Origin of the sequence: Haoranjiania flava (genome assembly GCF_025631005.1) — a bacterium.
In the GTDB taxonomy this organism is placed as follows: domain Bacteria; phylum Bacteroidota; class Bacteroidia; order Chitinophagales; family Chitinophagaceae; genus Haoranjiania; species Haoranjiania flava.
On sequence record NZ_JAOTPL010000005.1, the window covers coordinates 1 to 57671 of the forward strand.

42 protein-coding genes (1 of these 42 running past the window's edge) are annotated in these 57671 nt (G+C 41.3%); 24 read left to right on the forward strand and 18 right to left on the reverse strand.

Features of this window, described 5'->3' with window-relative positions; translation table 11 throughout:
* The first annotated feature begins 173 nt into the window (after positions 1 to 173).
* Both OD355_RS04880 and OD355_RS04885 read left to right on the forward strand, forming a co-directional pair.
* Complete coding sequence (locus OD355_RS04880; protein ID WP_263037337.1) at positions 174 to 1055, forward strand: LysR family transcriptional regulator; 882 nt, start codon at positions 174 to 176, stop codon at positions 1053 to 1055.
* Positions 1056 to 1120: 65 nt separating this feature from the next.
* Entirely contained in the window at positions 1121 to 2050 is a 930-nt protein-coding gene (locus OD355_RS04885; protein ID WP_263037338.1) for a YeiH family protein, read from the forward strand.
* Positions 2051 to 2216: 166 nt separating this feature from the next.
* Here OD355_RS04885 and OD355_RS04890 read toward each other — a convergent pair whose 3' ends face one another.
* The 4 genes from OD355_RS04890 to OD355_RS04905 all read right to left on the reverse strand — a co-directional run bounded on the left by OD355_RS04890 (position 2217) and on the right by OD355_RS04905 (position 6455).
* Entirely contained in the window at positions 2217 to 2654 is a 438-nt protein-coding gene (locus OD355_RS04890) for a hypothetical protein (RefSeq protein ID WP_263037339.1), read from the reverse strand.
* 2 nt (positions 2655 to 2656) lie between these two features.
* Entirely contained in the window at positions 2657 to 2974 is a 318-nt protein-coding gene (locus OD355_RS04895; RefSeq protein WP_263037340.1) for a hypothetical protein, read from the reverse strand.
* A gap of 176 nt (positions 2975 to 3150) precedes the next feature.
* The gene (locus tag OD355_RS04900) at positions 3151 to 4836 is read right to left on the reverse strand and encodes an ATP-dependent nuclease (RefSeq protein WP_263037341.1); all 1686 of its coding nucleotides are present in this window, start codon (positions 4834 to 4836) and stop codon (positions 3151 to 3153) included.
* A 170-nt stretch (positions 4837 to 5006) separates the two neighbouring features.
* The gene (locus OD355_RS04905) at positions 5007 to 6455 is read right to left on the reverse strand and encodes an AbiJ-related protein (RefSeq protein WP_263037342.1); all 1449 of its coding nucleotides are present in this window, start codon (positions 6453 to 6455) and stop codon (positions 5007 to 5009) included.
* Positions 6456 to 6612: 157 nt separating this feature from the next.
* On the opposite strand from OD355_RS04905, the gene xerA reads away from it, so the two are divergent.
* Complete coding sequence (gene xerA / locus OD355_RS04910) at positions 6613 to 7449, forward strand: site-specific tyrosine recombinase/integron integrase (RefSeq protein WP_263037343.1); 837 nt, start codon at positions 6613 to 6615, stop codon at positions 7447 to 7449.
* 24 nt (positions 7450 to 7473) lie between these two features.
* Here the strand turns inward: xerA and OD355_RS04915 are convergent, their stop codons facing one another.
* Together OD355_RS04915 and OD355_RS04920 are read right to left on the reverse strand one after the other, a co-directional pair.
* Positions 7474 to 8820: a 3-keto-disaccharide hydrolase gene (locus OD355_RS04915; protein WP_263037344.1), complete on the reverse strand. Its 1347-nt coding sequence runs from the start codon at positions 8818 to 8820 to the stop codon at positions 7474 to 7476.
* A 636-nt stretch (positions 8821 to 9456) separates the two neighbouring features.
* Positions 9457 to 10878, reverse strand: coding sequence for a Gfo/Idh/MocA family oxidoreductase (locus OD355_RS04920; protein ID WP_263037345.1), 1422 nt, complete (start codon positions 10876 to 10878; stop codon positions 9457 to 9459).
* A gap of 275 nt (positions 10879 to 11153) precedes the next feature.
* Between OD355_RS04920 and OD355_RS04925 the strand changes: the two genes are divergently transcribed.
* Positions 11154 to 11693, forward strand: a complete 540-nt coding sequence (locus tag OD355_RS04925) for an RNA polymerase sigma factor (protein ID WP_263037346.1) — start codon at positions 11154 to 11156, stop codon at positions 11691 to 11693.
* Between the two features lie 31 nt (positions 11694 to 11724).
* Here OD355_RS04925 and OD355_RS04930 read toward each other — a convergent pair whose 3' ends face one another.
* The 10 genes from OD355_RS04930 to OD355_RS04975 form a co-directional block, all read right to left on the reverse strand.
* Positions 11725 to 12516: an endonuclease/exonuclease/phosphatase family protein gene (locus OD355_RS04930; RefSeq protein ID WP_263037347.1), complete on the reverse strand. Its 792-nt coding sequence runs from the start codon at positions 12514 to 12516 to the stop codon at positions 11725 to 11727.
* A 77-nt stretch (positions 12517 to 12593) separates the two neighbouring features.
* Positions 12594 to 14222, reverse strand: a complete 1629-nt coding sequence (locus OD355_RS04935) for a hypothetical protein (protein ID WP_263037348.1) — start codon at positions 14220 to 14222, stop codon at positions 12594 to 12596.
* Positions 14223 to 14234: 12 nt separating this feature from the next.
* On the reverse strand, positions 14235 to 15116 hold the full coding sequence (locus OD355_RS04940) for an endonuclease/exonuclease/phosphatase family protein (protein ID WP_263037349.1): 882 nt from the start codon (positions 15114 to 15116) through the stop codon (positions 14235 to 14237).
* A 93-nt stretch (positions 15117 to 15209) separates the two neighbouring features.
* On the reverse strand, positions 15210 to 16973 hold the full coding sequence (locus tag OD355_RS04945) for a RagB/SusD family nutrient uptake outer membrane protein (protein ID WP_263037350.1): 1764 nt from the start codon (positions 16971 to 16973) through the stop codon (positions 15210 to 15212).
* Positions 16974 to 17115: 142 nt separating this feature from the next.
* The gene (locus OD355_RS04950; RefSeq protein WP_263037351.1) at positions 17116 to 20388 is read right to left on the reverse strand and encodes a SusC/RagA family TonB-linked outer membrane protein; all 3273 of its coding nucleotides are present in this window, start codon (positions 20386 to 20388) and stop codon (positions 17116 to 17118) included.
* A 197-nt stretch (positions 20389 to 20585) separates the two neighbouring features.
* Entirely contained in the window at positions 20586 to 21644 is a 1059-nt protein-coding gene (locus OD355_RS04955) for a FecR family protein (protein WP_263037352.1), read from the reverse strand.
* An 80-nt stretch (positions 21645 to 21724) separates the two neighbouring features.
* Complete coding sequence (gene hflX, locus OD355_RS04960; RefSeq protein ID WP_263037353.1) at positions 21725 to 22918, reverse strand: GTPase HflX; 1194 nt, start codon at positions 22916 to 22918, stop codon at positions 21725 to 21727.
* A 115-nt stretch (positions 22919 to 23033) separates the two neighbouring features.
* Complete coding sequence (locus OD355_RS04965; RefSeq protein ID WP_263037354.1) at positions 23034 to 23873, reverse strand: PorT family protein; 840 nt, start codon at positions 23871 to 23873, stop codon at positions 23034 to 23036.
* Between the two features lie 318 nt (positions 23874 to 24191).
* Complete coding sequence (locus OD355_RS04970; RefSeq protein ID WP_263037355.1) at positions 24192 to 25172, reverse strand: aldo/keto reductase; 981 nt, start codon at positions 25170 to 25172, stop codon at positions 24192 to 24194.
* 519 nt (positions 25173 to 25691) lie between these two features.
* Complete coding sequence (locus tag OD355_RS04975; protein ID WP_263037356.1) at positions 25692 to 26195, reverse strand: DUF892 family protein; 504 nt, start codon at positions 26193 to 26195, stop codon at positions 25692 to 25694.
* 224 nt (positions 26196 to 26419) lie between these two features.
* Here OD355_RS04975 and OD355_RS04980 point away from each other — a divergent pair, with 224 nt between their 5' ends.
* The 18 genes from OD355_RS04980 to OD355_RS05065 all read left to right on the forward strand — a co-directional run bounded on the left by OD355_RS04980 (position 26420) and on the right by OD355_RS05065 (position 54609).
* Complete coding sequence (locus tag OD355_RS04980) at positions 26420 to 27616, forward strand: NAD(P)/FAD-dependent oxidoreductase (RefSeq protein WP_263037357.1); 1197 nt, start codon at positions 26420 to 26422, stop codon at positions 27614 to 27616.
* 147 nt (positions 27617 to 27763) lie between these two features.
* Complete coding sequence (locus OD355_RS04985) at positions 27764 to 28888, forward strand: glycoside hydrolase family 43 protein (protein ID WP_263037358.1); 1125 nt, start codon at positions 27764 to 27766, stop codon at positions 28886 to 28888.
* 56 nt (positions 28889 to 28944) lie between these two features.
* Entirely contained in the window at positions 28945 to 29643 is a 699-nt protein-coding gene (locus tag OD355_RS04990; RefSeq protein ID WP_263037359.1) for a FadR/GntR family transcriptional regulator, read from the forward strand.
* A gap of 129 nt (positions 29644 to 29772) precedes the next feature.
* The gene (locus tag OD355_RS04995; RefSeq protein ID WP_263037360.1) at positions 29773 to 33003 is read left to right on the forward strand and encodes a SusC/RagA family TonB-linked outer membrane protein; all 3231 of its coding nucleotides are present in this window, start codon (positions 29773 to 29775) and stop codon (positions 33001 to 33003) included.
* 11 nt (positions 33004 to 33014) lie between these two features.
* Positions 33015 to 34451, forward strand: a complete 1437-nt coding sequence (locus tag OD355_RS05000; RefSeq protein WP_263037361.1) for a RagB/SusD family nutrient uptake outer membrane protein — start codon at positions 33015 to 33017, stop codon at positions 34449 to 34451.
* A gap of 12 nt (positions 34452 to 34463) precedes the next feature.
* Positions 34464 to 35585 carry a sialidase family protein gene (locus OD355_RS05005; RefSeq protein WP_263037362.1) on the forward strand — a complete coding sequence of 374 codons (1122 nt, stop codon included), beginning with the start codon at positions 34464 to 34466 and terminating at the stop codon, positions 35583 to 35585.
* A gap of 7 nt (positions 35586 to 35592) precedes the next feature.
* Positions 35593 to 37092, forward strand: coding sequence for a PKD domain-containing protein (locus tag OD355_RS05010; protein WP_263037363.1), 1500 nt, complete (start codon positions 35593 to 35595; stop codon positions 37090 to 37092).
* A gap of 11 nt (positions 37093 to 37103) precedes the next feature.
* Complete coding sequence (locus tag OD355_RS05015) at positions 37104 to 38237, forward strand: sialidase family protein (RefSeq protein ID WP_263037364.1); 1134 nt, start codon at positions 37104 to 37106, stop codon at positions 38235 to 38237.
* 16 nt (positions 38238 to 38253) lie between these two features.
* On the forward strand, positions 38254 to 39201 hold the full coding sequence (locus OD355_RS05020; protein WP_263037365.1) for a dihydrodipicolinate synthase family protein: 948 nt from the start codon (positions 38254 to 38256) through the stop codon (positions 39199 to 39201).
* 64 nt (positions 39202 to 39265) lie between these two features.
* The gene (locus OD355_RS05025; protein WP_263037366.1) at positions 39266 to 40294 is read left to right on the forward strand and encodes a Kelch repeat-containing protein; all 1029 of its coding nucleotides are present in this window, start codon (positions 39266 to 39268) and stop codon (positions 40292 to 40294) included.
* A gap of 11 nt (positions 40295 to 40305) precedes the next feature.
* Positions 40306 to 43419 (forward strand): glycoside hydrolase family 2 TIM barrel-domain containing protein, encoded by a 3114-nt coding sequence (locus OD355_RS05030; protein WP_263037367.1) that lies wholly within the window; start codon positions 40306 to 40308, stop codon positions 43417 to 43419.
* Between the two features lie 2 nt (positions 43420 to 43421).
* Positions 43422 to 44669 (forward strand): MFS transporter, encoded by a 1248-nt coding sequence (locus tag OD355_RS05035; RefSeq protein WP_263037368.1) that lies wholly within the window; start codon positions 43422 to 43424, stop codon positions 44667 to 44669.
* Between the two features lie 102 nt (positions 44670 to 44771).
* On the forward strand, positions 44772 to 46535 hold the full coding sequence (locus OD355_RS05040) for a DUF4091 domain-containing protein (protein ID WP_263037369.1): 1764 nt from the start codon (positions 44772 to 44774) through the stop codon (positions 46533 to 46535).
* A gap of 15 nt (positions 46536 to 46550) precedes the next feature.
* Positions 46551 to 48500 carry a family 20 glycosylhydrolase gene (locus tag OD355_RS05045; protein WP_263037370.1) on the forward strand — a complete coding sequence of 650 codons (1950 nt, stop codon included), beginning with the start codon at positions 46551 to 46553 and terminating at the stop codon, positions 48498 to 48500.
* Positions 48501 to 48561: 61 nt separating this feature from the next.
* On the forward strand, positions 48562 to 50061 hold the full coding sequence (locus OD355_RS05050) for an arylsulfatase (RefSeq protein ID WP_263037371.1): 1500 nt from the start codon (positions 48562 to 48564) through the stop codon (positions 50059 to 50061).
* A gap of 406 nt (positions 50062 to 50467) precedes the next feature.
* Entirely contained in the window at positions 50468 to 51967 is a 1500-nt protein-coding gene (locus OD355_RS05055) for a sulfatase family protein (RefSeq protein ID WP_263037372.1), read from the forward strand.
* 38 nt (positions 51968 to 52005) lie between these two features.
* On the forward strand, positions 52006 to 53523 hold the full coding sequence (locus tag OD355_RS05060; protein WP_263037373.1) for a sulfatase: 1518 nt from the start codon (positions 52006 to 52008) through the stop codon (positions 53521 to 53523).
* Positions 53524 to 53568: 45 nt separating this feature from the next.
* Positions 53569 to 54609 (forward strand): endonuclease/exonuclease/phosphatase family protein, encoded by a 1041-nt coding sequence (locus OD355_RS05065; protein ID WP_263037374.1) that lies wholly within the window; start codon positions 53569 to 53571, stop codon positions 54607 to 54609.
* 306 nt (positions 54610 to 54915) lie between these two features.
* Here the strand turns inward: OD355_RS05065 and OD355_RS05070 are convergent, their stop codons facing one another.
* Together OD355_RS05070 and OD355_RS05075 are read right to left on the reverse strand one after the other, a co-directional pair.
* Complete coding sequence (locus OD355_RS05070; RefSeq protein WP_263037375.1) at positions 54916 to 55563, reverse strand: porin family protein; 648 nt, start codon at positions 55561 to 55563, stop codon at positions 54916 to 54918.
* Positions 55564 to 55598: 35 nt separating this feature from the next.
* Positions 55599 to 56177: a transporter gene (locus tag OD355_RS05075; RefSeq protein WP_263037376.1), complete on the reverse strand. Its 579-nt coding sequence runs from the start codon at positions 56175 to 56177 to the stop codon at positions 55599 to 55601.
* A gap of 406 nt (positions 56178 to 56583) precedes the next feature.
* Between OD355_RS05075 and OD355_RS05080 the strand changes: the two genes are divergently transcribed.
* Together OD355_RS05080 and OD355_RS05085 are read left to right on the forward strand one after the other, a co-directional pair.
* Positions 56584 to 57069, forward strand: coding sequence for a DUF421 domain-containing protein (locus tag OD355_RS05080; RefSeq protein WP_263037377.1), 486 nt, complete (start codon positions 56584 to 56586; stop codon positions 57067 to 57069).
* A gap of 95 nt (positions 57070 to 57164) precedes the next feature.
* Positions 57165 to 57671 carry the 5' end (the start) of a sigma-54-dependent transcriptional regulator gene (locus OD355_RS05085; RefSeq protein WP_263037378.1) on the forward strand. 831 nt of this gene lie beyond the right edge of the window, so 507 of the gene's 1338 nt are visible here — the first part of the coding sequence; it begins with the start codon at positions 57165 to 57167; its stop codon lies off the right edge, out of view.

Below are 57671 nucleotides of genomic sequence, written 5' to 3' on the forward strand. Positions count from 1 at the left end.
TTCTGCAGCTTGACGCAGGCAGGGAATTTTAGCTCTACCGTTGATGCGAGAACCGAAGTTCAAATATAGCACAAAAGTTCAAACGGTGCAATTCACCCCTGCTTGCGTTCAAACCGCTTGTTGTAGAATGGTGCATCACTATATTTACTAAATTTGTGTTTTGGTCGAATATTATGAATTATAAATTGAAAATTTTTAAAGCAGTTGCCCAAACTCAAAGCTTTAGTTTGGCTGCTAAGCAATTACATATCTCACAACCTGCAGTTTCTAAGTGTATTAAGAACTTAGAGGAGATGTATGGCAAAGCTTTTTTTGAAAGAAATGCTAACTCTATTTATTTGACCAAGGAAGGGGTGTTATTTCGAGAATACGCCGAACGAATCATTCAACTTTATGAAGAATTAGAAGATGAGTTTTTAGGCGAAAAGATTTTTTCCAACGAAGTTAGCATAGGAGCAAGTACAACGATAGCTAATTATATTTTGCCTAAACTGCTCATCGCAATTCAGAAGAATTATCCGGAATTAAAAATCAATTTAGTAGTCGGAAACACCTTTGATATCCAACAGGCAGTGCTGAAAAAAGAAATAAACCTCGGCATTGTTGAGGGCGACAATCACAATACCCGACTTCAATACAGTAAATTTCTAGAAGATGAATTGGTGGTTGTTTCCAAGTATAACCAAGAAGATGCAGACACGATTAGTTTAACCGGGTTTATAAATTTGCCAATTGTTGGCCGCGAGGTGGGTTCAGGCACGAGAGAAGTGATAGAAAACGCCTTGCAAAAACATAACCTGAGTATATCGGAATACCACGCTGTTCTTGGAAGTACAGAAAGCATTAAGAATTATTTATTAAACTCTAATGTTTTTTCGATTTTGTCCATACATTCAGTTGAACAAGAATTAAAATCGGGCCAAATTAGGATTATAGATGTTGATGAATTGGAAATTAAACGATGGCTTTTTTTCATTACCCGCCAGGGATACCAATCTAAACTAACCACTAAAATCCAAAATCTTCTTTCAAACACCTATAACCAAAAGGAATAGACTACAAGAAATCACTTTGGTGTTGTTGTAAAGATTATACTGTCCTTTGCAGGAAATTAATCGTTATGACAAAGAAAAATATTGCTATCGCTGTTTACATACTGCTTACAGTTTGTGCGTTCTTGGGTTTTGTGAATAGTGCAGAAGCCTTGATTGGAGGTTTTTTAACGACCTTATTTCTTGGAAACCATTTTGAAAAGTTAAAGAGTAAACTCATCCATTGGCTCCTGGAAATTTCCGTTGTTGGTTTGGGATTTGGAATGTTTATAAAACAAACGCTTCAAACAGGCAAAGAAGGATTTGGGCTAACCGTTTTTACCATTTTTTCAACGATTATTTTAGGTTTCTTATTGACCAAACTTTTTAAATTAGATAAAAAACTGGGGGTTATGGTGTCTTCGGGAACTTCTATATGCGGAGGTAGTGCAATAGCCGCAGTTTCGTCTGTCATAAAAGCGAAGCCTAAACCTATTTCAATAGCTTTGGGCGTGGTGTTTTTTCTGAATGCTATTGCTTTGTTCGTTTTTCCGCCAATTGGTCATCTATTCCATTTAAGCCAAAAACAATTTGGTTTATGGGCAGCCGTTGCCATTCACGATACGAGTTCTGTTGTGGGGGCATCTATGGAATATGGTCAAGAGGCACTACAAGTTGCTACTACAGTAAAACTAGCAAGGGCTTTATGGATTATTCCTGTGTCCATACTATCGATGGTGTTTTTTAAGAGTAAAGGTGGAAAGATAAAAATCCCTTGGTTTATATTGCTTTTCATTTTGGCAATATTAATCAACTCCTATTTCAAATTACCTGAAACTTTAACCCATTCCATTACGTCGATTTCTAAAAGTTTGTTGGTTGTAACGCTTTTATTGATTGGAAGTAGTCTTTCAATAAAAGACATAAAAGAAACTGGTTTAAAACCCTTTCTGCTCGGAATTTTCTTATGGATTTTTGTTTCTGTTACATCACTCTATCTTATCCTTGAAGTTATTTGATTTTTGTGGTGTTCCTCGGCACTTGCCTACAACGGATTAGGTATTTCTGTTGGCGGGGATTATTATAAATGGTTTTTGTAAATATCAAAATGAACAATTAGCGAAAATCTTCATGTTGTAAACTTCAGCCCCGCTAATAGAAATACTGTTATGCCCAGTTTTTTTTCTACAATATTGTTTCAATACGTTCATTTGTCAAATCTTCATTTATCCATAAATACACTAAATTCATCGCCTTGTCAACGGTTTCTTTTGTAAGAAATAGTGCAATTACTAATTCAGGAATTCTATAATTATCGTAATATATATCATCTAACCAAGCAGAAATTAAATACTTTTCATTTTCTTCCAATGAAGTTTGTATAATTTTGATGTCATCCTGTATAATACGTATAGCTTTAGTTTTACTGTCGTTTACAAAAGTGAAAATTGGATTGGCATCATAAATTTTCTTTCCTTGTGCGTCAGAGTTTTTGAAAATTTCTGTTTCCTTCGTTAACTTTATTTGCAAGCGAGATTGAAGTTTTCTTTTCCAATAGCCCTGATTAAGATTATAAATTCTTTTGTCCTCTGAATATTTGTCAAATAATAGTTTCTGCTCCATAATTAGTTGTCATTTTGAGGATTATCAATAAATGCCACTCCTGCGTTTACTTCAATGTCAACTCTAATTTTTCTGTTTCTAAAGTCGTCATAATAAGACTTTTTCATTTGAGCAGAAACACCGTAACTTGGTGTTGACAATATTCGATTCCTACATTGTTGTAAAGCATTTGTCCGTAAAACAAGTTCAGGATTTGTTAGTTGAGCTTGTAAATTATCAACGCTCGTAATACCCATATGTTTAAAATGGTCAGTACTTAAAGCCCACGGTTCTGATTTTTCAGTTCCATTACCTTGCGCTTGTATTCGTCCTCTATTCATAATTGATATGATGTAGTTCTAAAATTGGGCATAACGGTTTGCCGCTTGCCGCAGTGGGGGATTTCGGAGCACTTCACTGTCAACCAAGCACAAATGTTGATAGTAGCACTGCACTTGATTTAACCACGTCAACCCCCATTGCGGCAAACGGCTGTTACCAGCTGCCGTTTCTTCTGTCATTGAGGTATTCCTTTTCTATTTGTGTTGTCAATCCAGCTTTTAACCTTACCCATTAAGTCCCATACATCACCTGCTGTCGGTTTTGTGTAACCAGCAGTTTCAGGATTATCGCCCATTTTTGCAAAAATGTCAATTAACCAATTTGAACCATGTCCAGTTGCGTTTAACTGTTTAAGCCAGCCCTCTAACTCACCTTGTCTAATTACAAACACGCCATATTCATCTAGTTGGTTAAAAAAGTTTGAACAAGCCTCTTTGTCTTCACCGTTTAATAAATCAATTCCACCTGCGATTTTCCAGTTTTGTCCAGTGGTATTTAACGTATCATAAAGACTTTTTCTTTGGTTATGAAATGGCTGTTGATTTAATGTCGGGATAAAAGAACCGTCAAGAAGTTTTGTAAATACTTGTCCGCCTTCTTTTAATACATCAATATCAACTATACCAACAGTAGGAATGCCAAGTTCTCGTAATGGTTTTACAATTTCCCAAACGGTCTGTTTATTCTGAGCATTGATAAATAGACAATTATTTATTCCTCGTGGGTCATTTTCAGATAATAACCTTTCGTTTATTTCTTGATAAAATGCCCTATCAGAGTCCGCTTCGGTTACGATTACAGATTCAAAGAACAAACCGTTTAATACTCCTGTTGAGCGTAACAATGGGTGACGCATTAAGTGAAGTATTTTGTCTTTAGGTAGAATACGTGAAGTTGGAATGCCATTTTTGTATGTCAGCCTTACAATGTTGAGTGGTGCTCCTGATTGAATACAACCCATTAGAAAAGATGAACTGTGGGTAGCAACCAATAATCTCTTTTTTGATGTTCTTAATGAACGTCCTATCTCTTTTCCAAGTTTGTTAGATAATGCTGGATGTAAAAATGCTTCTGGTTCATCTATTAATGTGATTTTTGGGTCACCTGCAAGAAGAGTTGTCATAATACCAGAGAATGCCTTTACACCATCGCTTGCATCTTGAATGAGCAATGCTTTTTTATGAAAATTAATTGCTTCGTTCTCCCAGCCTTTTTCTTCTCTTTCTGTTGCAGGTTCAGTGTCCGATAGCCTTACCCTTAATTTTCCAATATGTGTAGGGTCTATCACATAGTATTTTCCGAAGGCTTCGTAAACAATTCTTCTCAACTCTTTTCGTAATGCATTATCTATAAATAGATGTGCAAGATGATTAATAGGAGTAGTTTGTAGGTCTCCGGCTTCTTGTTCCCTTAAAAGATTCAACCTGTTTGTTCCATCAAGACGCAAGGTGTATATGTTTAGAAAATTCTGATAATATCCTTGTCTGTTATTGGGATTTTGAGCTTCATTCACAAGTCTTTCTTTGTGAACTTGAAATCTTGCTGCTTGGTTGTCTTGCGGATTAACTTTGCCGATTAAAATATGCCCTGGATTAATATTTTCTCCTAATCTGGGTGTTTGTTCAATTTTTGAAATTTCACTTTCTATTTCATCCTTTGTAAGGGAAGTGAAAATAATATTGTCAAGTATTAAGTCATTCGGTTGTCCATGTGTGTTTCGTGAATATTTTTCTATTTCGATAAGTATTCTACTTTTTCCTGAATTGTTTGGCCCAACAAAAACAGTAATAGGTGTCAAATCAATTTCAAGATTTGGTTGTCCTTGTGATGAACCTGATTTTAATTTTATTTTGTCTATCATTTCTTATCTTTTTGATTCGTCTTAGGGTTGCAGGTAACGTTTTCGGGCTTTGCGTTCGGGCGGGTTTCGGAGCACAAAACTGTCAACCAGCACTGAACTTGAAAAGAAGCATCCCGATGCATCGGGACACGTCACCCCGCCTGACGCAAAACCCGTGTTAGCACTCGTTTTTATTTTCGATTAAAATAGAAGTCCGCTGTCAATGAAGTCGATTCCCATGGTACTTGCGTGTCTTTTGACTTTTCCATTACCGCTTTTCGCACCTTTTGAAACAACTGAGTAATTGTCAAGTTGACTGATTTTATTTCTGCAATTAGTTCGCCAGTATATAACCCGTTTTTTCCTTCACCGTCTGATGCTGTCTTACCTGGTGATGTAGAGTAGGCAATTAATGAACCTTTTGGAGCGTCCATAACGGCAAAACCTCTCTGCGACAAATCTCTACCCCAACTACGTTCAAATGGATTGTTACGGCAAGCATCAAGAATAATCAAGTTCACAGATGTTTTGGCGTTTTCCATATGGCTCAATATTCGGTCTACTTGAACACAGTCATATTCAACCGTTCTTTCACTTTTTAGATTCGCATCAACGGGTATCAGATAGTTTAACCCTTTTACTTGAACGCCATGACCCGCAAAATAAAATAGTCCTACATCATATTTTTCTAACTCAGTTCCGAAATCGTCTATTTTAATTTTTAAATCTTTCAGGTTTGGATTTTCTGCATACATCACGTCAAAACCTAATGATTCCAAATTCTGTTTTATAGCTACTGCATCGTTCAAAGGGTTTTCTAAAAGACCAGCGAATTCATATTGACTACATCCAACAACTAACGCAATTTTTCTTTGTTTTGCGTCAGCACTTGAAGTGGATGCGTTTCCCGCTGCAATTTCACGATAACCATATATTGGCTTTCCTGCGATTTTGGATTTTTCATAAAACTCAATTCCGCTTTCTGAAAGGTTTCGATTATATATTTCAATTAATTGACCTACTCCTTCATCGTCAGTTCTTGACACTGGATTAATTGTCAGGGATAGAAATTTCAAAAATATTTCTTCTTCGCAATGAAGTAAGTTAAATCGTCTGTCTGTGAAGACCCAATCATCTTCCCAATCATAATTCATAATTCTGTGCTTATGAATATCATCATATGCATTGTCAAATCTTGAATCGAATGACGGCATTTTCGACAAATCAAAAATTCTATTTAAAAAATCAGGTTCTTCAAGTCTGCCAGACCATGAAATTTTATTTAATGTAATTTCGTCAAAGATTGCTTGACGGACAATTATTGATATTTTCATTTGGACTTCTTTGTCAGTGTCAATTTTGGGATTCCACGAAATACTTCGGATATGCATACCCAAAGCAGTAGCAACTTCCATTAGTTGTGTTTCTATTATTTTAATTTCTTTTTGAAAATCGAGCTGGAGTTTCAAATAGTATTTTCCCGGTATTCCGATTTGGGCATCCATTAAGTCAGTCATCCTGTCGCTACTCATTTCGAAAAGAGTGTCAACATATAATAAGTCAACACTACACTCAGAAATAAGTCGTGCAGAATCAAGTTCTCCAACGTCTTTTAACCACTTAAGTAATTCTTTTTGCATGTCGTCCTAAAATGAGTGCTAACATCCAAATATACGCAGTTCGTTTATTTATTAATTATATAGTTCGTTTATCAAATCTTCATTAACTTTATAATTGATTGATGTTGTGGGGATTGAAGTGAGTTTACATCATTTAGTAAATCAGATAAACGAACTTATGGATCGGGATCAACTCCTTCATCGTTTTAAAAATATACTGATCACACAAAGATATAGTAATAACAGCATCAAGACCTACACCGGATGTGTTAGTTATTTTTTATCCGTTTTTAAAAACTACAAGCCGGAGGATATCACCTTTGACCTGATAGAAAGATTCATCAACTGGCTGGTCAGCGAAAGAAAAATCAGCGCTTCCTATCAAAAACAAATGCTCTTTGCTACTGGTAAATTTTACCAGACCGTATTCGACAAAAAAATCAACCTGTATCCTCTCTATCCGCAAAGACAAGAGCATAAACTGCCTAAATATCTGTCTGCAAAGGAGGTTTCCAAAATTATTCAATCTACTCAAAACCTGAAACATAAAACAATTATTTCTGTACTCTACGCGAGCGGCATGCGTTTGTCTGAGGTTATTCAACTAAAGCTATCAGATATTCATTCGGCAAACAAATGCATCCGGATCAATCAGGCAAAAGGTAACAAAGAGCGCCTGGTAATCTTGTCTGATAAATTATTGATTCTGCTGCGGGAGTATTATAAAGTGTATCAACCGGAGCAATGGCTGTTCGAAGGCAACGCCGGCAGCCAGTATTCTGCAAAAAGTATTCAAAAGGTAGTAAGTGAGGCTGCTATAAAAGCGGGCATTCCGGTGCGCGTAACGCCTCATATGCTGAGACATAGTTTCGCTACTCATCTGCTAGAAAACGGTACCGACATCCGGCTTATCCAGGAACTGCTTGGACATAATTCAATAAAAACTACAGAAAAATATACAAAAGTTACTGACATATTTAAATCAAAAATAAAAACCCCTTTTGATTTTTTATAGACAAAAACCTCACTTTGCCTCGCCCTACAACTCCTTAATCTTAATGTTCTGAAACCAGACCTCATCGCCATGATCTTGTAATAAAATTTGTCCTTCCGCGGCATTGCCGAAATCGGGCCAGTCTTTGTATTTGCTGTAGTTTACCAGCGCGTTCCACATCTGGTTGTTACGCTCGTACTCAACAATTTTTACATCATTGAGCCAGTGCTCTACATGGTTGCCTTTTACTACGATCATGGCGGTATTAAAGAAGCCGCTGCGGAATGGTTTATTTTCTTTTGCCGGTATCAGGTCGTACAATGAGCCTAAAGTCCTGTTGCCTTTTACGCCCAGCTTAGCATCCGGATGAACCTGGTCGTCCAGTATCTGGAATTCGCAGCCGATAGCAGAACCCGCGCCTTTATTAAGTTCCGGGTCTACAAAATATTTAATACCGCTGTTGGCGCCCTTGGTTATTTTAAAGTCTGCCTTCAGTATAAAGTTTTTAAATTTTTTTGTGGTGATAATGTCGCCGCCGTTGGTAGATTCCCCGCCGCCGCTTTTGAGCACCTTCAAAACATTGTGTTCCATCACCCAGCCTCTTTCCGGGAAAGAAGTGTGTTTAGCTGCGCGCCAGCCGTTTGTGGTTTTCCCGTCCCAAAGCAGTTGCCAGCCTTCGGATTTTTCCCTGGCCGACAGCGTGTTGGCAATGGCATTCACCTGCGGTATCTTATTCCCCTTCCTGGTGTATTTATGCAGGTCCTTATCTGCTATGCGAATATTTTTCCAGCGGATGGTTTTTCCTTCATCTTTTTTATCGCCGATGGAATGCACCTGCAAGGCTATAAATCCTTCTGAAGTAACATTGTCCAGCAGGTCAGCGGCGGGCACATCATTTATCCAGGTGCGTATGAAATTGCCGATGGCTTCAATACGAGCCTTGTTCCATTCGTTTTGTTTGAAAGCCTTTTGTGCCGCGGGGTTTGCGGTTAAAGTGTACAGCCATCCCCTGCGCGCTTCATCGTAAATGCCGCCTGTCCATGCCCGTGGCGACGGGTCTATCTCGTACTGGTAGCCGTGTACCCTGCCGTTGTTGTATTCAGCCAGGCTATTGCTTCTGAACTGTACACCGGAGTTGAGGTCTTTATCTACCATAAATTCAAATTCCAGAATAAAGTCTTTGTATTTTTTATCTGTAGCCAGAAAAGTGTTGGGTGTATTTGCCTGTGAAATGCCTGTGATCTCACCGTTTGCTGCTTTGTATGTTGCAGAGCCATTGAGTTTGGACCATCCGGTAAGGTCTTTGCCATTGAACAGGTATGTCCATTTTTGTGCAGCAGCAAAAGAGCAGCACATTGACAAAAGCAGGGTAAACAAAAGATAATGCTTCATGTGTGTATATTTTATTTTTCTTTATAGTCGCACGGAATAACCTTTATTCATTCGCGGTTGGTATGCAACTTTGCTTATGGCTATTTCATGTGTTAATATTTAAATTTTACTGTTTGCCACACAGAATAACCAAAACCTTCATTCTTTATTATCATTCTCGGTTGGTAAAGATTCGTAATCATTATGGTTATTTCTTGTGTTAATATTTAATTTTTTCTGTTTGCCACACGGAATAACCAAAACCTTCATTCTTTATTATCATTCCCGGTTGGTGTAGATTCCTAATCTTTATGGTTATTTCATTCATATAATTTTAAGTTCGCCGCTTTGCGGCTAATGTTTTTGTGGAATGGAACGCTGATTATACATTTACCTGTGCGCGAAAAATTATCATGAGCGTTTCATGTGTTAATATTTAATTTTTACTGTTTGCCACACGGAATAACCAAAACCTTCATTCTTTATTATCATTCTCGGTTGGTATAGATTCCTAATCTTTATGGTTATTTCATGTGTATTTATTTTAGTTTGCCCGCAAGCGGGCTATATTTTCTGTCCTGGGGCAATAGCAGGTAATTATCGCAGCGTTGGATCGCCTTAGGCAAGAAGCTGTTTCCTTTAATTATTATTTCCTGATCACACTTTATAAAACTCTTCCCACCCCTTTCTTGGCACAGGTCCTGCCAGTAGTGCATTGGCAAAGGCATCATTGGTGATCTGTTGTGTATGTGTATTGAATTGTAATTTTTTATTCACGCGTTGTGCAATTACACCGAGGGAGAATACCTGGCTTAGCGGCCCGTGGATTTCAAAAGGAGAGCGCGTTTTTTCCTGGCCACTGCAGGCAAGCAAAAAATTCGCAAAATGGTTAGAAGTGCTTTCCGGCACACGCGGCAGCTTGGAAGCCATAGCTTTTGCTTTTTCTTCAGGGATAATGGACAAGGTACTGCCGTGTGATCCACCTTTGAAAGTCAGCGTTTTACTGTAAATAATTTTGCCTGGATTTAATTTGGCCGGTTGAATGGTGTTGTTGCCTGCGGGCGGTATATTCGGGTCAAGCGCAGATGTGCCGTAGCCTTCCGGCACTTCAGGTATATTATCTACACCATCATACCAGGTAACATCTACAGGCGGCATTTTGCCTCTTGCCGCAAAACGGAATAAAATAGTAGATGCTTTAGGAAAGAAATAATCATTGTGCCCTTCGATCTTCAACGGGTTGATCTCGTAGGGAAGTTGCAGTTGCAGAAACTCGTGTGCTGTATCCAGAATGTGGGCGCCCCAATCGCCCAGCGCGCCCATGCCGAAATCGTACCAGGCGCGCCACTGGCCCATGTGAAAATCTTTGTTGTAGTCGTGATAAGGAATAGCTGCCAGCCATTCGTCCCAGTCAAGCGTATCGGGTACAGGTTCAGCGGCAGGAAATTTTTTTATGTTCACATCCCAGTTGTGCCAGCGACGCGGAGCATTCATGTGCGCGGTAATAGCGGTAACATCTTTGATGATGCCTGCATCTTTCCAGGCTTTGAACTGAAAATAGTTTGCTTCGGAATGTCCCTGGTTGCCTACCTGGGTAACCACCTTATTGTATTTCTTTGCGGCTTTGATCAGCAGTTCGGCTTCCAGGAAAGTCCTGGCCATGGGCTTTTCTACGTATACATGTTTACCTCTTCTTAGTGCATCCATGCAGATAGGAAAGTGGGAGTGGTCCGGCGTACCTATACAGACGGCTTCCACGTGGTTGCCCATCTTATCAAACATTTCCCTGAAGTCTTTAAATCTTTTAGCGCCGGGAAATGCATCCAGCATTTTTTGTGTATGTGCAGCGCCTAAGTCTGCATCGCAGAGGGCTACAATGTTCGCAAGGCCTGTTTTGTACAGCTCGCTGATGATGTCTGCACCGCGGTTGCCGATGCCTACGCAAGCCAGGTTAATTTTCCTGCCTGCATTTTTTATCCTGTTATAACCTGCTGCTGTGGAGGTGTTCCGCAGACCTGTAAGGGCAATTCCGGTTGAAGCTACGGCTGCCGTTTTTAAAAAGTTTCTTCTGCCTGGCATGATTAAATTATTTTCATTAAAAGGGTAGATAAATCAAATTTAGTTCTTTTTCCTAATGCCAGCTATGTGAGTCAATATTTTTCCCTAAAAATACATCGTCTTATACGGATATCGTACCAGGTACATTTCTCTTACTTTGAGCAGGATAAATTCGCGTAAAAACCACATTGCTTTTATTTATCAGCTAAAGAAAAATGTTGTTAATGTAAACTTAATATTATACATTTGATAGACTCCTTATTTTTGTTTCGATATCACGTAAAACAAATATTGTAATGGACGTAGAAACTTTACATAATTTAAAAGAGGGTAGTTGTACGGCATTCAAAACTATTTATCAGAAATGGAAAAGCAAAGTTTATTTCTATTTTTTATCAAAAACCAAAGATGAAGAAGCTGCCAAAGAACTTACACAGCTAACCTTTATAAAATTATGGGAATATAGATCTTCTGTTGACATCCGCTTGAGTACAGAACAACAGCTTTTTCAAAAAGCAAGACTTATTTTCATTGACCATTTACGAAAGCAGGCACGCGAAAGAAACTTGTATAAGACAGATATTGCTACAATACAACATCATCAGTGTTACTCTCCGCACAATTCCTATGAAGAGAGCGACGCGCTTCAGCTGGCTATTGAATCTTTACCAAAAAGCAGACAGCAAATTTTCAGATTGAAATATATTCAGGGTTATTCTTATAAAGAAATATCAGATCATCTATCTATTTCCCCTAAAACAATAGATAATCAACTGCTGAAAGCTTTAAAGCAATTGCGCAAAAAACTTCGATTCAAAGGAGCGATATTTTTATAATAATAACAATTTGTATAATTCCTATTGTGCATTATTTTATTTCAAGATCTGCCCAATATGGTAAATGATCGGACTCGTAGGTTGCTTCGGTCATTACCTTTTCGTTGACTAATGAAAAAGTGTTTTTGTTAGAATAAAAAATAAAATCTATTTTCCTGTTAGGTTTTATGTTGGGGATAGTTGGCTCATGCCTGTTGCTTGCATCCGTAAAAAAAGTTTTTAATTTGCTTACAGAAGCGCTGTTGCTCACCGCATTAAAATCGCCTGCTATTATTATCGGAGTTTTATGTTGAACCGTTTCTAATATTTTTTCTATCTGCATTATACGGTTTTTTTCATTGTTTACATCAAGATGGGTAGACCCGAACCAGATATATTTTTTGTTCGGCAAGTGTACTTTTGCCATCGCAAGTACACGGTCCTCACTCCTTATGCTTTCAAGCTTGGGTAATGACGTTGTAGTTGTATCTGTAAGTTTGTACTTAGATAAAATGCCTACGCCATAGGCGCCACCTTCGAAAGAAATGGCTTTGCCAAAATAGTAATACATATGGAGAAGTTTTGCCAGCTCTTGCAGTTGAAATACTTTTCCTGATCTGATAGTTACGCTATCTAATTCCTGAATGGCAACAATATCAGCTTTTGAGTTTCTAATTACTTTAGCAATGGCGTCAAGCTTTATAATAGACTTGTCTTCAGACGGCGGATTAGCGTGATGAATATTATAGGTAAGTACACGTACAATTGTTTTGTGTGATGGATTGTTTTGAACATAACATGCTGAAAAGAAAAAGATTGATCCTACAATAAGTAATTTTTTCATTTTTATGAATTTATTAGAAAACTTCTACAGCAGCTTTTGTACTTACTTGGTCACTGCAGAAGTTTTATTTGTCTGTATTATGGATAATTAAATAAAGAAACCGGATTGAATTTAGTGCGCATATCTTCTGCAGGAACAACTATATCCAGTACTACAGTGCCTTTTTCGGAGCCGGCATTTGTATAAGCCTTAACCAATGCTAATCCGAATGCCTGATTGTTGACTGCGCCTGTTGCAACGTCCCAGCTGCCCCATCCGAATATGAAGCCTGTTCCTATTACAGGGTCTCCGCTTATTCGCCGGTTGGTTGTAGTAATGTTGTAATTTTCTCCAATCGGAGCAGGTCCTTTAATATTGACATTAATATAATTATCCAAGTTGCTGTCCCAGATCAGAGTATCTAAAGCAGCGGGCGTTACACTTCTTCTGTTTGCTGTTACCATTGTATAAGTAGCTTTTGTAAATCCTGCCATATAAGGAGCTACAGCTGTTTTATAAGCAGCCCCTGCGGTAAATATGTAAGGAGGCACAAATCTGAAAGCATTGTTGTAAATGATGGAGCCAAAGTCTATCATATCCTGCGCTGCAGCAGCGTTGGTCACATCAAATACATGTGGCGATTTATATGCAGAGAACCAGTTGTTTTTGCCGGGGCCAATCTCTGTTGTAAGTACAATATCTCTAAATCTTAGGAGCCTCCTGTTTACCTTGAGCACAGGTAGTTCAATCACCTGCATTTTGCCTCCCTGGTTAGTTGCTGAAATTCTTATAGCCTGAATCTCTAAAGCTCCTGTATAATTTATCTCAAATTTAAAATCATCTGGAGGTGTGCCTGGCTGCAGGTTTTGTTCGGCTGTATAAGTTCCGTTTTGTTTTATGGCATAAGAAAGGCTGCTTATATCAGATCCGGAAGAAATATTGCCTGATATCTTGTTTGTGCTATCAACATATAAATTAGCTATACTGGTAATGTTGCCTGTAAGGGTGATGCTGATAGCATCATCTACTACCGCTCCTATTTTAAAAGTATCTACTACAGTACCACCATAAATATTTTTTGCTGATAAGATGATGGCTGTTAAACTCTTTGATACCAATACATTTGTTGAGAATGATGTGCTTTTTTTATCGCTAAAAGCAATGGGTGTTTCCTGGGATACAACACCATCTTTAAGTGTTTTATAAGATATAGATGCCAGATCGTATTTTGAGGTAATATTTCCATTGATGAGCAGTTTTTTATTCTCGAAAACAGTTGCCTGGTATTTAATGCCGTCTTTAAATGAAAGTACAGGTAGTTCCCTGATCTCAGCCATGGTAATATGAACCTCTGAGCTGTAGTTGTTTTTATCGAAAGAAACAATCACCAGTTCCAGCATAGAAGGTGCAATTTTAAATACAATTTCCTGTTGTACAGATGTAGGAAAGTTTGTAAAGTCTACATTCACCGGCGTTTCTGATCTTGTACCATTGGCGGTCTGAGTAATAAAAAAATAGGAAAAACGCTTTATGCCTGCTTCTGAAAGAAGGCTAACGGGAATGGTGACCTCATCGCCAACATTTATACCTTTAATATTCTCATATTCTTTTGAAATATTAATTTGGGGGCCACTGCCACTATATTCTATCCATTCAGTTTTTTTGCAGCTTGCCAGGAGAAACAACAAAGTAAGGATGCTGAAAATATTTATAAATCTGGTATTCATATTGCTTAAATTTTATCTGTTAATTTTTAATTCTGCCACAACCGGAAGATGGTCTGATGCATAAAATTCAGGTATGGTAATGTGTGAATTTACAGTAAAGGCTGCTGTTGGTTTATATGCCAGTATATCTATTACTGACTGCGGATTTTGCGCGCTGAAAGTACGCGGGCACGCTCCTCCTTTACAGGTGCGGGTGAAGGCTGCGTCAAAAATGTTGTAAAATTCATTGGCCGTTTCCGTTTCATTGAAATCGCCGCCCAATACTACCCTGTAACTTTGAGAGCCAAGATGAGCTACAATATCTTTTATTTGTTGTAAACGATTGGTAGAGCTGTTGTGCTGCAAATGAGTAACAGCAGCTAAAACAGAGTCTACTCCCGGAAGGTCTACAATAGCAGTTCCTAATACACGCTGTTCGGTAGCGTCGCTTTCTTTAGTGAGATTATATTTCCGGATATTTTTTAACGGATATTTGCTGAGCATAGCCACACCATAAAACCCGCTGTTTTGAGCCTTTGCGGAGTAGAAAACAGCATTCATGTTTGTCAGCTTGCCAAGCGTTAAAGCCATATCCCCTTTATAACCATTTCTGCCTGTGCCCTTATCCACTTCCTGCAAAAAAACAATGTCAGGATTGCCCCGTTTTATAGCTTCTGCAATGGCCAAGGTGTCTACTTCACCCGGCTTGGAAGGAGGGTTGCTGATATGAATATTATATGTCATTATTTTTAAAGCAGACAACAGCTCTTGACCATCATTATTGCCTCCTATGGAAGATGCGTTTTCGTTTGGTAATTCTATATATGTTGCCGGGCCTTCAGGCATATAAGGCTGTTTATTGCACGCTATTATAAATAATAAGACTGCGGCCGCTGGTATAAATATTTTATTCATCGGTATATTTTTATTGTTTAAATGGTTCTAAGTTGTCAAGAAGTGATATAGCATTCTTATATATATAATTATTGCATTTATTCTTTAAAATATTTACTGTTTCCAACCCGGATTTTGTGTGAGATTTGGATTCAACCGCAAATCTTCCAGTGGTAGCGGGAACAGGTAATCACGATCTTCCCGGAAAGTTTTAATGATGTTTCTATTGGTAATAATATTGCCTTTTGTTTCTTGGTCCAGCTCACTTACGGGCATCTGATAGATTCCGGCAGCAGGTGGTTTATTGCCGGTATAAATCTCAATTTCAAATGTGCCGTTATTATCAAGATCAAATCTGCCTGCACTCGGGAAATACATACCTTTGAATGGCGTGGCAAGAAGGTGTCCTTCTTTCCAGCGCATCAAATCGTCCCAGCGGTTATTGTTTTCCATGACCAGTTCAATACGCCGTTCGCGACGGATTTCAAGAATCACACCTTTATTTGTACCGCTTACGTTTTTATACATACCTGACTGGTAGGGATCCGGATTTGCATTGGCGTCTGCCAGGGAAAGGTTTGGCATCCCTACTCTGCCTCTGAGTAGTTTTATGGAACGGTCAATATCTTCCTGTGTCAATGTTCCCAGCTCTGCCTTGGCTTCAGCATAATTGAGCAGAACTTCTCCGTACCTGAATAGCAAAAGATCCTGATAAGACTGGCTACTTAAATCCATTGTTGCGGCGTTCAGCCACTTGATAGGTTGATAGCCTGTCATTGTTGAGGCAAAGTTTACCGGTGAAATTGTAGTAGCTCCAATACGCGTATATCCGGGCAGTTTTATTGTTTGTCCCAGCCTGGGGTCTCTGTTTTGTACTTCTTTAAAGTACTGAAGCGTATCATATCCCGGTATGTCTGTAAATCTTGAGCCGTCTGCCATCAGGTAACTGTTCACCAATCTTTTTTCAAGTCCGGGTTTGCCCTGTGTAGTTGAGGTGAAGTAAAACTGGAGATTGTGCCTCAAGCCTAAATCATTTGAAAACCGGCGGCCCAAAATAACTTCTGTTGCAACCGGTTCTAAGGTCATATTCGCGAATAGATCAGTATATGGCTTGCCGGTAGGTCCGTTAATTCCGGTGTATAAGCTGTATTGTCCGGAATTCATTAGTTCGAATGATGCATTTACACATTCATTAAGAAAACGATCAGCATCCTGTAAGTTAAACTCTGTATGATATTTGCGCCAGGTTCCTTCGTATAGAGTTACTCTTGATTTTAATGCTAATGCTGTCCATTTCGTAATTCTTTCTAAGCTTTTAGCAGTGCCCAGATGGTCAATAGCAAAATTAAGATCTGCCAAAACAGAATCCATTACCAGGGTACGCGGATCTCTTGCCTTCATAAGGTTTGCTTCATCATTTGTTTCTATAACAGTACTAAACCAAGGGACATCGCCATACCACCTTACTTTATCAAAATAAAACAGTGCTCTGAAGAATCTTGCCAATCCCATGTATTTGTTGCGAATGTCTACATTAGGGAAATTTTTTACATTACTACTGTTTAAAAAGAAGTTGATATTCCTTAGCGGTTGCCAGTTCCATCTTGTTGCATCCGTAGTAGGGATATTTCTTATGCCGCTGATTTCGCCGCTTACAGATGATTTAACCACGTTATCGTAATCTTCACCATAGATATAAGTTGCAGATGGCAAATTTTCATAAAAAGAGTTTGTATAGGATCTCAGATCATTCTCTGTTTTAAAAAATGTTTGTGGCGAAAAAGATGCTGTTGGATATTGCTCCAGTAAGTCTTTGTTGCATGATGCTGCCACTATGAGCAACAACAGAGTGGTATATTTAAAAGATTTTCTATTCATGTGTTAATATTTCATGTGTGTATAATTAATTTTTTCTGTTTGCCACATGGAATAACCAGCTTTTTAGATTCATACTCATTCACGGTTGGTATAGATTTCTAATCTTTATGGTTATTTCATTTTATTTATAATTTTCCTGGATTTAAAATGTTATATCAATGCCAAATGAATATGTTTTGCTGAAAGGATATACCCTTCCGTCAATATTTGCCATGGCCTGTTCGGGGTCAATATATTTTGTCCTCAGTTTTGTCCATGTAAACAGATTTTCTCCGCTCACAAAAACTCTGAAATCCTGCACTTTTACCTTTTTTGTAATGTTCTGTGGAACTTTATATCCCAATGTCAGGTTTTTAAGCCTTATGTAAGCGAGGTCTTGCAAGTATTTATTATTGGTAGCTCTCAGCTCATTGTTTGCGTTCAATGCTACGTAAGCAAGGAGGTTGGGAAAATAAGCATTAGGATTTTCGGCGCTGTAAACATTTTTTTCAAAATCGGCTGGAATAAACGAGAAATACGGCCTTGAATAAGGGCCCCAGAACCTGTCTGCATTGTTGCCGGGATACCAGTTCATTTTTCCTAAGCCCTGGAAGAAAACTGAAATATCAAACCCTGACCAGTTCAATGAACCATTGATGCCGTAAGTATAGCGCGGTGTGCTGTTTCCAATAACTCGCTGATCACCGGGCTTTTCAACTGTATTGTCTCCTGCAGTTATTTTCCCGTCTCCATCCAGATCTACCCACCTGAGGTCGCCGGCACGGAGGGGAATATTATTGTCTATCCTTACTCGGTTTAAAAAAGTCTGATCTATGGGATATGTCTTTGCTTCGGCGTCCGTTTTAAAGTAGCCATCTGTAATATACCCCCATATTTCACCGATTTGCTTACCTTCATATAGTGTATATGTCAGTTGGGTCGGGTTATTTATTTTTATGATTTCAGAGCGGGAGTCTGCTAAAATAGCTCCAAAACTATATCTGAAGGGTTTTCCTGCCAATTGTTTATTATCTGTCCAGTTTACCGACAATTCAAAGCCAATGGTTTTCAGATCAGCTACATTTACCAGTGGCTGGTTAGCTCCAAAAACATTCGGTATTTTAACATCGCCGCTGAGCATGCCACGTGTATATCTTACAAACTTGTCGTAGGTAATTGATAGCCTGTTTTGAAATAAAGCAATATCTAAGCCCCCATTATAGGTTGTAATTCTTTCCCAAGTAAGGTTGCCGGATACCGGATTGGGGGCCCGGTAACTCATAGGCCTCTCCCCGTCTAAAATATAATCTAGTACAGTAGGGTTCATTGTGAGTATATAAGGGTAAGGGCTTGATACATCCTGATTGCCTAATGCCCCTGCTGAACCTCTTATTTTAAAATCATTTATTATGTTTTTAACTGGCCGCCAGAAAGTTTCTTCGCTTACACGCCACCCCGCTGAAACCGACGGGAAAAAGCCCCAGCGATCATTCTTTGGAAAGCGAGATGATCCATCATAGCGCCCACTGGTTTCCAACAGATATTTGCCCTTGTAATCATAATTGAAACGATAAAAATATCCCTGCAAAGCATATGCGCTGGAGCCGCCCCTCACCAGTGGCGCCGTTGTTGCCAAATTCAAGTCATTCAGATCTTCAGACAATATATCGTCTGCCTGTGCAGTAATTTTTTTGGCTGTAAAATGCTCCTGGTTGAAACCGGCCATCAATTTAAAGTTGTGGGACGCGCCAATTCTTCTGGTATATTCAGCAAAAGCATTTATAATGTAAGACTGATTAAATTGCTGGTCTTCAATAAGCCTGTTTGTTGCATAACGGGTATTTGGGACAACCACACCCGGCTCCAAAGAAAAATAAGTAGGTACTGTCCTGTAAAAACTCGGGTCTGTATACATATTGTAGCTGTAGTTTGCAGTTATGGTGAGGTCCTTTACAGGAGTGAAAACAGCTTCTGAAATAGAAGTAAGCTCATACTTTCGCTCAACTCCTTTTGACTTTCCGTTTAAAAGCATAGAGTATATACCGTCACCAATGTCATAGCTGTTTAAGCCGCTGCGGTAAAATGCTGTACCATCCGGATTCCAGGGCGCATAGGCAGGAGATGCATGAACATTTATTGCTACGAAATTTGCATTGGCACCTCCCTGCCGACCCCAATAAGCGTAATTCATATTGTAGAAATTCAGGTTTTGAGAAACCTTTAACCACGGATATAATTGTGCTGATACTTTAGTGCGTAATCCGTAGCTCTTATACTTATCGGTATTCAACCTTAAAATGCCATCCATCATTTTAGCATTCCCGTTTATCATGTATTGCACTTTATCTGTACCGCCGCTTATATTGATATTATGGTTTTGGTAAGGCTGCCATTTGGTGAAGGTTAAGTTCCACCAATCATAATTACCATAATAAACGTAAATATCTTTTTCACTTCCATCAGCAAGCTTTCTTCGTTGGATAGTAGCCCAAGGCCTTTCAGGATGTTCGGTCTTATCATTTCTGCGGGCGTATAGTTCTGCCATGTCCTGTTCTGTATAGCGAGAGTATCCGCCAACGTGCGCCAGTGCACGGTCGTTAAGCCTCATCCAGTCATAGGCAGTAGTCATGAAATCTGTACTCACATTCGGAGTATTAAAACCAAAAGCATTATTATAACGAATTGATACTTTTCCTTTGGCGCCGGCTTTTGTAGTAACGAGTACTACGCCAAAACCGCCTCTGGCACCATATACCGCAGCAGATGCAGCATCTTTTAATACTGTTATTGTTTGTATTTCTTCAGGAGAAAGCCTGTCAAGCGTTCCGGGAACTCCGTCAATTAAAACCAATGGGCCTCCAGTAAGCGCGTTGTTTCCGCTTATAGAAGTTACGCCACGTACGTTTATACTACCCATTGTGCCTGGTGCGCCCCCTCCAAACCTGATGTTCAGGTTGGGAATTGTTCCTTGTAGCATTTGTGATATATTGGTAACAGGACGATCACGCAAATCATCGCCGCTAACCTGTGTTACCGCCCCTGTCAGGGTTACTTTTCTCTGTGTACCGTATCCTACTACAATTACGTCCCGCAAGTCGCTGCTGTCGCTGGGTTGCATGCGAATGAGCAGTGAATTGGTTTGACCGGAAACAATTTCAAAAGCCGGTATTTCTGCTGTTGTATAGCCTACTGCCGTTGCGGTGATATTGTATAGTCCACTTGCCGAGATGTTGGTAATTTCAAATGCTCCGTCCGTGCCGGTAACAGCGTTGTAAACAACACTTTCCTGGGCAGCAGTTTTCACCGATATCGTTACCCCCGCCATAGGACTTTCGGCTTCGCTTAGAACGGTGCCTCTTAACAAAGTCGTATTCTGACTAGAGGCACCCAGACAACTAAGCAGCAATATCAATAGGCTACATAACAGTCTGCTCATAGCTTTAGTTAGTATTATCTGTGTAGGTTTCTTGTTTACTGTTTCATGGCCAGTACTTTTGTCCCCAGTAACTATGGGAACAACTCTGCTTATACATTCCTCCCGATAGCCTTCGGGATTAGAAATAGTTATCATGCTTCGTTTCATTTTAGAATTTTTTCTCATTTAGAAAGGCTACTTAAATTGGATTGATATTGTTATTTTTTACTTATCCTGATACGGTCTTTGGTAGCTACTGCTTCAAGCCCATTCATATCGCATATGATCTTTAATATGGTATTTATCTGTTGTTCCTTTTTAAAGTTTCCTGTAAAATATAAATGCTCTACGTCTTTTTTATTATAGCTTATTTTTAATGGATAGTTACCTGCCAAGACATTAAACACGTGATACAAAGGTGTTTGATTAAAATCTAAGGCATCCTCTATCGGCGTTGCATCAATAAAATCCGGTTGATTTTCTTTTGCTATTTGAGTATTTCGTAAATGCTTTTTAGAGATAATATTGTTTTTAAACAGAGGTTCATCATTTATGCTTTGCAGTGATATTCTATAGTCTTTTTTATGAATGATACATTTTTCGTTTGGATTTAAATAAACCGCTTTAAATTTAGCTTCCCTTAATGGTTTTAAAACCACTTTTCCTTCAATGAGGCTTACTGCAATATTTCCGGTATCTGTACCGTCTACAATAAATATGGTGCCAAGGGCGGTAGTAGTTATATCGGATGATATAACTGTGAAAGGCTTTTTCCTGTCTTGAGCAACATCGAACCTGGCTTTACCTTTAAGCCTTACAGTTCTATTATCTTCTTCAAAAGCTGATGGGTAGTATAATGCGCTTCCGGGATAAAGAGATATTGCAGAGCCGTCAATGAGTTTTATAATTTTGATTGCCTGCGAATAATTAGTTAAAGAGTCTTCTTTAGCTATGGCATACAAACTTTCAGAATTAATTTTATTAAATGACGGTATTATGTAAGCAGCTAATATTATAATGCCTATTACTGATGCAGCTGCTAGATATTTAAAGTTTTCAGAGAGCTTTGCAGCAACAGTTTTGGATAGCACTACCTTATCCATATCTGCTTCGGTCTTTGCAGGTAACTGCTTCGCAGTGGTATTGTTCCACTCTTCAGAATTTATATATCTGTCGAGAGCGTCAGGATTGTTCAGGAAATACGTATGGACTTCTTCTGCCTCTTGGCTTGTAGCAGAGCCGTCTAGAAACCTGTTTATTTTTTCTTCTGTTATCATATTGATACTTCTACACAGAAGTACGCGAGGAAACCACATTTCCCCTATCGCGAAGAAAAAATATATATGAAATGCAAAACCTAAAAATACATCGTCTTATACGGATATCGTACCAGGTACATTTCTCTTACTTTGAGCAGGATAAATTCGCGCAGCTGGTCTACATTAGTTCGTTCCCTGGCCGAAATAAAAATGGCGTTGCCTTCGGTTTGCTTCTCCCATTTAATGCGCAGATCTGTTTTTATTTCCTGTTTTATGTCGTCTGCAAGCCATTCGTCGAAGTGCTTTTCTTCGTACAGGTCCATCTTGTTAAAAATAGTAAGCATGGGTTTGTCTGCGGCGCCCAGCTCTTGTAATGTTTTATTTACTACTGCTATCTGCTCTTCATGCTGGGGATGTGAAATGTCAACCACATGCAGTAAAATATCTGCTTCCCTTACCTCGTCCAGGGTGCTCTTAAAACTCTCTACCAGGTGGTGCGGTAACTTGCGTATAAAACCGACTGTATCGCTCAACAGGAAGGGTGTATTTTCAAAAACTACTTTACGGGTAGTGGTATCCAAGGTGGCAAACAATTTATTCTCTGCAAACACATCGCTCTTGCTGAGCATATTCATGATGGTGCTTTTCCCTACGTTGGTGTAGCCTACCAGCGCCACGCGTATCAGCTCGCCGCGTTCTTTTCTTTGGGTGAATGACTGCTTGTCTATCTCTTCCAGTTTTTTCCTGAGAAGCGAAATTTTATCTTTCACAATACGGCGGTCTGTTTCTATCTCTGTCTCTCCCGGGCCCCTGGTCCCGATGCCTCCTCCCTGGCGTTCCAGGTGCTTCCACATACCCTTCAGGCGCGGCAGCAGGTATTGGTATTGTGCCAGTTCTACCTGTGTTTTTGCTTGTGCAGTTCTTGCACGGCGTGCAAATATATCCAGGATAAGATCACTGCGGTCAATGGTTTTTACGCCGATCTCTTTTTCTATATTTATGATCTGCGAGCCTGTGAGCTCATCATCAAAAATGATCAGGTCGATATTTTTGCCGGTGCAATATTTTTTAATCTCTTCCAGCTTGCCTTTGCCTACAAATGTTCTGCTGTCGGGCATATCCATTTTCTGGATGAAAGATTTTACCGTATCAGCGCCTGCGGTTTCTGCCAGAAAGGAAAGCTCATAGAGGTATTCATTCACCAACGCTTCCGTCTGTTGCTGGCCACGTTGTACCACACCCACCAGCACGGCTTTTTCATTTTGTTTTATTTTATTATTCTTCTCTATCAATGTTTCTGATTTAATACAAATATAAATTTATAAAAGCATAGTTATTTAAACAAAAAAGATCAGGAACAAATATGTCCCTGATCACTGTAAGTTATCCAATACCGGGATGATCTTTTTACAATATGCCCAGTCCTAAGCCAATAGAGAATGGATGAATATTGCTGTTGGTAACGCCTGTTTTAAACAACGAGTTTAACTGGTAAGTACCAAAAACATTCACAATATTATAGCCGACACGAAGAGTGCCTGTAAATCTTGTCTGGTTTAAATAGTTGTCGCCGGCAACTTCTTTCTGTATATAATTCTTGCCGTATACGCTTGGGTATTTATTTTGTTCCGTAGCCTTCGAAGGGTCGTAAAGGTCTTTGCCCTTTGTGTGCACTTTCATAAGGTAGCCAAATTTCATGCCTACTGCCACCCTGAAACCTTTGGCAGGTTCTTCTGCATTGGAAGCATAGCGCAGTTCCAGCGGAGCTTCAACATATTGGGTTACCATTTTATATTTCCTGAAGTGGATTTCATTGCTCACATCTTTAAATGCAAGCTTGCCATTTGTTACCGGAGGTTCTTTCAGGCCCAGGCTTACATTGTTGAAGAATACATTGCCTGCGCTGTAGCCCACGCCCAGCCCTACACTAAAATTAGGGTTGGCTTTAAAAGGCTTGTCGTACATAAAGGCAATGTTGAACTCCCTGTTGAACTTTGAGGCGGGCTGTTCAAGGCCGTTGGCTCCCATCCATCCGAGGTAGCCGAACTGTATCATCAGGTGGTCATTGGCTCTTTTGCTGAGGTCGACATTCGGCTGCCTGTCGTCTCTGCGTCTTTCGCGTGCATTGTCCTGTATGGCAGCGGTTACATCGGCCGAAACGGTGTCTTGTGTCGTAGTTTCTGTTTGTGCATTAAGGTTGATTGTTGCAATAAAAATTGCGGCAATGCTTACCAGGATTCTTTTCATTCGTATATTTTTTTAGTTCACTGCCTATAGCAGTTTATAATTTTGTCGAATGGAACTTCGCATATACATTCCCCTGTGAGAGAAAAATTTATCATGCTTCGTTTCATTCTTATATTTTTTGGTTTGCCTTACGGCTAATACTTAAGTTCGCTATAAGTATTAGGATTGCTAAATTGACGCAAATGTATAATAAAAGCTAATAATACAGTAGTTAATTTTCTTAAAAAAGCAATTAGCCAGGGTTGTATAATTATCCTTGTACAACACACTACTGAAGATCAGCGCCGGTGCATATGGCATATTAATAAACTTGCGCAGTTAACCCGCATATTCATTTACCCAATAATTGATCTGCGACAGGTCGGCTTCGTGCAGCGCTATGTTCATGGCTTTAGCATTTTCCAGCGCCTGCTTTGCATCGCGCGCTCCTGCCAGCGCTGCTGTAATGCCAGGTTGGGCAATGGTCCAGGCAATCACCAGTTGTGCTATACTGCACGCGTACTTATCTGCAAACTCGTTAAGGCTGCGGAGAAGAGCCTCTACTTTTGCCAGGTCAAACTGTTTAAAATAATTTGCACGATGGTCATTTTTAGGGAATACAGATCTTTCGTTGTATTTACCGGTGAGCAGGCCTCTTTCCAGCGGGCTGTATGCGATCACGCCCAGCTGGTGCACCAAAGCATAGGGCACCACATCTTTTTCAATTTCCTGTTTCAGCATACTGTAAGGCACCTGGTTGGAATGCAGGCGTACTGCACGTTCGGCTTCTTCCAGTTGCTCTTCGCTGTAGTTGCATACGCCGATGGCGCGTACCTTGCCATCCTGCAAGAGTTTATCCATCGCACGCATGGATTCTTCAATAGGCGTGGTAGGATCCGGCCAATGCATTTGTATAAGGTCTATATAATCTGTTTGCAGGCGTTGCAAACTTTTTTCTACTTCATCTATAATGCTGTCGTAGCCGCCATATAGCATAATGGAAACGCGGTTGCCATTGCGGTCTGTGTCATTCATCTTGTGAGCGCCTTTGTCTGTATCCCAGCGCATACCGAATTTGGTAAGTATCTGCAGGCTGCTTCTGTCATAACCCTGTATGGCTTTACCTACAATTTCTTCGCTCAGGCCAAAGCCGTACATAGGAGCCGTATCAATGGAGGTAATGCCATTATCAATGGAAGCGCGTATAGCATCTATAGAAGTTTTTTCTTCGGTGCCGCCCCACATCCATCCGCCAATAGCCCATGTGCCAAGGGTTACCGGCGTAATCTCTAAATTGCTTGTTCCTACTTTTCGTTTCATCCGTAACAACTTTTTTATACACCTAAATGTAGAGAGATTTTTTTGATTCATGTGTGTATATTTATTTGTTTTTCAGTTGCCACATGGAATAACCGGCTTTTTTAGATTAATACTCATTCCCGGTTGGTATAGATTCCTAATCTTTATGGTTATTTCATGTGTGTATTTTTAATTTTTCTTTATGGCCACATGGAATAGCCTTTATTCATCCCGGTTGGTATAGGTTCCTAATCTTTATGGTTATTTCTTGTGTATAAATTTTAGTTCGCCGCTTTGCGGCTAATGTTTTTGTGGAATGGAACGCTGATTATACATTTCCCTGTGAGCGAAAAATTATCATGAGCGTTTCATGTGTATAATTTTTAGTTCGCCGCTTTGCGGCTGTTTTTAATGGTCACATGGAATTAGCTTATTCATCCGCGGTTGGTATGCAATTTTTGCTTATGGCTATTCTATGTGTTAATATTTAATTTTTTTCTGTTTGCCATATGGAATAACCAGCTTTTCAGGATGTTAAAATTAAAGTCTACCTGAGTGTGCTGAAAGCAGCGTGTATATATGTTTGTCAAGCGCATTCACCGCAGCAGTTTTGCTGTTCAATAACATCAGCAGTATAGATTTTGCATCCGTATAGCCAAGCATATCGGTCCAGGTGATGAGGACTTTATAAATCGCTATCTGGTAATGTTTAACTTTATGAATGGCGTGGGTAAACATAAATTGCGCATACATTGTTTTAGGGGCATCGCTCATAAGCTTTCTGGTATTTTTTATCAGGTGTTTTGCTTTCTCTGTTTTGTGTGTTTTTACTTTTTTGTTGAGAGAGAGGAAGATCACTTCAATAGCAGAAATGCTGTCTGGCCTGGCTGCCAGGTAGCTGCTGTAGTATTTGCGCAATTGCTTGTGGGGATAGTCATTTAATTTTTTAATGAGGTCGTTATAACTTTTTTCAATAAAATAAAGCTCACTTAATGTGTGATGAAACATATGGGCCAGTTTCTTCTGCCGGGAGATGTTTTTCATTGCATTTCAATTAACATACAGCTTGCAAACTTTCAACCGTGTTTCGGGCTGTAATGGCATATGCTCTTTTTTTAATGTTTAATATTTTCTTTCTGATGTGGTTATTTAATTTTATTTTTGAAGATAATTTTACGGCAAACACAATCTTTCAAAAAAAGGGTTGTAACAATTTGTTTATAAGTTATTTACTACAAAAAATCTTCCGGGAGAGGAGCGGTTCAAAAATGTCTGAGATACAACAAATCACAAGTGTAGTTCGTAGAAAAAAATACAAAACAAAGAAGAAGCCAGTTTATGATGTCATAATCATTGGCGGCTGCGTTACCGGCGTTTCTACGGCTCTGCTGCTGCAAAAAGCAGGCTTAAATGTAGCATTGCTTGAGTATTCCAAAATCGGTTTTCTTACAAGCGGAAGTTATACCACACACCTCAATGCTTACTACGATGCGCTTAATAATGATATAGTGCAGCAGCTGGATTTTGACAGCTTAAAGCTGTATGCAGAGGCTGGCAAAGACGCGCTGAAGCTTATTGAAAGCAATATTGCAGCCTATAATATTGAATGTGAATTTACACCTGCTGAAAGCTATGTCTTCAGCGTTACAAAGTCGCAGGAGCCGGTGCTGGACAATATTGTAGCAGTAGGCGAGCTGGTAGGTACAGGCGCGAAGTACACGGAAAAAAGCCCTTTTAAAATTCCCTATACGAAAATTGCAGCTATCAGCGGGCAATCAACTTTACATGCAGTGAAGTATATTTCAGCATTGCTGGCAGAGTTTAAAAACCTCGGCGGTTATGTGCTGGAAAGATGCAGGGTTTTAAAAATAGAGCAGGAAAACAATATTCAGCTGGTATATTCTTCGCGCGGAAAGCTCCAGTGCCGCAAGATTCTGTATACACCGCAGACATCGCGCATTTTAAATTTAAAGCCATTCAGGTTTATACCGTATGTGCATTATACAGTAGCTGCACGTCTTGACAAAAACAGCAACACAGCTATTGCATACGATGCAGCACAACCCTGCCACAGGTTTATTGCCTACGAAAAAGATGGCGACCATATGCTGGCTGTGCGCGGCGAAGACCACCGTGTGGTAAAAGGCAAGCGCCGTGAAGTCTATTTTCACCGGCTTGAGCAAAAGATCATCAATCATTTCAATGCAGAAGAAATAATTGCCAAATGGAGTTATGTATATTACAAGACAGATAAAGGGTTGCCGCATATTGGCGCTATACAAGGCACAGACCGGTATATCTCTGCAGGCTATAACCCTGATGGTATGATATTGGCAAGCCTCGGCTCCCTGATTATAAGCGGGCTTATTCTCAACGGACATAGCAAGTATGAAAACCTGTTTCCGGCTAAAGCCGATAAAATGACTCCATCCCAAATGGGCAGGTTAGATGAAATAAGCTTTTAGGTAGAGTACAGTTTCTTAATTTTGATAAAAATAAAATATATAGTAATGCAACGAAGCATGATATCCCGATCGCTACAGGAAGGAATATATATGCGAAGTTCTCCCCATAGCTATCACAAACAATTCCAAACATTAAAAAATTCACGAATGAAAACCATGCTCAACATTTTCTTTTGTATGCTCCTGCTTGTTTCCTGCAGAAACAACAACAACGCTGTACAGGAAGCTACTGAAAAAGCTACTTACACCAACCCGCTAAACGTGGCGTTTGGCGACCCTTATATCCTCAAAGCGGCTGATGGTAAGTTTTACATGTACGGCACATCGGGTGAAAATGGTTTTAAAACCTACTCTTCCGGGGATATGATCAGCTGGAAGGACGAAGGCCGCATCTATACCGGCGGGCACGACAGCTCCTGGGCTGTAGATGCTTTCTGGGCGCCGGAAGTGTACGAAAGAAACGGAAAGTATTATCTGTTCTTCAGCGCTAACTGGAAACACAATCCCACCAAAGAGCTTGAGAACTTTCGCATAGGTGTAGCAGTTGCTGATAAGCCAACCGGACCTTTTAAAGAGATGAGCGATAAGCCGGTGTTTGATCCGGGTTATCCCATCATAGACGCCAATGTTTATTTCGACGATGAAAACGGCAAGTGCTACCTCTACTATTCACGTGCATGCTACAAACATCCTGTAAAAAGCGAAGTTGCCGACTGGGCTAAGCAGGAAGGATTCGCTAAAGAAATAGAAGAAAGCTGGATCTATGGTGTAGAATTAAAACCTGACTTCACAGGCGTGACCGGTCAACCGGTTTTACTGTTGTCTCCCCCAAAATCAATGAGCGACAAGCAGGCAGAATGGGAAAGCCGTTCCGTTACGGCCAAAGAAGTAAACAGGAGGTGGACGGAAGGTTCATTTATTTTTAAAGAAAAAGATGTTTACTACATGATGTATTCTGCCAACTATTTCGGCGGGCAATATTATGCAGTGGGCTATGCTACTGCAAAGCATCCTTTGGGCCCTTTTACAAAAGCAGAGAACAATCCTATTTTACAAAAGAATACCGCCCAGGGCGGCGATGTTACCGGCACAGGCCATAATATGGCGCTGCGTCTCAGCAATGGCGACATGTACACCGTTTACCACGGGCGCACAACAAAGACCGGAGATGAAAGAGTGGTATTTATCGATAAGATGCGTATTGATAGCAGCGGCAGGCTGATCATTGACGGGCCTACCACTACACCACAGCCGGTGCCTGTGGTTAAATAGGTTTTAAGTATTCTCAATTAAAACAGCTGCGAAGCAACGAACGAAAAAGTATAGGGATGAAAGAATCAATAGAGCTAAACAAGATTTCTACAAAATACATGGCTGAGATTGTGGAAGTAAAGCTAAGAGATTATTTTAAATTAAAACAATTTAAGCCGGGCGATTCTTTACCCACAGAGATGGAAATAGCACAGTCTTTAGGTGTAAGCAGGAACGTAGTCAGAGAAGCTTTAAGCAGGTTTAAGATGCTTGGAATGATTGAGACTAAGAAGAAAAAAGGCATGTTCATGTCTAATCCTGACGTACTGGGAGCGTTAGAAAGAGTTTTAGACCCGGTTATAATAGATACTGCTACTTTGCAGGATATTTTTGAGTTACGGCTGGTTTTGGAAATGGGCATGGCCGATATTTTATTTTTAAGAAAAAAAGATAAGGATATTGCAGAACTTGAAGAGATCGCGGGCAAAGAAGAGCTTTCGGATATTAATTTCATTATTCAAAATGAAATTGCATTTCATGGAAAACTCTACGAGATGACGGGCAATGAGACATTGAAAAGATTTCAGACGATGTTGCTGCCTATATTTGATTATGTGGTACGCCATGAGAAAGAAAGAAAAAAGGGTACTGTTTCCCACAAGGACCTGGTAGAGATTATGAAGCACGGCGACAAAAACGATTTCAAGGAAGGGATGTATAAGCACCTGTGCCCGCACTTTGAAAGAGTTGCTAAAAAGGATTTTTTTGCTGACTAAACAATCATTTTCATAATTAAAAGTTAAATTAATCTATTTTAGATAAAATTAAGATAAAGTACATACATTCGTATTGTAGAACATAAGGACATTATAATAGGAATTACTTAATTATTCAAATTAAATGAAATGAATAGAATCATTCTCAAGCTTGTTTTATGCAGCGTTTTTCTTGTTTCGAGCCAGATATTTGCCCAGGAAAAGCAATTTATTGTACATGGCACTATAACAGATATCAATGGCGAACCTTTAGGTGGAACGAATGTGACGGTTAGAGGTAGTAATATCAGGGCTATTTCCGATTCCTCCGGAAAATTTACAATAACCCCGTCTGCAATGAATGATATTCTTATTTTTGATAATGTTGGTTTTGCGAAAAAAGAAATTCCGATAAACGGGGCTGAAATAGTGCATGCTGTTTTGGAATATAATTCTGATCCGTTGAATGAATTGGTAGTAATTGCCTATGGTAAGCAGGCAAGATCAACACTGACTACCTCGGTCTCAAAAGTGGGTAGCCAGGAATTTAAGAATGCTCCGGGAGTAAATCCGCTAACGCAATTGCAGGGAAAGGTCGCCGGTGTATCAATTCAATTATCAGACGGGCAGCCGGGAGCTAATCCACAGATATTTATCAGAGGCGGAAGCTCCACATCTCCAGAAGGTGATGCGCCCTTATTAATCGTCGATGGTATTGTGGGTGTAATGCGTAATATTAGTGATCTAAACCCGGATGATGTAGAGTCTATGGAAGTTTTAAAAGATGCAGCTTCAACTGCAATATATGGAGCAAGAGCAGCAAACGGCGTTATCATTATTACTACAAAAAAAGGAAAAGCAGGGAAACCGCAGATTGGTATTAAGGTATCCACCGGACAGGACAGACAGGGAAATAAATATAATTTCTTAAATGCTAGGGATTATATTTATGTTACAAGAAACAATATTGCATCGTACAATACAACAAATCCGGATTTTTTTCTCACAGGTGGAAGGTACGGAATGTCAACAGGCAATCCCAGAAATTCGAATAATACACTGGAATTTTTAGATGTTTATATAAAAAATTACGGGGAGGAGTACGTAGCTGATCTCATCAATAAAGAAGGCTGGGAGACAATGGATGATCCTGCTACAGGCAAAAAGCTTATTTTTAAAAATACTGATTTTGAACAGGTGACCTATAATCCTGCCAACAGGTTTGATATTGATGCAAATGTAAGTGGCGGTACAGAAAACTATAATTATTATTTAGGCCTCGGGCATACCAATCAGCAAGGTATTGTTTACGGAACCTACCATAAGGGATACAGCGGGTTGTTTAATGGTGTTATGAAGCTAAGCAATAAATTAAGCCTCAATACGAATTTTAGTTTTCAGCTAAGAAACGGTAACTCACCAAACAATTACAATAATGTGGTATCAAGGTCTATTAAAACGCCGCCTACCTACCGCCTGAGATTTGAAGACGGAACGCCGGCGCCAGGCGAAGGTATATCTTCTTTTGTTCCGAGATTGTACGAGGTATATTACAAAGAAAAGTATACAGATGTGCGGATATATCGCTATACCTCAAAAATCGGGGCTAATTGGGATATCATTCCTGGTTTAAGTTTTATGCCTACACTATATTATTTTACTACAGAAGGTGTTGAGAACAGGTATGAGGCATTCAGTTCAGTATATAAAAATCGAAATGCTTCTGCTGCTCATAATTTCGACCGTCAAAGTCAGCTGGACGGGGTTTTCAATTATTCGAAAAAAATCGGAAAAAACCATAATATCAATGCGGTATTGGGTGCAAGTTATATCAATACTTATGCTTACAGAATGAGTGGTAGCGGCAGGAATGCCCCTACAGATTATGTAGTAACGTTAAATGCCACGGTTCCTGAAACTCAGCGAATAACCACAACAAAAAACTCAGATGCAATGATGAGTTATTTTGGGAGGATAGATTACAACTACAAACTAAAATATTTACTGTCTGCAAGTTTACGGTCTGACGGCTCGTCAAGGTTTTCCGAGAAGAAGCGATATGGTTATTTCCCGGGAGCTTCTGCAGGATGGAATGTTCATAAAGAATCTTTTTGGCAGCCGCTTGCTCAATACATTTCAAACTTTAAAATCAGATCAAGTTTTGGTATTGTAGGCAACAACGATTTATCCATCTTTGATACACAGGGACAATACAGTACAGGATACAATTATGATGGCCAGGCCGGCTTGCTCAATACAACTCTTGCCAACCAGAATCTTGTTTGGGAAAAAACAGCATCTTTTGATTTAGGATTGGATATAGGCTTTTTAAATAACCGTATAACATTGATCCTTGATTATTATAATAAGCTCACATCAGACCGTTTGTTCAGCAAGCCTCTGGATGCCACGTCGGGTTTTTCTTCTATCATGAGCAACTATGGTTCAATCAGGAACAGCGGTTTTGAAATTGAGTTAGAAGCAGCTCCTGTACGTTCAAAGGATTTCAACTGGACAATTAATGCAACTTTTGCATATAATAAAGGAGTAGTTGTGAAGCTGCCTGCAAATAGCGAGGAAAAAAACCGTATCGGCGGTAATTACGTTTATGATATTGCAACGAAAACTTATAAAAAAGTTGGAGGTTTTGCAGAAGGAGAAAGGTTTGGACAGCGCTGGGCTTATCATTTAATAGGCGCTTATGCCACAGATGAAGATGCTGCTAATGCTCCCCGCGATATTAATGCCAGCGGTCGGGTGAAGCAAGGAGGTGACGCTATCTGGGACGATCTCGACGGCAACAGGATCATAGATAATAACGACATGATATTTATGGGATATATACGTCCTGATAAGACCGGGGGTTTGGTAAATACTTTCGGGTATAAAAGTATTTCATTGCGCTTTGTAGCTGATTGGGCGGTTGGGCATGTAATAGATAACAGGTTTAAGGCAGATATAATGGGTAGCGCCCGTAATAATAACTCTGCACTTGCAGAAGTTTTGGGCTCCGATATTTGGAAGCAGCAAGGAGATATTGCCACTATACCCAAATATACTGTGCAAAGTGATTTTGATTATAATTTCAGAAATCATCTTCGTTGGGATAATGGAATTGGAAGTACAGCCGGATCTAACAATTCATTGTATTTTAGTAAAGGCGATTTCTTTGCCTTCAGAGAAGTATCATTAAGTTACCGTTTGCCATCAAAATGGATCAATACAATTTCTTTACAGAATCTTGAATTTTTCGGATCTGTGTATAACATCGGGTACTTAACAAAATATGATGGGTTAATGCCTGAAGTATATACGGGTGCAGACCCCGGCCTATATCCAAGGCCAAGGCAAATTATTTTTGGAATAAATGCAACATTTTAAAAACAATAAAAATGAAGAAATTTTACTCAATATTATTTTTAATGATAGCCCTATCGGTTATAAACGGATGCCAAAAGATAATTGATATAAAGCCTGAATCATCTATTACTAATGCCAATTACTGGAAAGGAGAAGGCGATGTAACAGGTTATTTAACGGGCACATATACAAGTTACAGGAATGTAATGAATACAACTTTTTATCTTGAAGACAGAGGGGACGAATTTTCTCCCGGGCTCGAGTCGGGTATGTCTACAGCATGGCAACATAATCTTACACCTCAAAATGCACCCAACTGGCTGGATTTTTATAATGTAATTCATCATTGTAATTTAATATTAAAATATGCGCCAGCCATTACATTCAGCCAGGAAGCCAATCGTAACCGTATATTAGCTCAAACAAAGTTTATTCGGGCGCATATTTATTTTATCCTGTTAAGATCATGGGGAGATGTGCCGATTGTGACAGAGCCCACAGAGAATGCCGAACGTGAAATGCCCGCAAGATCGAAATCCACACAGGTGGTAGAGTTTATATTGAATGATATTAATGATGCGATAGGTTTATTTCCAGAAGATGGGTTCGTAGATAAAGACAAAGCTTCAAAGCAAGCCGCTTACGCTTTAAAAGCAGATATACTTCTGTGGAAAGCCAAAGTGCTTTCGGGTAGCGATGATGATCTTGCTGCAGCCATCACTGCAGCTGATAAGGCCACTGTAGGATTGAGCCTGGAAGAAGATTTTGCCAGGATATTCAGTACTGATAATAGAAACGGCAAAGAAGTAATTTTCTCTCTTCACTTTATGAAAGATGAAAAGTCAGATCAATATAGCAGGCAGTTAAAACCACGCGATCTGTTTGTGCAAACAGCTGTCAATAAAAATGACATAGCATTCGCTGTAAGTGGCGCGCGCAGCCAGTATGCACCTAGTCCTAAACTGGAACAGGCGTTCTTAGCTAATTCAAAAGACAAGAGAATGAATGCATCCATTATAAAAGCAACTGATGCAGCCAATAAGGTGTTAGGCGTTTTTGATAATAAAATGAGGGGAACACTATACCCGGATAACCGTTATTACGATAATGATATTGTAGTATACCGCATGGCTGAAATGATACTTTTCAAAGCCGAAGCTTTAGCTGCATTAAATAGAAATAGTGAGGCTATTGCAGAATTAAATAAAGTAAAACAACGTGCAGGCATCCCGAACTATAGTGGTCCAACAGACAAAAAGAGTGTAGAAAAAGAGATTTTAAACGAGCGTTTCAGGGAACTTTACCTGGAACTGAAGCGCTGGCCTGATCTGCTACGTTTCCATTTTGGCGGCACCATTGATGTACGCTCTGAAGTAGAGAATATGAATCAGACAGTTCCTTTATTCTTCCCCATTCCGCAGGCACAGATTGATATCAATACAAATCTCACCCAAACTGACGGATATTAAAAACTATTTATCATGATTAAGAAATTTATTTATTCTGTTTTAATGCTTTTTGTTGTCTTAGGTGTTATGGCATGTAAAAAGGAAGGGCTGGTAGGTTTCAAGCCATTAAATCCTGACGCTCAGGGTATTGCCGATACAAACCGGTTTGTAAAATTATTTGAAAGAAAATATAACGGCTATGCCTTATTCAGAATCCCTGCCATGGTAAAATCTAAAAACGGAACATTACTGGCATTTGCGGAAGGAAGAATGTGCGGTACTTGTGGAGATGCCGGAGATATTAATATCGTGGTTAAAAGAAGTATTGATAATGGCAATACATGGAGTAATATGGGCGTTGTCTGGGATGATGGGGACAATACCTGCGGCAACCCCGTCCCTATAGTAGATCAGGAAACCGGGACCATTCATTTGCTGATGAGCTGGAACAATAGACGGGCATTCGTAACCAGTTCATCAGACGATGGCATCACCTGGACAAAACCTGTTGAAATAACAAGTTCTGTAAAAGGTATTGGCTGGGGATGGTACGCTACCGGCCCTGTACACGGTATACAAATATCTGAAGGGGAAAATAAAGGCCGTTTGCTGGCGCCAACATATGCCAGCGTTAATATAAACGGTGTTACCAAAAGCTATTCCTTTTTGATTTATTCTGACGATCATGGCAAAACCTGGCAGAAAGGAGAATTAACCAGGCAGGGGGATGTGGGAGAGTGTACGGTAGCTGAAACAAACAAGGGGCTATTACTAAACATGCGTTCGGCAGTTGCCAATGCAAGAGTTTTGGCCACAAGTACCAATGGTGGAATAAGCTGGAGCGATGCTGTAATTGAACCTAAGCTGGTAGACCCGCAATGCCAGGCAAGCATGATCAGTTTTAAGCAAAGTAATTCATGGACATTGTTGCAATCAAACGCCGCAAGCCAGACCCGTACGAATATGACTATTAAAATGTCAGAAGATGGAGGAGCAAACTGGGATAAATCTTATACCGTTTTCTATGGCGCATCTGCTTATTCAGATATGGTATTACTGGATGATCAAAACATAGGTTTGATTTTTGAGAATGGAGATAAATCTCCTTACGATCGCATTTATTTTAAAAGAATTCCATTAAAAAATATTAAATAGTTTAACAATGAGAAACTATTGCATTGCATTACTATTATTTTTTACAGCATTGTATAGCTGTAAAAAGCATGACACAGGCAACCCGATAAATATTGATTTTACAGCCAGCAGCTTTGAACTAAAAGCAGGCGACAGCATTACTTTCAAGGATATATCTACAGGAACAGTATCTAACTGGAGCTGGGAATTTGAAGGTGGCGCACCTGCTAATTCCAATTTGTCAGGACCAGTGGTTACTTATAAAATTCCAGGTGTTTATAATGTAACACTAAAACTCAGGAATGCCGATAATGAAGTAATACTTACGAAAGAGAAAATGATCACAGTCGGATATAATAATGTAACAGCAAGAGCGGGAATTTTTAAGAAAATAATAATGCAGAATGAAGCTGTCCATTTCAAAGATTCAAGCGATGGATTGCCAACTAAATGGAAATGGGAATTTGAGCAGGTAGCTAACGGAAAGATACTTGTTTCAGAAGATCAGAATCCTCAAATGAATTTCAAAGATACAGGGTATTATAATTTAAAACTTATCGCTTCCAACCCTACCTATTCCGACACGTTAATATTGCCGATGGCATTTTATATTGTAGACCCTTATATATTAGTTGCCGACTTTACTTCAGATATCAAGTCTGTTTATGAAGGCCAAACCGTGAGGTTTTCAGATCAATCTTTGGGATTAGCTACGGATTGGGAATGGAAATTGCAAAGCGGCAGCGATATTTTCAAGACTACAGATAAAAACCCGGCCATCAAATTTGATAAAGCAGGTTTGTATGCAGTCACACTTACTGTCAAAAACGGGCTTACGTCGCATACAAAAACTATTCAAAACTATTTAAAAGTTATTCCAGCCGGAGCATTGGTTGGTTATTTTCCTTTTGATTTTTCAGCCACTGATAAAGGGCCGTTGAATATGGCTACTGCCGAGCGTGGAAAAATCAGCTTCACTAATGTGCAAAGGTCTGGCAACGAAGCAGCCGTAAGCACATTTGACGGAAGTGCGGGAATTGTTGTGACAGACAATAGCAGCTTCAATTTCGGTTCAGGAGATTTTACCGTATCGGTATGGGTTCAAACTTCCAGTAGCCTGCGTATGATGCTTTGGCAGGAAAGCGGTAAAAACGGAAGTCGCGATAATCAAACATGGCTGCGATTGAATAGCTCTACAACACAGTACACAGCATTTAATACAGAAGATGAGAATGGAGGATCATTTATTGGCGTAGCTGAGGCGGGTAATCTTGCAAATGGTAAATGGAATCACTTAGTGGCGATACGCTCAGGATTGCAAACAAAAATTTACTTAAACGGATCGCTGCTTGCAGAACGGACTTCAACAACAGGAATTAAAAATGTTTCAAACGCCGGCAATTTTAAAATAGGTATGCAGGAAGGCACCGGAGGCTTCAATAACTATTTTATTGGGCAATTAGATGATCTTATTATTTATAAAAGAGCGCTTACAGAAGCTGAAGTAAAAATGTTATATAAACTATAAGCATAATAAAAATGAATTTTACAAAAATACTCCTCCTTATTTTCGGAGTCACTTTCTTATCCTGCAGCACTCAAAAGGCTACAGACGCAACTCATGTTACAGAAGATGTGGTAGTGTTTCAGCCTGACGAGACCTACGCTTCAACACGTATTCCCGCTTTAGTAGCTACGAATAAAGGCACGCTGTTGGCTTTTTGCGAAGGAAGGATAGGCTCTGCCAGCGACTGGGCCGACATGAACCTTATTATGAGAAGAAGTGTCGATGGAGGTAAAACATGGGCCGGCATACAAATTTTAGATCGAATGAAAGGCGCACCAGTAGGCAATCCTACCCCTATTGTTGATGATCGGGGTACAATACATTTGTTATACCAGAAAGATTATGCCAGGGCATACCACATTGTTTCAAACGATGATGGACGCAGCTGGTCACAGCCCGTTGAGATCACTTACGCATTTGACAGGTTTAAACCGGAGTACGATTGGAAGGTACTTGCTCCCGGGCCGGGGCACGGTATTCAAATGAAAAACGGAAGATTGCTTGCTGCTGTTTGGCTGGCTAATTCAGCGAAGCTTACACCACGCCGCAGCCATCATCCTTCATGTGTATCTACCATTTATAGCGATGACTATGGCAAAACATGGCAAAGAGGTGAAATTGTTGCCGATAATTCCCGGGAAATAAAAGACCCCAATGAAAGCATGCCTGTGTTGCTCTCCGATGGTTCCGTATTGTTAAGTATACGTAATCCGTCTGCTGTTAAAAGGCGTGCATTCAGTACAAGTAAAAGTGGAATTGATCAGTGGAGTAATGTACGCTTTGCAGAGGAGCTGTTCGATCCTACCTGTATGGCAAGTATTGTGTCGCTGAAAAAAAACAGGAAACATGCTTTGTTATTTATCAATCCGGATAGCGAGCATATAGAAAAACATCCCCGCCAAAACCTGACCGCCAAGGTTTCTTTGGATGACGGGAAAACCTGGCCTTTAAAAAAAGTGTTGAATCCCGGCGCTTCCGGCTACAGCGACCTGGCAGTTGATAAAAAAGGAAATGTTTATTGCCTCTATGAAACAAATACCAAAAACAACAAAGGATTTACCTACAGCTTAGTGCTGAAAAAAATAGATACAAAATGGATATTTTAAAAATAAAAAATAAAAAGTGAAAAAAGTAGAAGGAATAATTGCTGCTACGTTCAGCACGTTTAATCAACAGGGCGAGCTGGACTTAAGCCTGATCTCGCCTGTTGTAGAAAAATTGATCGGAGATGGAGTAAAAGGCGTTTTTATTTGTGGTACGAATGGAGAAGGGCTGAGCCTTTCCATAGAAGAACGAATGGCAATAGCAGAAACTTATGTAAAGGTTGTAAATAAACGGATCCTGGTGTTCGTACACGTAGGGCATTCTTCATTGAAGGAGTGTAAGAAGCTTGCGGCTCATGCACAGCAGATAGGCGCAGATGCCATATCATCAGTATCTGCTTTTTATTTCAAGCCCTCGTCTGTCGGCAACCTGGTAGACTGCATGGCAGAGATTGCTTCAGCTGCACCTCTTCTGCCGTTCTATTATTATCATATGCCTGCGCTTACCGGTATAGCCATAGATATGCTGGAATTTTTAAAGCTGGCAGAAACAAAGATCCCAAATTTAGCAGGTATAAAATACACAGCCACTACCATGCATGAATTTCAGTCATGTCTGCATTACAAACAAGGAAAGTACGATATACTTTACGGCTACGATGAGATGCTGTTAACTGCTTTAAGTGTAGGTGCAAAAGGAGCCATTGGCAGTACTTACAGTTTTGCAGCGCCCCTTTATTTAAAAATAATTGATCTTTTTAAGCAGGGCAGAATTGAGGAGGCTGGAGCCGTTCAGTATGAAAGTATACAGATGATAAGAGCTTTAGTAAAATATTCACCTATTCCTACGCAAAAGAAAATTATCGGGTTTTTAGGTTATGACCTTGGTCCTTGCCGCTTGCCGCTTACGGCGCTCAGCAGAGAGCAGGAAAATGAATTGAAGCAATACCTTGAAGAAGTAAGGTTTTTCCAAAGTCTTGAAAATGCACGCATGCATCTGAACGGAGAATTAGAGGTAGCGCAATAAAAGGTTTTCAATGAAAAAAGCAGGAGCGTTTATTTTAATTTTATTGATTTTAACAAGCTGCACGATGAAACAGGAGCATGTGGAATTTAAATGGGATACACTCAGCCCTCTTCCCGATAGCACGGGCTTTGCCGGCTCTTTCGCCGGCATTTCAAACAATGCCTTACTTGTCGTTGGGGGAAGTAATTTTCCTCGCAACGGGGCGCCCTGGAAAGGAAGCAAAAAAGTATGGTACAATAATATTTTTGTATTAGAACACCCTGATGGGGAATGGCGCCGGGCAGGAGCTCTGCCTGTACCTTTGGGTTATGGAGTATCTGTATCAGCCGGGGAAGGCCTTGTTTGCGCCGGAGGCAGCAATGATAAAGGACATGTTGCCCAGGTTTTTATGGTAAAATACCAACAACATTCCATAAGTGTGGAGAACTTACCCGATCTGCCTTTTGCATTGGCGAATACCTGTGGAGCATTGGTCAACAATAAAATTTATATAGCAGGCGGGATCCGGAATCCGGACTCGAAAGAAGCAGAAAATTCTTTTTACTGTTTAGATCTCTCTGCAGAGGAAAAGCAATGGCAGCAATTAGCCTCCTGGCCGGGACAATCAAGAATGCTAAGTGTTGCGGCGGAAGCTAACGGAAAGTTTTATTTAATAGGAGGAACCGGGTTGATTGATGGCAAGCGGGTTTACTTAACAGACAGCTATGCTTATGACGAAAAAGATGGATGGAAAAAAATAGCGAATTTGCCCTATCCTGTAGTTGCAGCTCCTTCCGCGGCTTACAGCAATGGCAGCTTTCTATATGTTTTCGGAGGAGATGATGGTTCTCATGCATCTTCCGATCTTAGGGAAAAACACCCTGGTTTTTCAGACAATATTCTCGTCTATGATATTAAGAATGACACATGGAAGGTTTCAGGTAAAATGCATACAGATATAAAAGAAAATGCAGCTGAAAAACCCAATGAAAGTATTTGGGCGCCGGTAACTACGGCATTGGCATTGTGGAATAATAAGATAGTTATCCCCGGAGGAGAGGTGAGGCCGGCCACACGCACGCCAAGAGTTTTGACGGCAGAGATCATTAAATAAACTATTTTATAATGAAGCTATTAAAATCCATACTATCAATACTGTTGGTTGTAAATTGCACCTATTCACAAACTCCTTTCTGGTTAGACGAAAAAAAGAATGAAGAAAATCGCCTGCCCATGCACGCCTCTTTTTTTGTTTATACTGATCTGCAGGCAGCAATGAGCGGGGCCGGCCTTCCTAAGGAGCATTATATTGATCTGAACGGAACCTGGAAATTTAAATGGGTAGATGCTCCGTCAAAATTGCCGGGCGGTTTTGAAAAAAAAGCTTTTAACGATAATGGGTGGGATAATTTTAAAATTCCGGCTACCTGGGAAGTCAACGGGTACGGCTATCCCATATTTGTAAATATAGGGTACGAGTTTCAGGATAGAATGAAGGCTAACCCCCCTGTTGTGCCTATGGATTTTAACCCTACCGGCGTTTACCGCAGGCAAATTGAAATACCGGCAGCGTGGGCCAACAGGCAGGTTGTTTTGCATATTGGCAGCGCAAAGTCTAACGTGCAGGTGTGGGTCAACGGAGCATATACAGGTTATGGCGAAGACAGTAAACTGCCTTCGGAATTTGATATTTCCAAATATGTAAATTTTGGAAAACCTAATCTTATTGTTTTAAAGGTTATGCGCTGGAGTGATGGCACTTATTTGGAAGGGCAGGATTTCTGGCGACTCGGCGGCATTATGCGCGGCTGCTTTATAGCCGCAAAACAAAAACAGGGAATATTTGATATAGAACTGATGCCAGACATATCCGCAGACCACAAGCAGGGGTTTCTCCATGCGGCAATACAATTAAATAAGCCCTCTTCTTCCAGGGCACGGATCGATATAGTTGACCATAATAAAAAAATTGCAGCCACAAATACAATAGTCTTCAATAATGACATAAAGAAGAAAGTTGTTGTAAGTATTTCAAATCCTTTGCTATGGTCTGCTGAAACCCCCAATCTCTATAAAGCAATCATTACCCTGACCGATGCATCGGGAAAAGTATTGGAAACTATTCCCCAGGATGTTGGGTTCAGGAAAGTAGAAATTAAAAATGGCCGCTTTTTGGTAAACGGCCAACCCATTTTAATAAAAGGAGTCAACCGTCATGAAACAGATCCAAAGACAGGGCAGACAATTTCTAAAGAAGCTATGCTTGAAGAAGTGAAGCTGATGAAGAAATTTAATATAAACGCCGTGAGAACTTCTCATTACCCGAATGACGAATATTTCTATTCACTTTGTAATAAATACGGGCTTTATGTTGTTGACGAAGCAAATATTGAAAGTCATGGAATAGGTTACGAACTCAGCAAAACTTTGGGCAACCAGCCATCCTGGAAGGAAGCGCATCTGCAGCGCATTCAGCGCATGGTAGAGAGAGATAAAAATCATCCGTGTATAATCATGTGGAGCCTTGGCAATGAAGCTGGCAACGGGTACAATTTTTATGAAGCGTACAACTGGTTAAAGGCAAGAGATACCTCGCGCCCCATACATTATGAGCAGGCCATAACCAACTACGATAATTTTACTACACAATGGAATTCGGATGTAATTGCCCCCATGTATCCCACTCCTGAAAACATGATTAAATATGCACAAAAGACCATACAGCCTGCCAAACCCTTTATCATGTGCGAATATGCGCACGCTATGGGCAACTCATTAGGCAATTTTAAAGATTACTGGGATATTATAAGAGAGAATACACATGCTTTCCAGGGCGGATTTATCTGGGACTTTATGGATCAGGGTATTGAAAAAATAACCGAAAAAGGAGATACTATTTTTGCCTACGGAGGAGACTTCGGGCCGCCGGATGTACCTTCTGATAATAATTCTATGAGCGACGGCGTTTTCCTTTCAAACAGAACGCCCGAGCCGGAAGCCTGGGAAATGAAAAAATTGTATCAGAATATTCATACAAAATGGAAGGGAAATAAAACCATAGAAATTTTTAATGAAAACTATTTTGATAAATTAGAAAACGTAAAACTTACCTGGAATCTGCTTCAGGACGGAAAAACTATTGAAAGCGGAGCGGTAATCGAGGTAGTTATCTCTCCACAAAAAACAAAAAATATAAAGCTTGGCATATCTCATATTCCGCGCGGGGAGATATTGCTGGATATTCATTACCAGCTCAAAAAAGCAGAGGGATTATTACCCGCAGGGCATATAATTGCCCGGGATCAATTATTCGTTCAGGGAACATATGCAAATGATCTGTCATTGACAAATACGCAGGATATTGATTTAAAAGAATCGCAGGCCAAAGCAGAGATCTTATTCAATAATGGTAAAATAGTGTTCGATAAAAAAACAGGCTTAATAGAACAATACGATTTTAATAAGATGCAATTATTAGAAAAAGGATATTCTGTAAAACCTAATTTTTGGCGCGCGCCTACGGATAATGATATGGGCGCTAATCTACAGATCAAATCAAAGCCGGTGAAGTCAGCGCTTGAGAACCTTGCAGCAACCTCTTTTTCTATAAACAAACAAGGAAGATCAATGGTAGTAAAAGCTGCTTATAATTTAAAGGAAATAAAATCAGACCTCTACCTGAGCTATGTTATTAATGGAGAAGGCGCAATAGTTATAAATCAAAAATTGATCCCGCAGGCAGCCGCCGACAGCAACATGCTTTTATTCCGCTTTGGAATGAGCATGGTAATGCCCGCAGGGTTTGAAAATGTAAGTTATTATGGCCGCGGCCCTCATGAAAATTACCAGGATAGAAATTCCGGATCCGATGTAGGAATTTATAACCAGACCGTTGCTCAGCAATACCATCCTTATACAAGGCCGCAGGAAACGGGAACAAAAACAGGTATCCGGTGGTTTAATATTACCAATGAGCAAGGTGCAGGGCTTAGGTTTCAGTCAGACACTTTATTGTCGATGAGCGCGCTGCATTTTTTACAGGACACGCTGGATGATGGCGATAAGAAAGACCAGAGACACTCCGGAGAACTGAAGCCTGGAAACTACACGCAGATTAACATAGATTATAAACAAATGGGCCTGGGTAGTGTAAACAGCTGGCGTGCGCTGCCATTGACCAGGTATTTAATGCCATTGCAGCAGTATTCCTATACCTATAAAATCTCCCCGATAAAATAATTATGATAAAACCAGATAACCTGCAGGAAAGTAAATATTACAAATGGCTTTTGGTTGCGCTATTGTGGGTAGTGGCGTTGCTGAATTACCTGGACAGGCAAATGCTTTCTACCATGAAGCCGTCTATGCAAATAGATATTGCAGAGCTGCAAACAGCAGAAAACTTTGGAATACTCATGGCCATTTTTTTGTGGATATATGGATTGATGAGTCCTGTATCGGGAATGATTGCAGACAAGATCAATAGGAAGTGGCTCATCATAATGAGTTTATTCGTATGGTCTGCTGTTACCTATTTTATGGGTTATGCCACCACATTTTCTCAGTTGAAATGGCTAAGAGGGATTATGGGTGTAAGCGAAGCGGTATATATTCCCGCGGCATTATCTCTTATTGCAGATTTTCACGATTCCAAAACGCGTTCTCTGGCTGTAGGAATTCATATGACCGGCTTATATATGGGGCAGGCGCTTGGAGGCTTCGGCGCTACGGTTGCAGCCACCTATTCGTGGCAGCTTACCTTTCATTGGTTTGGGATTGCAGGTATAGTTTATTCGGCAATACTTATTTTTTTCCTGCGCGAAAATCGCCGTAAAATATATAATAACGAGCTTGCGCAATCAGCGTCCTTACCTGTTTTCAAGGGGTTGAGCGTACTGCTCTCTAATATTTCTTTTTGGGTGATATTGTTTTATTTCGCCGTGCCAAGCCTGCCGGGCTGGGCTGCAAAAAACTGGTTGCCGACTCTTTTCTCCGAGAGCTTACATATAGACATGTCGCAAGCCGGCCCATTGTCTACGATTACCATTGCTGTTTCTTCTTTTATAGGAGTTATTGCCGGAGGGTTGTTGTCGGACAAATGGGTACAAAGAAATATCCGGGGAAGGGTGTATACCAGCGCCATCGGAACATTTTTAATGATTCCTTCTCTGCTTCTTTTAGGCTTTGGAAACACACTTGAAACCTTATTGGTTTCTGCATTTCTGTTTGGAATTGGGTTTGGCATGTTTGATGCTAACAACATGCCCATTTTGTGCCAGTTCGTTCCCGCCAGGTATCGTGCTACAGCTTATGGGTTAATGAATATGACAGGCGTTTTCTTTGGCGCCTTCATTACTGATTTCTTAGGTAAGTCAACAGATGCCGGCAACCTGGGAAGAGATTTTGGCGTAATGGCCATCGTGGTTCTTTTTATTTTGATCATACAGTTGACATTTTTAAAGCCTAAAGCACATGATTTTTCTGATTGAATAAGTGCATCTCCTGCAAAGTACTAAACTCAAAAATCTGCAATTATAAAAATTTCGGGGGCCAAAGAAGAAATTATTTTGAAATGAACTATATTAGCGATTATGTACAGATTCATTTTACCGGTTTTAGCAGGTTTCATCTTTTTCACAGCACAGTCTCAAACCTTTACAGAGTTAGCCGATACCAAACCGCGCGACAGCGAAGCAGCGTGGCGCGGCCTGAAAAACAACTATAATTTTTCCTGGGGAAATACAGATACCCGTTATCCTAAATACACCATACCCGTAAAGCAAGGGATGGAAAATCCTGACGGCGGCAGCACAGCCATCCGGCTTACCGCATGGCGGGGAGAGCGTGTAAATGCACAGGCCGTGCTTTATGTAAAAGATGCATGGCAGGATGTATCCGTAAAAGTTTCTGACCTGAGAAGCGGCAGCCACATCATTCCTTCGGCTCAGGTAAAAATTTCGCCCGTAGCTTATGTGATGACCGATGAGCTGAATAAGGACGGCAAAGGCGGCTGCGGCCACCGGCCTGATCCCACTAAGTTTGATTCCAGTATTGTCGCAGACATTTTAGATCACCATGTGCCCGGCTTCACAGTGGAGGCCAACAGCACGCGCCCGGTGTGGGTTTCAGTTGATGTGCCTGCCAATGTGCAGCCGGGCAATTATAAAGGTACCCTTACAGCTACCGGTGCAGGATCTAAGCCGTTGTCGCTGTCCATCAGCATACAAGTGCTCAACCGCACACTGCCCGATGCGTCCAAATGGTCGTTTCACTTGGACCTGTGGCAAAACCCCTATGCCGTGGCCCGCTTTCACAATGTGCCGCTTTGGAGCAGGGAGCATTTCGACCATATGCGCCCGCTGATGAAAATGCTGGCAGGCGCCGGCCAGAAAATTATTACCGCTACCATTATGCAACTGCCCTGGGCAGGGCAAACATACGACCCCTTCAGCAGCATGGTACAGAAAATAAAAAATATTGACGGAAGCTGGCAATACGATTATGAAGTGTTTGATAAATGGGTTACCTACATGATGCAGGAGATCGGCATAGATGCGCAGATCAACTGCTATACCATGATACCCTGGGCCATGAATTTTGATTATTACGATAAGGGAAGCAACTCGGTAAAATTTATTCATGCCAAAACCGGTTCTCCGGAATTTGCCAGTTACTGGATGCCGTTCTTAAAAGATTTTGCTCGCCACCTGAAAAGCAAGGGATGGTTTGAAAAAACTACCATTGCCATGGACGAGCGCTCCCTGGCCGATATGCAGTCCACCATCAAATTGATCAAATCTGCGGATGCGGGTTTCAAAGTTTCGCTGGCCGGCAATTACCACAAAGAAATAGAAGCAGATATTTATGATTATTGCATAGCCTTCGGTCAGCATTTTCCCACAGAGATAAAAGCGGAAAGAGACCGGCAAGGCAAGCGAAGCACCGTGTATACCTGTTGCACAGAGCCTTTCCCCAACACTTTTACTTTTTCTGCACCGGCAGAAGCGCGGTGGCTGGGCTGGCATACGGCAGCTGGCAATTATGATGGCTACCTGCGTTGGGCGTACAATAGCTGGACCAGAAGCCCGCTGCAGGACTCACGTTTTAAAACCTGGGCTGGAGGAGATTGCTACCTGGTGTACCCTGGTGGCAGAAGCAGCATTCGCTTTGAAAGATTAAGAGAAGGTATCCAGGATTTTGAAAAGATCAGCATCCTGCGCAGAGAATTGGCCTCCGAACCGCAAAAATTAAAAAAGCTGAATGACATGATTTCCAATTTTACCATGGAAGGAAAAGCGGGTCAAACAACTGAAAGCATGATCCGCAATGCACAACAATTATTGAACAGGCTTTAAATTTATGTGTAAAACATGAAGCGAATACATTCATTCATAGCGCTCCTGTTTATTTCTTTCTTTACCCATGCACAAAACACCAAACCTTTTGTAATTCCTGAACTCCGGGAATGGAAAGGCAGCGCGGGCAACTTTACCATTTCTCCCAAAACAATCATCGTAGCAGACGCGTCAGCCAAAAAAGTAGCGCAGCAGTTTGCAGCCGATTATAAAACCATGTTCCGCAAAACCCTGCAGGTAAAGCTGGGGAAGGAAATGAAAGGGGGAATTTATTTTACAATAGATCCTGCGGTGTTGAAAGAGAAAGGCGGCGAAGCTTACCAGGTAGAGATCGGCGAAGGCGTGAAAGTAAGCGCAAACAGCGCTAAAGGCTTATACTGGGCTACGCGCACGCTATTGCAAATGGCAGAGCAGTCAGCTTCATTCCCCAAAGGAAAGATCACGGACTACCCCGAATACCCGTTGCGTGGTTTTATGCTGGATGCGGGGAGGAAATATTTTTCAATGGACTTCCTGAAGGCTACGGTCAGGCTGATGTCTTACTATAAAATGAATACTTTTCAGGTGCACCTCAATGACAACGGCTTTCATAAATACCACGATTTCGACTGGAACAAAACCCAGGCTGCTTTTCGCCTGGAAAGCGCTACCTATCCCGGTTTGGCAGCCAAAGACGGCCATTACAAAAAAGCGGAGTTCAGGCAGTTACAGTTAGATGCGTTGAAACAAGGCGTAGCCATTGTGCCTGAGATTGATGCACCTGCGCATACCCTGGCTTTCGCGCACTACATGCCGGAGCTGGGCAGCGGCAAATACGGCATGGATCACCTGGATCTTTTCAATCCCCAAACATATACTTTTATGGATGGGCTTTTTAAAGAATATTTACAAGGCCCCGATCCTGTCTTTGTAAATGAATATGTGCACATCGGCACTGATGAATACAGCAATAAAGACAGCGTGGTAGTGGAGAAATTCCGTGAATTTACAGACCGCTACATTCGCTACGTAGAGTCTTTTGGTAAGAAAGCTGCCGTTTGGGGCGCATTGACACATGCCCGCGGAAAAACACCGGTAAAAGTAAAAGATGTGCTAATGTACTGCTGGTACAATGGCTATGCAGAGCCGCGTGATATGATCAGCAAAGGCTATGATGTGGTAAGCGTGCCTGACGGATTTTTATACATTGTGCCCGCAGCCGGTTATTACTACGACTACCTCAACATCAAAAGCCTTTATGAAAACTGGACACCCGCTGTTATAGGAAAGGAAGTGTTTGACGAAAAGCATCCGCAGATCAGAGGGGGCATGTTCGCTGTCTGGAACGATCATCCCGGCAATGGCATCAGCTACCAGGATGTGTACCACCGCATGTTCCCGGCCATGCAAACGCTGGCAGTGAAAATGTGGGTTGGCAAAAATACCACCGTAGATTTTAAAGGATTCAACAACCAAAGAACAGCGCTCAGCGAAGCGCCCGGGCTTAACCTCCTGGGGCGTCCTGCTAAAGCTGCCAAAGGCGTGGTGTTTGAACTAAAGAATCCTGTACAGGGCAGGCCGTTGGCGCAATCCCTTACAGATATTGGTTATAATTACCGTGTACACTTCGATGTAATGGCAAACGACAATCCAAAGGGTACCCTGTTATTTTCATCAGATCACTCAAAATTTTACCTATCCGATCCCAGGGAAGGCAGGCTGGGCTTCAGCCGGGACGGCTATGATTACCGCTTTAATTACACCCTGCCGCAAGGCGTAAAGCAACACCTTACCATTGAAGGCACCAACGAATACACCGCCTTATTTGTAAACGGCAAATCCGTGGATTCGCTCAAGATTATTACCCATCCCGATGATGTAAAACGAAAAGATAAAAGGCAATGGGTACAAACCCTGGTGTTCCCATTGAAAACAGCAGGTAAATTCACCGGTACGCTGCATAATCTTAAAGTGGAATTCCTTTGAATGAATATCTTTGTGAAACCAGAATAACGCCTGGTAACATCTAACATTAAATTTGTAAAAAATGCTGAATAGAAATCGCCTGATTGTTTTAATAATTGCGGCTCTGAGTTGGCAGGCAGCCAATGCACAGAAAGCTGAAAGTAACAACAATGACAAGCCTAATGTGATTTATATTTATGCCGACGATCTTGGGTATGGAGAATTAGGAAGTTATGGCCAGCAGAAAATAAAGACACCGAATCTTGACAGGATGGCTAAAGAAGGTATGCGCTTTACACAGCATTATGCAGGGGCGCCTGTTTGTGCGCCTTCACGTACTATGTTGCTCACCGGCAAGCACGCCGGCCAGTCTTATATCCGCGGCAACTATGAGTTAGGAGGATTTGCCGACGATAAGGAAGGCGGGCAAATGCCTTTACCTGAAGGAACTTTTACACTTGGGCATCTTTTTAAAAACGCAGGTTACGCTACCGCCACCATTGGCAAGTGGGGCCTGGGGGTAGTCAATACTACCGGCCACCCCCTGAAGCAGGGCTTTGATTATTTCTACGGATATTTAGATCAGAAGCAGGCACACAATTATTATCCCACCCACTTATGGGAAAATGAAAAGTGGGACACACTGGATAATCCTTATATCTATGTACACGAGAATATTGACCGTGCGAAGTTTACGGATAAAGACTTTGACAGGTTTAAAGGCAATACATATTCGGTAGATAAGATAACGGAGAAAGCATTGTCATTTATCAGGAAAAATAAGAGCCGGCCTTTCTTCCTGTACCTGCCATACACCTTGCCTCACATCTCCTTGCAGGTGCCTGATAAGTATGTAAACATGTACAAGGGTAAGTTTGACGAAAAGCCATACTATGGCGAAGAAGGCTACACGCCCGCAAAATATCCTTTGTCAACCTATGCTGGCATGATTACCTGCCTGGACGATCAGGTGGGCATTGTGATGAACGAAATTAAAAAGATGGGTTTAGATAAAAATACCATCATCATGTTTTCGAGCGATAACGGAGCGGCATTTAACGGCGGTGTAAAACCTCAATTCTTCAACAGCGTACAAGGCCTTCGCGGATTCAAGATGGATGTGTATGAAGGCGGCATCCGTGAACCGTTTATTGCCCGGTGGCCGGGTAAAATAGCATCCGGAAAAGTAAGCAGCCATGTTTCTGCACAGTTTGATATGATGGCTACTTTCGCAGATATGCTCAGGCAGCCTATTCCTTCTAAAACCAATGGCATATCTCTTTTGCCGGAATTGCTGGGCAGAAAAGGACAGCAGCAACATGCTTACCTGTATTTTGAGTATCCTGAAAAAGGCGGCCAGCTTGCCGTTCGTTGGCAAAACTGGAAAGGCGTAAAGACAGGCATGCAGAAAAATATGAATGCACCGTGGCAGTTGTATAATCTGCAAACCGACCCTTTTGAAAAAAACAATGTTGCCGCACAACACCCTGAAATTTTGAAGCAGCTGGATGAAATCGTAGCGAAAGAGCATCAGAGCGCGCACGTAAAAGAATGGGAATTTATCGCGCCGAAGTTCAGGTGATTGTAGTGCAGGGCTGAATGCCGGGCTGCAATGACAAGCACACATTAAAGTTGTAGAAACAAACAAGAAACTGCTGGCTTGGTGTACAGGCTAAATTGTGTACAGAACACATGGCCTACACTTTAAGGCTGGATGACGGGTTTTCCCGGCATAAGCGCACTGGCAGAGGCTCTTGGTCTGCCGATAAAAACTATGAAGTATGTAAAAACACCCAAAAACATTTACCCATTATAAAAAAACAGGCCATCACCTGTTTCGGCCTGTTTAAGCCAACGCATTTTATCGATCCGGAGATAATTTATTGAAAACAGCAAATTCGCAATCAACTAAAGATTGAAATGTGTAAATTTGAAAATCAATTATTAACATGGTTGCTGCAGGCAGCAATTATTAAAACAGGAAGTACATGCAAACGCACAGATTGTTCTTAGCTTTTATTTCTATTTTATTGGCACAAATAGTATTGGCACAGGAAAAGCCCAACGTAATCCTGATCTATACAGACGACTTAGGCTATGGTGATCTAAGTTGTTATGGTGCTACGAAAATAAAAACACCGCATGTGGACAACCTTGCCTCGCAGGGCATAAAATTTACCAACGGCCACAGTACTTCTGCTACCTGTACTCCCAGCCGCTATGCGCTGATGACAGGCGTGTATCCCTGGCGCAGCGGGGCAGCTATTTTACCCGGTGATGCAGCTTTGATAGTGCCCACCGACCGGTTGACGCTGCCCAAAGTTTTCAAAAATGCAGGCTATAAAACTGCAATCATTGGCAAATGGCATTTAGGCATCGGTACGGAAGTGCAGAAAGACTGGAACGGTGAGCTGAAGCCAGGCCCCAATGAAACCGGCTTCGATTACTCATTCATTTTCCCGGCGACCGCAGACCGTGTGCCTACGGTGTTTGTTGAAAATCACCGGGTAGTAGGGCTTGATCCCGATGACCCGATTGCAGTAGACTACAATAAAAAGATCGGCAATGAGCCTACGGGAAAAGAAAATCCTGAACTGCTGAAAATGAAAGCATCGCCCGGCCAGGGGCACGACAATACCATCGTAAACGGCATTGGCCGCATAGGCTTTATGACGGGAGGCAAAACAGCCCGGTGGACAGATGAGGAAGTTTCTACCACCTTCCTTACCAGGGCATTGCAGTACATAGAAGACAACCGTAAACAGCCGTTCTTTCTCTACTTTACCATGACTGAGCCGCATGTGCCCCGCATGCCTGCCACCATGTTCAAAGGCAAGAGCGGGCTTGGCTTCAGAGGCGATGCCATCCTGCAAATGGACTGGACAGTGGGAGAGATCATGAAAAAATTACAAACACTTGGCCTGGATCAGAACACTATGGTGATATTGAGCAGCGACAACGGGCCCGTATTGAATGATGGTTACCAGGATGGCGCCGTAACCATGCTGAATGGCCATGACCCCGCTGCAGGCCTGCGCGGTGGCAAGTACAGTACGCTGGAAGCAGGCACAAGAGTGCCATTCATCATTTCCTGGCCTAAAAAAATAAAGCCGCAAACCTCCAATGCTTTGGTGAGCCAGATGGATTTCCTGGCATCGTTTGCAAGTCTTTTAAACGTTCCCTGTACTATAAAACAGGATGGTGAGAATATGATGAATGCCTTTTTAGGAAAGACTAAAACCGGCAGGTCTGTATACGTGCAGCAGGGCGCTTCACTGGCTGTGGTAAAACAGGGGTGGAAATTCATTCCGCCCAACGGTGGACCTGCCATCAACAAACTGGTAAATATTGAACTGGGCAACGCGCCCGAAGCGCAACTCTATAACCTGAACAACGACCCGCAGGAGAAGAATAATTTAGCAAAAAAATACCCGGAAAAAGTAAAGGAGCTTGCAGCGCTTCTGGAAAAAATAAAACAGGATAAATAGGCTGTTGCACCGGCGCTACCGGCAGAAAAACATGATCGATGATAAAAAATATATTGTTGCTGATGTTACTGGCTGTTTCAGCAGCGGGCAAGGCCCAACAAAAGCGGCCAAACATCATCCTCTTCCTGGTAGATGACCTTGGCTGGCAGGACACCTCTGTTCCTTTCTGGGAAGAAACAACGCCGCAGAACAGGAAATTTCATACCCCTGCCATGGAACGCCTGGCAAAAGAAGGAGTCAAGTTCACAAACGCCTATGCTACACCCGTTTGCACGCCCACCCGGGTAAGCTTACTGACGGGCATGAACGTAACCGCTCATTACATAACCAACTGGACATCACCTCTAAAAGACAACCCTACCGATGCAGCCGATAAGCAATTTTTGCCGCCTCACTGGAACTACAATGGTCTTAGCCCGGTTGCTGGCGTGCCGCACACCGTGCATGCCACTACATTTCCACAGCTGCTGAAAGAAGCCGGCTATTACACCATTCATGCAGGCAAGGGGCACTGGGCTTCAAACGGCACGCCCGGAAGCAATCCGCTGAACCTGGGCTTTTTAATCAACATCACCGGCAATGGCGCCGGCAGCCCGCAGAGCTACCTGGGAAGCGACAATTACGGCAACCTGCCCGGCAAGGCACGCTGGCAGGCGGTGCCCGGGCTGAATGAGTACTATGGTTCAGATACTTTTCTTACAGAAGCGCTTACGCTTGAAGCGCTGAAAGCGCTGGAAGAACCGGTGAGCCGCAAGCAGCCCTTTTTCCTCAACATGTCGCACTATGCCGTACACGATCCTTTCATGCCCGATAAACGTTTTTTTCAGAAATACCTGGATAAAGGCCTGGATTCGCTTGAAGCTGCCTATGCAACGCTGGTGGAGGGAATGGACAAAAGCCTGGGCGATATAATGCAGTTTTTAAAAGCTAAAAAGATAGAACACAATACCATTATTTTGTTTATGAGCGACAATGGCGGCCTGAGTAATCCCGGTTACAGGTCCGGCACTTCCTATATACAAAATGCACCGTTGCGCTCGGGAAAAGGATCGGTGTACGAAGGCGGCATACGCGAGCCGATGATTGTAAAATGGCCGGGCATAACCAAGGCGGGCGCAGCCGTAAAACAATATATAATTGTGGAAGACTTTTTTCCGACTATACTGGAAATGGCCGGCGTGAAAAAATATAAAACCTTGCAGCATGTCGACGGCCGCTCGTTTGTGCCGGTGTTAAAAAATATTTCATTCACAGACAACCAAAGAGTGCTTGTTTGGCATTCGCCTAACAAATGGGTACAGGAGGACGGGCCGGGCATCAATTATTTCAGCGCAATACGGCAAGGAGACTGGAAGCTGGTTTACAGCATGCGCTCGGGTACAGCACAGCTATTCAACATAAAAAACGATATCGGTGAAAATACCGATCTGTCAGCCGCGAACCCGCAGAAAACCAAAGAATTATTAAACCTGCTGGGCATGCGTTTAAAAAATAAAAAAGCGCCGATGCCCGTAGATGCTGCCACAGGAATGCCCTTGCCTTACCCGGCACAGTAGTCACTGGTTGCCAGCCTGCATATACAGGAAATTAAAACAACGCAGATGAAACATAGAGCCATAGTAGTTTTGCTATTTTTATTTTTAATGAATACAGTGCAGGCCTCAGGCACCACCGCACTGAAAGTATTGCAGTTAAACACCTGGCATGCTACCTCTAAGGTTCCCGGCGGCTTTGCAGGGCTGGTAAAGATCATTCAACAAACGGATGCCGATATTTTGCTGCTGTGCGAGCTGAACAACGGCAAAAAAGAAAACCTCACCGGCAAGCTGACAGACACTTTACAGAAGCTGGGAAAATTTTATTACGGAAATGACCGGGCTAAAAGTGCCGGCATACTTTCCAGGTACCCGATAAACTATGTTCCCGCCACCTATTCAGACGTGGAGGATTTTATGACCAAAGCCTATATATCTGTAGCGGGCCGCACGTTGGCCGTATATTCGGCGCACCTGGATTATACAAACTACGCCTGCTACCTGCCCCGCGGCTACAGCGGCACTACCTGGAAAAAGCTGGATGCCCCGGTTTTGGATGTGAAAGCAGTGCTTCAGGCCAACAGGATGTCACGAAGGGACGAGGCAATAGCAGCTTTCGTTAAAGATGCAAAGGAAGAGATACGCCGCGGCAATATGGTGTTGATGGGTGGCGATCTGAATGAGCCTTCACACCTTGACTGGCAGGCAGATACCAAACACCTGAGAGATCATAATGGCTTGGTTGTAAACTGGGATTGCTCGGTCATGCTAAGTAAGATGGGCATGGTAGACGTCTATAGAAAAAAATACCGCGATGCCGTCAGGAACCCGGGCTTTACCTATCCTTCCGCAAACAGCGGCGCAGAACCGGCTACTCTTACCTGGGCGCCGGAAGCTGATGAAAGAGAACGCATAGATTTTATCTATTATTATCCTAACCGCTGGTGGATACTCAGCAATGCATCTATCGTGGGGCCGGAAGAAAGTATTTGCAGGGGAAAAGTAAAAGCCAATGATTCAGACGATGTATTCATCACTCCTGAAGGCGTGTGGCCCACAGACCACAAGGGCAACCTGGCGGTGTTTGAAATTACAACTGCAAAGTAATGCACGCGCATAGTAGGCCTATAAAAGTATCGGCAACAAAACAATCAACGAACAAAGTATTCAAAGACAGTAAACGACGAAATCAAATCTGACAAACCCAAGCACTCAAGACATCGTTCAGTGGCCAAGTGTATAATCATTCCCATGACAGCAATTATTGCCCATCATGTTATTCCCGTAAAACCATTCCTGGAATTATGAAAGAGTGAAACATATCAATTGCCACTGTTTTATGAATGGAATCCAGGTTAATAGGCTACCCTTACAAAGATGGATGCATAGACCATGGTTATCTATCAATGAATGTTAGAAGTAAACAGAAATACCTGCTAAAGCGCCAAACAGGTTTTGCCGGAGATTGTGGTCATCAGCGTTTTTACTGTTGAGCCTGTTGCGCGAGTACTGAAGATTCAGGTCAAAGGAAACAGAGCGGTTGATAAAGTAGGCAATACCGGCACTTCCGTTCAGGGATAAACCGGTGTATTGCTTGTTGATATTTTGCGAGGAGTTATCGGATACCTCCTGCCCTTTGGTTATTAAATAACCTGCACCTACACTCAGGTTGGGCTTCAGGTTGCCATTCACAGGAAAGAAGTAGGTGGCGGATGGGATAATGCCCAGGGAAGTGGCTAAGGTTTCACGGTAGATGCCGCTTTTATCACCTGGATATGTACCTAAAAAAATCTGTTGGCGTGTATAGTTGTAATTGTAAGATGCTGAAATACCTACTGACAGGTTATCGGCAATGAAATAGCCTGCACCTGTTTTAAAGCTATAGTCGCGGCTCTTGATTACATCATCGAAATCGTTATGCGTATGCTCAGGTTGGCTCTTGCCAAACAGCAGTTTAACATCTGTATTGGCCGTTAGGATCATCCTGCCTTTTTCGGTCTGGGCAAAACCAATGTTGAAAACGGATATAAAAAAAATATAAAGAAATATACGCTTATTCATATTGAAGAATTGGCTGTAAAGTGTCATGTAAAAAATTAAAAATATACAGATACGCCTGCCGCCAGGCCAATGATGTTCTGGGTTTGGGAGGAGTTGCCGGTTTCCTTATCTTTTAATTGAAGATGTGCGTATTGTACGCCAAGGTCAAAAGAAAAGTTGCGATTAGGAAAATAAGAGACGGCAGGCGACACATGAAAGGTAATGCCTTCGGCGTCTGTTTTATCTTTAAATACCCACGTATAGCCGGCTCCTGCACTCAATTGTGGCCTTAGCCTTCCTCCAACGGGAATAAAATAGGTAATGGAAGGAACTACACTGGCTGACCAGTTATGAAAATAAGGTGAATTGTTGTCCGGCTCCGTACGGTTGTAAACAATGCCGCCGTTGATGCCAACAGCCAGATCTTTTACAATAAAATAAGCCATGGCGGCCTGGAGATTCGCAGTCTTTGTTTTAACAGCGCTTCCGCGGCCACTGTCAACGGCAACACTGGTTGTCGAGGAAAGAAAACCAAGATTAGTAGCGCCGGACAGGGCAAAACGCCCTTTTTCAGTTTGAGAAAATCCCTTAGCGAAAAAAAGGAACAACAATACGGGAATAAAAAATTTTTTCATTGAAAGATAGATGAGAATAATTATAAGTTAAAGCTATGCAAAATATTAATACAAGAATAAGAATGTATATGTATTTTTGAAAATAAATAAAATAGTGAAAAGAACAATTACCTGCAACTGCCAACCTGGCTTTACGCCAGCATGAGTTCGGGCTGTTGAGGCAGCAATGGGAGCGGGTAAAACAACCTTTAGGAATGTGTTGTGCAAAGGTGTTTTACAAATAAAACATATCTCTTCAAGCCGGGTCTTATCCTGGTTCACCGAAAGAGCAAGAGAAGGTTGGCATCTGGGCGTTTGGCACAAAGAAGAAAGAAAAGTTGGGGCCTTTGTGTATTTATTGTCTATTGTGGTTCAATTAGTATAGTTTTGGCACAGGAACAGCAACATTTATATTAAACACACAACTATGGAAATTGACTGGAAAGAAATCTTTGCTATAGAAACACACTTTATGGCGTTGGTATTAAGAGCAACATTCCTGTACCTGGGTATATTGTTGCTCTTAAGGTTATTGCCGCGGAGAACCGGCGGCGAAGTAGCACCCACAGACCTGGTCTTTGTGGTGCTGATCGTGGAAGGAGCCTCGCATGCGTTAGGAGATTACACTTCTGTGTCGGAAGGTTTTATCGTGATCTGCACTTTCCTTGCCTGGAACTACTTCCTGAACTTTCTGAGCTACCATGTGCCGTTTGTGGAAAAATTACTTTTTTCTCCGCCGCTGCTCATCATTAAAAACGGGAAAATAATCAGGAAAAACCTGCGGAAAGAATACCTCACCAACGAAGAACTATACGACCAGCTTCGCAAAGAAGGCATAGAAGACATCAATGAAATAAAAACCGCGCACGTAGAAAGCGACGGCAAGATCAGTTTTATAAAGAAAGGAGGGTAAGGAGCAATACTTTTGTGTGTAATGGCTATTGACAGAACGTGCAGCATTCAAATATTGTACTTCCGGATCGCTTAATAAATATTAATTTTACAATAATGAAGCCGCACATTCTTATAATAGATGATGAAGTAAAATTGAGCACATTGCTCGGCCGTATCTTAAGCCTGGAAGGTTACGAAGTCTCGCTTGCAGCTACATGCAAAGAAGGTTGGGCACAACTGGCTAAAAAAGATACCGATGTTGTTTTATGTGATGTGAAACTGCCCGATGGTACCGGTGTGGAACTGGCAGAACAGATCAAAGCCAGATACCCGGTAACGGAAATTATTTTACTTACCGCTTATGGCAATATTCCCGATGGTGTGCAGGCCATTAAAAACGGCGCTTTTGACTACATCACCAAAGGAGATGACAATAACCGCATCATCCCGCTTGTATATAAAGCAGCTGAAAAAGCGCAGCTCAATAAGCGCGTGGCATCGTGGGAAAAACAATCAGGCAATAAAAATTCATTGGATAAAATAAGCGGAAAATCAATCGCAATCCTCAACGCTGTTAACCTGGCCGGGAAAGTGGCGGCAACGGACAGCACGGTATTGCTG

Bases quoted from the DNA above. Each gene is read 5' to 3' on its own strand.
- xerA (WP_263037343.1), top strand. From the start codon at position 6,613: ATGGATCGGGATCAACTCCTTCATCGTTTTAAAAATATACTGATCACA.
- OD355_RS04895 (WP_263037340.1), bottom strand. From the start codon at position 2,974: ATGAATAGAGGACGAATACAAGCGCAAGGTAATGGAACTGAAAAATCA.
- OD355_RS05025 (WP_263037366.1), top strand. From the start codon at position 39,266: ATGAAACAGGAGCATGTGGAATTTAAATGGGATACACTCAGCCCTCTT.
- OD355_RS04890 (WP_263037339.1), bottom strand. From the start codon at position 2,654: ATGGAGCAGAAACTATTATTTGACAAATATTCAGAGGACAAAAGAATT.
- OD355_RS05035 (WP_263037368.1), top strand. From the start codon at position 43,422: ATGATAAAACCAGATAACCTGCAGGAAAGTAAATATTACAAATGGCTT.
- OD355_RS05050 (WP_263037371.1), top strand. From the start codon at position 48,562: ATGCTGAATAGAAATCGCCTGATTGTTTTAATAATTGCGGCTCTGAGT.
- OD355_RS05055 (WP_263037372.1), top strand. From the start codon at position 50,468: ATGCAAACGCACAGATTGTTCTTAGCTTTTATTTCTATTTTATTGGCA.
- OD355_RS05060 (WP_263037373.1), top strand. From the start codon at position 52,006: ATGATAAAAAATATATTGTTGCTGATGTTACTGGCTGTTTCAGCAGCG.
- OD355_RS04940 (WP_263037349.1), bottom strand. From the start codon at position 15,116: ATGAATAAAATATTTATACCAGCGGCCGCAGTCTTATTATTTATAATA.
- OD355_RS05075 (WP_263037376.1), bottom strand. From the start codon at position 56,177: ATGAAAAAATTTTTTATTCCCGTATTGTTGTTCCTTTTTTTCGCTAAG.
- OD355_RS04930 (WP_263037347.1), bottom strand. From the start codon at position 12,516: ATGAAAAAATTACTTATTGTAGGATCAATCTTTTTCTTTTCAGCATGT.
- OD355_RS05010 (WP_263037363.1), top strand. From the start codon at position 35,593: ATGAGAAACTATTGCATTGCATTACTATTATTTTTTACAGCATTGTAT.
- OD355_RS04990 (WP_263037359.1), top strand. From the start codon at position 28,945: ATGAAAGAATCAATAGAGCTAAACAAGATTTCTACAAAATACATGGCT.
- OD355_RS05015 (WP_263037364.1), top strand. From the start codon at position 37,104: ATGAATTTTACAAAAATACTCCTCCTTATTTTCGGAGTCACTTTCTTA.
- OD355_RS04925 (WP_263037346.1), top strand. From the start codon at position 11,154: ATGGACGTAGAAACTTTACATAATTTAAAAGAGGGTAGTTGTACGGCA.
- OD355_RS04905 (WP_263037342.1), bottom strand. From the start codon at position 6,455: ATGCAAAAAGAATTACTTAAGTGGTTAAAAGACGTTGGAGAACTTGAT.
- OD355_RS05030 (WP_263037367.1), top strand. From the start codon at position 40,306: ATGAAGCTATTAAAATCCATACTATCAATACTGTTGGTTGTAAATTGC.
- OD355_RS04920 (WP_263037345.1), bottom strand. From the start codon at position 10,878: ATGCCAGGCAGAAGAAACTTTTTAAAAACGGCAGCCGTAGCTTCAACC.
- OD355_RS05065 (WP_263037374.1), top strand. From the start codon at position 53,569: ATGAAACATAGAGCCATAGTAGTTTTGCTATTTTTATTTTTAATGAAT.
- OD355_RS04900 (WP_263037341.1), bottom strand. From the start codon at position 4,836: ATGATAGACAAAATAAAATTAAAATCAGGTTCATCACAAGGACAACCA.
- OD355_RS04970 (WP_263037355.1), bottom strand. From the start codon at position 25,172: ATGAAACGAAAAGTAGGAACAAGCAATTTAGAGATTACGCCGGTAACC.
- OD355_RS04985 (WP_263037358.1), top strand. From the start codon at position 27,764: ATGAAAACCATGCTCAACATTTTCTTTTGTATGCTCCTGCTTGTTTCC.
- OD355_RS04965 (WP_263037354.1), bottom strand. From the start codon at position 23,873: ATGAAAAGAATCCTGGTAAGCATTGCCGCAATTTTTATTGCAACAATC.
- OD355_RS05005 (WP_263037362.1), top strand. From the start codon at position 34,464: ATGATTAAGAAATTTATTTATTCTGTTTTAATGCTTTTTGTTGTCTTA.
- OD355_RS04945 (WP_263037350.1), bottom strand. From the start codon at position 16,973: ATGAATAGAAAATCTTTTAAATATACCACTCTGTTGTTGCTCATAGTG.
- OD355_RS04980 (WP_263037357.1), top strand. From the start codon at position 26,420: ATGTCTGAGATACAACAAATCACAAGTGTAGTTCGTAGAAAAAAATAC.
- OD355_RS05070 (WP_263037375.1), bottom strand. From the start codon at position 55,563: ATGAATAAGCGTATATTTCTTTATATTTTTTTTATATCCGTTTTCAAC.
- OD355_RS04995 (WP_263037360.1), top strand. From the start codon at position 29,773: ATGAATAGAATCATTCTCAAGCTTGTTTTATGCAGCGTTTTTCTTGTT.
- OD355_RS04955 (WP_263037352.1), bottom strand. From the start codon at position 21,644: ATGATAACAGAAGAAAAAATAAACAGGTTTCTAGACGGCTCTGCTACA.
- OD355_RS05040 (WP_263037369.1), top strand. From the start codon at position 44,772: ATGTACAGATTCATTTTACCGGTTTTAGCAGGTTTCATCTTTTTCACA.
- OD355_RS04885 (WP_263037338.1), top strand. From the start codon at position 1,121: ATGACAAAGAAAAATATTGCTATCGCTGTTTACATACTGCTTACAGTT.
- OD355_RS04935 (WP_263037348.1), bottom strand. From the start codon at position 14,222: ATGAATACCAGATTTATAAATATTTTCAGCATCCTTACTTTGTTGTTT.
- OD355_RS04880 (WP_263037337.1), top strand. From the start codon at position 174: ATGAATTATAAATTGAAAATTTTTAAAGCAGTTGCCCAAACTCAAAGC.
- OD355_RS05080 (WP_263037377.1), top strand. From the start codon at position 56,584: ATGGAAATTGACTGGAAAGAAATCTTTGCTATAGAAACACACTTTATG.
- OD355_RS05000 (WP_263037361.1), top strand. From the start codon at position 33,015: ATGAAGAAATTTTACTCAATATTATTTTTAATGATAGCCCTATCGGTT.
- OD355_RS04915 (WP_263037344.1), bottom strand. From the start codon at position 8,820: ATGAAGCATTATCTTTTGTTTACCCTGCTTTTGTCAATGTGCTGCTCT.
- OD355_RS05045 (WP_263037370.1), top strand. From the start codon at position 46,551: ATGAAGCGAATACATTCATTCATAGCGCTCCTGTTTATTTCTTTCTTT.
- OD355_RS04950 (WP_263037351.1), bottom strand. From the start codon at position 20,388: ATGAGCAGACTGTTATGTAGCCTATTGATATTGCTGCTTAGTTGTCTG.
- OD355_RS04975 (WP_263037356.1), bottom strand. From the start codon at position 26,195: ATGAAAAACATCTCCCGGCAGAAGAAACTGGCCCATATGTTTCATCAC.